Source organism: uncultured Fibrella sp. (assembly GCF_964250085.1).
In the GTDB taxonomy this organism is placed as follows: Bacteria; Bacteroidota; Bacteroidia; order Cytophagales; family Spirosomataceae; genus Fibrella.
Genome location: NZ_CAXUEC010000004.1, coordinates 57,448 through 115,118, shown reverse-complemented (window position 1 = coordinate 115,118; position 57,671 = coordinate 57,448). Strand labels below are relative to the sequence as shown.

The following is a 57,671-nucleotide window of genomic DNA, read 5'->3' as shown; positions in this document are numbered from 1 at the left end:
GTGGGCATCGACGCGGCTATTTTCATGCACCCGCTGACCTGGAAAGCCTCCGGTCACGTCGACTCGTTCAACGACCCGATGATCGACAACCGCGACTCGAAGAAGCGGTATCGCGCCGATCAGTTGCTGGAAGGTAAAGCCGAAGAATATGCCAATGCCGGTGATACAGCCCGCTCGCAGGCACTGCTGAACGAAATGGGCCGGTTGCTGGGCGAGAACGATCTGGATGGTGTACGTGAACTCATCATCGCCGAAGGTATTAAAGACCCTGTTTCAGGCAACCAGAACTGGACCGAGGTACGTCAGTTCAACCTGATGTTCTCGACGCAGGTAGGTTCGCTGGCCGAAGACACCAGTACGATCTACCTTCGTCCCGAAACGGCGCAGGGTATTTTTGTGAACTTCCTGAACGTGCAGAAAACGGGCCGGATGCGCGTTCCGTTTGGTATTGCCCAGATCGGAAAGGCGTTCCGCAACGAGATTGTGGCGCGTCAGTTCATTTTCCGAATGCGGGAATTCGAGCAGATGGAGATGCAGTATTTCGTGCGCCCCGGAACCGAAATGGAGTGGTACAACCAGTGGAAAGAAACCCGGATGAAGTTCCACCAGGCCATTGGCATTCCCGCCACGAGCCTGAAGTTCCACGACCACGAAAAACTGGCACACTACGCCAACGCGGCCGTCGATATCGAATACAAATTTCCGTTCGGTTTCCGCGAAATCGAAGGTATCCACTCGCGCACCGACTTTGACCTGAAAGCGCATCAGGAACTGAGCCGGAAAAAGCAACAGTACTTTGATAACGACGTTGACCCGGCGACGGGTAAGCCCTACGGTAACTACATTCCGTATGTGGTGGAAACGTCGGTTGGTGCTGACCGGCTGTTCCTGGCTACGTTCTGCAACGCCTTCACCAGGGAAACGGTAGGAGAGGGCGACCAACAGAAAGAGCGGACGTACCTGAAACTGCACCCGGCCCTGGCACCGATCAAGGCGGCGGTGTTCCCGCTGGTGCGGAAAGACGGTCTGCCCGAAAAGGCGGAACAGATCGTGAAGTCGTTGAAATCAGAGTTCCGGGTGATTATGGAAGAGCGCGACGCCATTGGTAAACGCTACACCCGTCAGGACCTGATCGGGACGCCGTTCTGCATCGCCGTCGATTACCAGACGCTGGAAGACGACACCGTGACGATCCGCTACCGCGACACCACCGAGCAGGTACGTGTCCCCATCAGCGAGTTGAAAAGCCGCATCGGCCACGAGGTGTCGATCGAGCGAATTTTAGAGAAAATGTAAATAGCCTACCCCAACCCCTCCCCGTTAAGCGGAGCAGTAGCCCCTCCCTGACGGGGAGGGGTTGGGGTGGGGTTCACACCTATGTTCAAACGTGACCCAAACCGGACGTACCCGGTCGAGACGGAAACCCGGACGATCATCCGGTTTCAGGACTGTGATCCGCTCCAGCATCTGAATAATGCCAAGTATTTCGACTATTACTTCAACGCCCGTGAAGATCAGGTGGCGAAGTTGTACGATTTTGCCCCGGCGCAGCTATTCCACGAATACAAGTCGAGCTGGGTGGTGTATCAGCATCAGATCGCCTACATCCGGCCGGCGCTGGTGAGCGAGTGGGTACGTATCATGTCGCGGATCGTGTATTTCGATACCGATACCACGATCACCGAATACTACATGACCGACGACCGGAAAGCGCAACTCAAGAATGTGCTCTGGGTGACGTCGAAATACATCAGCATCGAAACGGGCAAGCGGATTCCGCATCACCCCGCCGTGATGGAATTGCTCGAAGCGACTAAAGTCCCCGACCTCGATGTGCACGCCATCGCGTTCAACGACCGGATTCGGGATATCAAGCAAAGTTTGGGGTAGACAGTAAACCCCTTCTAAATCTCATTCCGCTTCATGGCCTTCACGGCGTAGTCGGCGGCGCGGGCGGTGAGGGCCATGTAGGTGAGCGACGGGTTCTGGCAGGCGGTCGAGGCCATGCTGGCACCGTCGGTAACGAACACGTTTTTGACCGCGTGCATCTGATTCCACTTGTTCAGCACCGACGTTTTCGGGTCACGACCCATGCGTGCCGTTCCCATTTCGTGGATGGCTAGGCCCGGTGCCTGATGATTATCACCGGCCGACAATACCTTCAGTCCCGCCGCTTCCAGCATCTGTTTGGCCTGCTCCACGGCATCTTTCGTCATGCGGTCTTCATTGTCGCCCCATGAGCAGTCAATATCCAGCGTAGGCATGCCCCACTGATCTTTCTTGTCGGGATTGAGCCGCACGTGGTTTTCGTACCGGGGCAGCATTTCGCCCATCGCCGTGAGGCTGAACGTCCAGCGTCCGGGTTTGGTCAGTTCCTCTTTATAGTCGGCACCAAACCCGTCGATAGTGCCGCCCCGGTGCCAGTCTTCGCGGCTGGCGGCACCCGAATAGGCGTACCCACGAATAAAATCGGTCTGTTTGTCATTGCCCAAATTTCGGAATCTGGGTACGTATACTCCCGTTGGGCGACGACCGAAATAATAGCTGTTGTCGTATTCGTTGCCTTCATACACGCCATAGGCCCGGCCCCGGTAGTTATGGTCCATCAGGTTATGCCCCAACTGCCCACTGTCGTTACCCAGTCCGTTGGGGAAGCGCGATGACGTTGAGTTCATCAAGATCAGCGCGGTGTTGAGCGTGGCGGCGTTGACGAAGATGATGCGGGCGTAAAACTCGCTCATCTCTTTCGTGTTCGTATCGATGACCCGCACGCCGGTTGCCTTGCTTTTTTTCTCGTCGTAAATGATAGAATGCACCACCGAAAATGGCCGGATGGTCAGCTTGCCGGTCATAGCGGCGGCGGGCAATGTGGCCGAATTACTACTGAAAGCGGCCCCAAATGGACAGCCCCGCCCGCACCAGTTTCGCGCCTGACAACTAGCCCGACCCACAGAATTGTGAATGGGCATAGCTTTCGATAGATTGGCCGTTCGGCTGATGACGAGGTGGCGACCGGGGTGGGTTTTCTTCCAGGTATCGCGGACGCCCTTTTCCAGGCACATCAGGTCGAAAGGTGGTAGAAACTCGCCGTCGGGCAGGCTCGGAATACCATCTTTGTTCCCGCTGATGCCCGCGAATTTCTCCACGTAGCTGTACCAGGGGGCAATGTCGTCATAACGAATGGGCCAGTCGATGCCTACGCCGTCGCGGGCGGGGTCGGTGAAGTTCTGCGGTCCCCAGCGTTGTGTCCAGCGCGCCCACATCATCGACTTGCCGCCCACCTGATAGCCACGTACCCAGTCGAAGGGCTTGGTTTGCTGATACGGATGGTCGGCGTCGTTGATGAAAAAATCGCCCGAAAATTCATTGTAGGCGTATCCCACTTTGCTCTGAATAGGGTTGGCCGCGATCTTATCGAGCGGGTAGCGGCCCCGGTGCGGCACTTCCCAGGGGGCGGCGTTGGTGGTTGGGTAATCGGTAATGTGTTCAATGGGTCGTCCGCGTTCAAGTACCAGCGTGCGTAGGCCCTTCTGAGTCAGTTCTTTAGCGGCCCAGCCTCCGCTAATGCCCGAGCCGATCACGATGGCGTCGTAGGTATTGGCTTTCTGAGCGTCGATGTTGAGGTTCATGGAGGTGATTCGTTTTATGTAAAACGCTGAATCAGGCTGGATTACCCATACATTCTATCAGAATATTTATACCTGCCTGTGGCTTTGCTGCATGACTCCTTGCAAGGCCTTTGGGTCGCGTGGTGACCTGATGTTTGTAGCATGTAAAGCATGTGGGAGTGCCTGGCGTGCCATAGGTACGCGGCAAAAAGCTCATTGACGGTTGCGTACCTATGGCACGCTGGTCACATATAGGCCTTTCGTTTCTACAAACATCAGGTCGCTATGCGACCCAAAGGCCTTGCAAGGAGTCATGCAACAAAGCCCCTGTCTGTCTTAATTGGCCAAACTGGTCATTGAATAGATAATAGCGAAAAAAGGAAGAGGAGTAGGTACGTGTAGGTAGGTTGATTCCGATGTTGTAGTAAAATTTGGCGATTCGATTGCACTTTAATTTTAGGCGGTTATTCCTGGCAAGTAGTAGTAAAGTGGGGGACGATTCTCAGTAGAATACCTATTTCAGTAGTTTTTAGTCACGAACTAAGTCCTATGAAACGTCATGTTTAAACTGATCAGCGCGGCCAAACTTGGGCTCGCACTTTGCGTGCTCGTATTGGCTGGCACCTCCTGGATTAGTAGTCAGCAATCCGTTGTCAGCGGAAGAGCAGCCGACAGCACTAAAGTCGACAAGCTAAAACTGCTGCCCGGTTTTAAAGCGGAACATTTATACAGTCCCTCTGATAACAAACAGGGGTCGTGGGTGGCCATGACCTTCGACGATAAAGGTCGGATGATCACCTCCGATCAATACGGAGCCCTCTACCGGCTCGACCTACCGGTTGTTGGTTCGGGTGTGCAGCGGCCGAACGTTGAAAAACTGAAGATCAGTTTAAGCCCGCGTTCGTCTACCGACCCGGCCAAACCGAGGGTGGGTATGGGCTACGCACAGGGCCTGCTCTGGGCGTTCAACAGCCTGTACGTGATGGTCAATCACCGGGTCGATTCAACCTTCAACAAGGGTAGTGGACTATACCGGTTGCAGGATACCGACGGCGATGACCAACTGGATAAAATTACGCTGATCAGGGAGTTGAACGGCGAAGGCGAACACGGGCCACACTCGATGGTGCTGTCGCCCGATAAAAAGTCGATTTATCTGATGTGCGGTAATTTTACCGACGTACCCAGGATGGATGCGTATCGGTTGCCGCCGGTCTGGAAAGAAGATAACCTGTTTCCGGCCATCAAGGACCCGCGTGGCCATGCTATCGACAGAATGGCCCCTGGCGGCTGGATCGCCAAAATCGACCCCGAAGGGAAAAGCTGGGAATTCGTCGGTGGCGGATTCCGCAATACGTTCGATTTCGCCTTCAACGATGCGGGCGATCTCTTTGGTTATGACTCGGATATGGAGTGGGATTTTGGCCTGCCCTGGTACAAGCCCACCCGTATTTGCCACATCACCAGCGGGGCCGACTTTGGCTGGCGTACATCGGCCACCAACTGGTCGCCTAGTTTCGCCGACTGCCTGCCCGCCGTGATAAACATGGGTCAGGGCTCACCAACGGGCGTTTTTGCCGGTCGCGGTGCCCGTTTCCCGCAGAAATTCCAGAAAGCCATCTACGCCTTCGACTGGAGCTTCGGCATCATCTACGCAGTTCATCTGCAACCCCAGGGTGCTTCCTATAAAGCCACCGCCCAGGAATTTATTTCCGGCTCACCTTTGCCACTCACCGACGGACTGATTGGCCCCGACGGCGCGATGTATTTCCTGACGGGCGGGCGTCGGCTGGAATCTGATCTGTACCGGATTACCTATTCGGGTGCTGAAGCCACTTCGCCGGATACCAAAGCCATTGCGCTAACGGCCGAACACCAGCTACGTACCAGGTTGGAACAGTATCACGGCACCCCAATGGCGGGTGCTGTCAGCGCGGCTTGGCCGTATCTAAATCATCCCGACCGGTTTGTGCGTTACGCCGCCCGGGTTGCGGTTGAGCATCAGCCGGTGGCGGAATGGCAGGAAAAGGCACTGGCTGAAACCGACCCGCTACGACTCACGCAGGCCATGATTGCGCTGGCCCACCACGGCGATGCCTCGCTGAAAAGCCGGATGCTGGCCCCACTGCTCAATGTGAAACTAGCTACGCTGACCGAGCAGCAGCAGGCTGATGTGCTACGGGCAATCGAACTGGTATTTACCCGGATGGGTCTGCCCGAAGGGGCCGACCGGGCTAAGGCTATCGCCGTGTTAAGTCCGCGGTATCCGGCTGGTTCGGCCATGCTGAACCGGGCTTATAGTAAACTGCTTGTGTCGCTGGAAGCTCCCGGCACCGTTGGCAAAACGCTGACGTTACTGGCGCTCAACAACGAAGATAAAGGACCGGTGGGCGGCGAAACCGTGACGGCGTCGAGCGATTTGATCCTGCGTAATCCGCAGTATGGGCTGGATATTGCCAAAATGCTGGAAAAAATACCTCCCGCCCAGCAGACCTACTATGCCACTATGCTAAGCAGCGCAAAAACCGGCTGGACACCGCAACTGCGCGATCAGTATTTCGCGTGGTTTGCCAAAGCGTTTGGTTATCAGGGCGGTAACAGCTACATCGGCTACATCGATAAAGCCCGAAAACTAGCCCTGGCTAACGTACCCAGGGAGCAATTCGAGAAATATAACAAGCTGTCGGGCGCTGATCTGCTCACCAAGTCGGGCAATGATATTGCGATGGGCTATACGCCGAAAGGGCCTTACCGGAACTGGAAGCTGGAAAATGCCGTAGCCGTGGTGGACAGCGGTCTGGTGGGCCGCAACTTCGAAACGGGCAAAAAACTGTATTCGGCTGTTCTCTGTAGCCGCTGCCATTCGATGGGTGGACAGGGCGGCGATATTGGCCCCGACCTCACCCAGCTTGGCACCCGCTTCTCGAACAAAGACATGCTGGAAGCCATCATCTCACCCGATAAAACCATCTCCGATCAGTATGCCTCCAGCATCTTCGTTCTGAAAAATGGCCAGTCTGTATTGGGTCGGTTAATCAATGAAGACAAGACGAGCTACTCGATTTCGCAGAACCCGTTTGCGCCGGACCAGCTTCGGAAACTGGCAAAAAAGGACGTTGTGTCGCGAAAATATTCGCCCTCGTCGATCATGCTACCCGGCCTGATCAACAGCCTGAACGCTGACGAGCTCAAAGACCTGATCGCCTACTTAAAATCGGGCGGCAATCAGGCTAATGAGGTGTATAAAGCATCGGATACGGGCAAGGGGAAATAGGGACGCTGGTTGTGTGGCTTCGCGCTCTAGGCCCTTCGACAGGCTCAGGGTGACAGCCTAACTCAAGTTCGTCATCTACATTCTTGGGTGTCATGTCACCCTGAGCCTGTCGAAGGGCCTAAAGCGCGAAGCAACACACTAAAGCGCAAACCAACGTACCTACAACCTGCAAAATCAGCAATACTATATGATTCGAAAAACGATACTACTGGCCGCACTGCTGATAGCCAGCCTGATAACGACCTGTGAGGCGCAGGCTAAAAAGGCGAAGAAGGATGGCGGCTTCGTACCCATATTCGATGGTAAAACGCTGAACGGCTGGGAGGGCGATCCCACGTACTGGCGCGTAGAAAACGGTGCGTTGGTCGGCGAAATCACGCCCGCCACACTGCTGAAAACCAACTCGTTCATTATCTGGAAAGGCGGTGAACCTGCAGATTTTGAGTTCACCGGCGAGTTCAACATCACCGCCGAAGGAAACTCGGGCATCAACTACCGCAGCGACCGCCTCCCCGACATTCCGTTTGCCCTTCGCGGCTATCAGGCCGACATTGATGGGAAGATGCGCTACACAGGACAGAATTACGAAGAACGCAAACGGACCACCCTGGCGTATCGTGGCCAGAAAACAACGATTCCACCCTATACTGGAGCCGCAACGCCCGAAGCGATTCGCGCTAATGTGAAGAATAACGCCTGGGGTGGCCTGACTATGACTGGCTCGCTGGGCAGTTCCGATTCGCTAAAGACGTTTATCAAACCTGAAGATTGGAACAGCTTCCGTCTGGTTGTGAAAGGCAATCACCTCCAGCATTACATCAACGGCGTGCTGATGAGCGATGTAACGGATAATGACACGGTCAACGGCACGTCAAAAGGATTGCTGGGCGTTCAGGTTCACGTTGGACCACCCATGAAAGTGCAGTATAAGAATCTGATGCTGAAGACGTTGTAGGACGGTTTGTAGTCTGTGGTTAGTGGTTCGTAGTTGCGCTGCTAATTCATAAACTGAGTGATTAGCAGCGCAACTACGAACCACTAACCACAGACTACAAACCAGTTTAATGACCTACCCCTGGACAGATAAAATCAATAACCCGGCCCAGATTGGGGGCATCGAAACCGCCGTGCTGGACAACGGGGCTGGTCGGGGCGTTCGGGTGGCCTGGATCAATACCGGGACTGGTTTACGGTATAAAGTGGTCATTGATCGAGGCATGGACATTGCCGACGCCTTTTATAATCAGCACTGTCTGGCGTGGCTGAATCACTCGGGCATCACCACGCCACAACCGTTCTCCGACCGTGGTCTCGACTGGCTCAGAACCTTCAACGGCGGTTTGCTCACCACCTGCGGCCTATCGCACGTGGGTGGCCCGGAAGCCGACGAATACGGCGAGCGCGGCATTCACGGGCATATCAGCAACGTACCTGCGGAGGTTGAATCCATCATTCAGCCCGACCCGGTGACGGGAAATCTAGCGATGAGCATCACCGGCCGGATGCGGGAAACGAAGATTTTCGGCCCTTGTCTGGAGCTGAAACGGACCATTTCGGCCACGCTTGGCGAACCCACCATTCGGATTCACGACGAGGTGGTGAACCGGGGCAATACGGCGGCCCCGCACATGCTGCTCTACCACGTCAACTTCGGCTGGCCGCTGGTCGATGAGGGAACAAAACTGATCTGGGAAGGCAACTGGCAACCCCGTGAAGGGGGCATTCACGCCGGGATTTTCCGGGAAGGTAACGACTTCAAAACCTGTCCCCCGCCAATGGAATCACATCTGGGAACGGGCGAAGCGGTTGTATGTATCGACGCTAAACCTGACGCGTCGGGCTGGTGTACGGCGGGGCTGCATAATGCCAAATTAGGGTTGGCAGTTGCCATGCGGTTTCAGAAAGCGCAGCTTCCGTGGCTCACCAACTGGCAGCATTGGGGCAAAGGCGAGTACGTAACGGGTATTGAACCCGGCACGCACCCGCCCATCGGTCAGGCAAAAGCCAGAGAAAACCAAACGCTGATCCTGCTTGAACCGGGCGAAATCCGAATGTATGATCTGGAAATGACCGTATTGAGTAGCGCAGAACAGATTGATGACTTTGTGGATAGTCATTAGGCTTTGCCGTCATTAGGTGGTCATTCATGATCATTTGTAGTAAAAAGCGTCAATGACTACAAATGATCATGAATGACCACCTAATGACGGCGAAGCCTAATGACCTCTTTTCAAAAAACTAAACCCTTTATGGAAACAACTGCCGCCATGAGCGTAGCTGAAAAAGCCCTTGAACAGGGAAAAGGAATACTACGATTGGCCCCAACCTGGGTGCCCCGGTCATTTTGCGTACCTGGCCGACGCATCAAGTTGCACCCCGACGACTATTATGTACTGGGTGGCGAACGCGGCGGCATCGACGAACGCTGGCTTTCGTCGACAACACCGGCTAAAAACGGCCCGCTGACGGGTGAGAACGAAGGCCTGAGCGCCATTGTATTCAAAGACGGCAATGATGAAGTACAGTTTCTGCTAAAAGATGCCGTTGAAGAGCTGAAAGGTAGCCTGATCGGCGACCGGCTCTGGAATCAGTATGGAAGCTGGCCGATGTATTCCAAGTTCTTCGACAACATGGGGCCGCTGCCGCATCACCTGCACCATAACGACGAACAGGCCGCGCATATCGGGCAGTTGGGCAAACCGGAGGCGTATTATTTTCCGCCGCAACTGAATAATCACGGTGGCGATTTTCCGTACACCTTCATCGGCATTGCGCCAGGTACGTCGAAAGAGCAGATCAAGGAATGCCTGATGAACTTCACTAAAGGAGACAACAAGATCACCAACTATTCGATGGCCTACCGCCTCGAACCCGGCACTGGTTGGGACGTGCCTCCTGGACTTCTGCACGCCCCCGGGAGCCTGTGTACCTATGAGCCGCAAAAAGCGTCGGACGTGTTTGCCATGTATCAGTCGCTGGTGAACGAGGCGATTATTCCCGAAGAACTGCTGTGGAATGGTACGCCAAAGGACCGGATCGGCGATTACGACCAGCTTATGGAAGCCATCGATTGGGACCTGAACGTTGATCCACAGATGATGGCCAACCGGTTTATGGCACCGTTGCCCGTTCGGGATGTGGCGGAGATGCAAGCCGCTGGGTACGTCGAAAACTGGGTGTGCTACAAGTCAGAGGCGTTCAGTGCCAAAGAGTTGACCGTTATGCCGGGCACAACCGTCACCATCAAAGACAGCGCCGCCTACGGCCTGATCGTGATGCAGGGCCATGGCAAACTGGGCGTCTGGGATATCGAAACGCCCGCCCTGATCCGATACGGTCAACTTACCAACGACGAATTTTTCGTCAGCGAACAGGCCGCTACGGAAGGCGTCACCATCGTAAACCCATCCACCACCGACCCGATCGTTATCCTGAAACACTTCGGCCCGGCAAACCCTGATTTAGTGATTGGTGATTAAGGGATTGGGTAGTTAGGAGATTCGTAAAACCAATCACTAATCCCTCAATCCCTCCATTACCTAATCACCAATTAACCAAACTCCCAACCCCCATGAACGAGAATAACTATCCCAAACTGCACAACGCCATGTGGCCCGGCGTGGTCGGTAAAGGACCCGATTCGGAGCCTGTCATTCCCTTCGATACCATGCTGAAATTGACCGCCGCTGCCGAGGTTGACGGTGTGAAATTCGATGGCGTTGACCTCGCCCTTTTCGAGCATATCGACGTTGATCTGGATGATGACGGCATCAAGCGGCTGGCCGATAAAGTGTCGGGTCATAATCTGAAGATCGGTTCGCTGGTAGCGCCAATCTGGGGTGGGCCTGCAATGGGCACCCAGGCAGAACGTACCCAGTTTGTGGAGATGGTGCGCAAAGCTTGCCACGTCGGGCAGCGCCTTACGGAACTGGGCGTTCGGCCCAGCGGCGTTGTGCGCATCGACTCAGCCAGTTCGCCACATAGCTGGGACGCTGATCCGGCGGGGAACACCAAACTCATTGCCCAGACCTTCCGCGAAGCCTGTGACGTGGCCGCTGATTTTGGCGAGAAGCTGGCCGCCGAAGGGGAGATTTGTTGGGGCGGTATGCACAGTTGGAAAACGATGGTGGAAACGCTCGAAGCCGTTGACCGGCCAAATATGGGTTTCCAGGCCGATATGGCGCACACGCTCCTGTATTTACTCGGCTATAACCGCCCGCAAGACCGTATTCTCCCCGCCGACTTCGACTGGAATGACCGCGCCGCCCTGACCGAAGGACTTAAAACAGTAACCGCCGCCCTGCGCCCCTGGACGATTGACTTCCACGTGGCGCAAAACGACGGGACGGTATTCGGTTCCGGCTCGCACGATATAACGGGCCGCCACTGCCAGGCGTTGGACCCAAATGGCAAACTCGATGTGGCCAATGATGCAGGTTTCTGGCTCCGCGACGAAAACGGTTATCTGACCAAAGCCTTCAAACACATTTGCTGGGACGGCTGCATGTTCCCCAATGCCGTAATGACCAACCAGCAAACCTGGAACGACATTCTGGCCACCATGATCCAGGTACGTAAGCAACACGGCTGGTACGAGTAAACTACCCCCAACCCCCTGAAGGGGGCTAAGGCTCCGCTAGTTAGCTTGTCTTCATGCAGAGCTTTAGCCCCCTTCAGGGGGTTGGGGGTAATACGCCGACGAAACTAAATTTCCCACTAAACTATGGCAACCAAAAAAGAACTACGCATTGGCTTAATCGGTACCGGCCTGATGGGTCGGATTCATACGAATGGCTACTATCAGGTAAGCCACTTTTTTCCTGAACTCGAATACCGTCCGGTGTTGAAAGCCGTGTGCTCACGCAACGAGGCCAACGCCCGGAAATTTGCCGAGCAATGGGGCTACGAATCGGTGGAGACGGATTGGAAGGCGATCATTGCTCGCGATGATATTGACGCCATCGATATTTGTACGCCCAACGATACGCATGCCGAAATTGCTATTGCCGCAGCAGAAGCGGGCAAGATGATCTTGTGCGAAAAGCCACTGGCTCGAACGCTGGCCGAAGCGCAGGGTATGGTTGACGCGATCCAGAAAGCGAACGTACCCAACACCGTCTGGTATAACTACCGCCGTGTGCCGGCCGTTACGCTGGCCAAACAAATCATTGATTCGGGGAAACTGGGCAAGATTTTTCATTACCGGGCCAACTTCCTGCAAGACTGGACCATCAACGCCGACCTGCCGCAGGGGGGAACGGCTCTCTGGCGACTGGATGCCGATGCAGCCGGTTCGGGGGTGACGGGCGATCTGCTGGCGCACTGCATCGACACCGCCATGTGGCTCAATGGAGCGATCACGGATGTATCGGCAATGACGAAAACATTCATCAAAGAGCGTGTGCACCAGGCGACCGGAAAAGTGCAGCCCGTTGGTATCGACGACGCCTGCCTGTTTCATTGCCACTTCGACAACGGGTCGCTGGGGCTTTTCGAGGCAACCCGCTATGCGCGTGGCCATAAGGCACTGTACACCCTCGAAATCAACGGCGAGCATGCCTCGATCCGGTGGGATCTGCACGACATGAACCGGTTGGAATACTTCGATCATGCCGATGAGTCAACCGTTCGGGGCTGGCGCAGCATTCACGTATCCGACGGGGATCAACCCTACATGGGCCGCTGGTGGATTCCAGGCACAAGCATCGGTTACGAGCACACATTCCTGCATCAGGTGGCCGATTTTTTGACGTGCCTCGAAACTGGCGAGCCCTGTTCACCCACCTTCCAGGACGCGCTGGAAACGCAGAAAGTATGCGAAGCCGTGCTGGAATCCGCCGCCTCGAAAAGCTGGAAAGACACCGGCGTAACGGTATAGATTTAGCCTAACCCGGACGCGGGACCGCCGACTTTAACATCAGATACGTAGATTCACTACCCACTTTTCTTACATAGAAGCAACGCTACTACTGTACAAAGATTTATGAAAAATAGCCGCCGCGAATTCATCCACTATACTGCCGGCTTGCTGGCACTTACGCAACTAGGCCTGCCCGAAGCGATTGCCAGTCGGCTCAAACCGGCTGGATCAAAAGCCGATAAGCCGTATGTGGTCTTTGTTACGGGTGATCATGAATACAGCGGTGAACAAACCCTGCCGCTGATCGCCGCCGAACTGGAAAAAAACTACGGCATGCAGACGAATGTGCTGAAATCGGCACCGAATCAGAACGGCGAAAAAGACATTCCCGGTCTGGAAACACTTAAGGACGCTGATCTGGCTGTCTTCTTCTTGCGTTGGCGGCAACTACCTCAGGAACAACTGGATTACATTGACACGTACCTGAAATCGGGTAAGCCGGTAATGGGTTTTCGGACTACCAGCCACGCCTTCAATTATCCGGCTGGCGATCCGCGTGTCCGATGGAATTCGTTTGGTGAATTTGCGTTTGGTGCTCCGCCGGGTTGGGGCGGCGCGGCCAAACACACGCACTATGGCCACAAAAGCACCACCGATGTAACGGTGATTCCAGAGGCAGCTAAAAATCCGATTTTAAGGGGCGTTGCGCCTGAATTTCACGCCGCATCCTGGCTCTATCGTGTCCTGCCCGACTATCCGGCGAAGGGCGCGGTACCCCTGCTGATGGGCAAATCGGTGAATCCCGATAAGGAAGCCATTGATAATCCCGTTGCCTGGACGTGGAAAAATGAGTGGGGTGGCAGGGCTTTTTTCACCACCCTGGGACATCCCGAAGATTTTCAGGTTCAGTCCTTTCAGCGGTTGGTAATCAACGCCATACACTGGAGCCTGGGCCGGCCCATTCCTAAAAAGCAGCCGGAGAAACTGGCTATAAACGTAGCGTATCGGGGCATTGTCAACTAAGTACAGATCGTATGAGACTGTTTTCAAGCAAAAAAAAATCTGTCAGGAATTTATTGATTGCCGTTCTGCTTTGCGCCATCGGGTTTAGCGCATTTCAGGCCAGTGCTCCAAATGCGCTGACGGTTAAAAAAGGGAGTCACATCATGCTGCTAGGTAACAACCTGGGTTCGCGGATGATGAACTACGGGCATTTTGAAACCGAAATGCAGGTACGTTACCCGGACGATATGCTCTACATTCGGAACATGTGCGACCCCGGCGATACCCCTGGTTTCAGGCCCCGTTCGAGTCGATTCTCGCCCTGGGCCTTCCCCGGTGCGGAGAAATTCCGGCAACGGCCGACCGAGACGGAACTGGCCAACAAATCGGATAGCCAGGGAACGTTTGAATCGCCCGACGAGTGGCTGACCCGGCTCAAGACCGACGTGATTGTGGCCTTTTTTGGTTATAACGAATCGTTTCAGGGTCCAGCGGGACTGGCTAACTACAAGGCCGAACTCGATGCGTTCGTGAAGCACACGCTGAGCCAGAAATACAATGGAGCTACGCCGCCGCAACTGGCCCTGGTGTCGCCCATTGCCTTTGAAGACTTGTCAGGTACGTATGACCTGCCGAACGGAAAGAAGGAAAACGAGAACCTGGCCCTCTATACCAAAGCCATGCGCGAGGTGGCTGATCAGCATAAGATTGTCTTCGTCGATGCGTTCACGCCGTCTCAACAGTGGTACGCCGCCAGTAAAGACCCGCTGACCATCGACGGCTCGCAACTGAACGACGAAGGCTACAAAAAGCTGGGTACGTTGCTGGCCGATCAGGTTTTTGGCAAGACGGGTGCAAAAGCGGAAGCGAACCGGAAACTGGTACACGATGCCGTACTGGAAAAGGACTGGATGTGGCATAACGACTACAAAATTCCGAACGGCGTTCACGTGTATGGTCGCCGCTACAATCCATTTGGCCCCGACAATTACCCGGCCGAAATTGAGAAGATCCGGCAAATGACCGCCATTCGCGACACGGCAGTCTGGCTGGCCGCCTCGAAAGGAACGAAAATGGACATTGCTGCCGCCGACAAGCGGACGAAAGTGCTGCCACCGGTGAAAACGAACTTCAACCCGGAGAAAAACGGAAGCCTGACGTACCTATATGGACAGGAGGCGTTGAGCAAATTGAAAGTGCCTGCTGGCTACAAAATCGAGCTTTTTGCGTCGGAAGAAGAATTTCCTGATCTGGCGAAACCCATGCAGATGTCGTTCGATAATAAGGGACGGTTGTGGGTAGCGGTGATGCCGAGTTACCCGCATTACAAGCCCGGTGACGCCAAACCGAACGACAAAATCCTGATTTTTGAAGACACCAACAACGACGGGAAAGCCGATAAACAAACCGTTTTTGTCGACGGGTTACACCTTCCCCTCGGCTTCGAAATCGCGAAAGAAGGCGTCTACGTGTCGCAGGGAACGAACCTGAAACTGTTTACCGATACCAACGGCGACGACAAAGCGGACAAAAGCGAGATTCTGTTAAGTGGCTTCGACGACCACGACACCCACCACAACAGCCACGCCTTTACGGTCGATCCATCGGGGGCTATCTACTCGGGCGAGGGCGTTTTTCTGCACACCAACGTGGAAACGTCGTACGGGCCGGTGCGGGCAACCAACGGCGGCTTTTACCGTTACGCGCCCCAACTCCGTAAACTGGAACGGACCGCTCAACTGTCTATTCCAAACCCCTGGGGCATTGCGTTTGACGACTGGGGGCAGCCCTTTTTTGCCGAGACCTCGAGCCCGGATGTGCGCTGGATGATGCCCGGCTCGGTACTGCCGCGCTATGGTGAAGCCACCCACAAATCGGTTCAACTGGTGGAAGACGCGCACCGGGTACGTCCCACATCGGGGCTGGAATTTGTGTCGAGCCGCCATTTCCCGGATGAGTTGCAGGGCGATTTCCTGATCAACAATACCATCGGTTTTCTGGGCATGAAAGAGCATACCCTGGTCGATGACGGTACGGGCTACAAAAGCAAACACCGGCAGGATCTGGTTGTGAGCGAAGACCGTAATTTCCGGCCGGTCGATATGGAGTTTGCCCCCGATGGGTCGTTGTACCTCATCGATTGGCACAACATTCTGATCGGTCACATGCAGCACAACGCCCGCGATCCCCTGCGCGACCATTCGCACGGCCGGATTTACCGCATCACGTACCCGTCGCGCCCGCTGGTGACGCCGGCAAAAATAGACGGAGCCAGCATCGAGCAGTTGCTGGATAACCTGAAATTACCCGAATACCGCACCCGCTACCGCACCCGCCGCGAACTACGGGGCCGCGATGCGTCGCAGGTGCTGGCTAAACTGACCACGTGGGCGGCAGGTCTGGACAAGAACGATCCCCGCTATGAACATCATTTACTGGAAGGTCTGTGGGTAAGCTGGGGCCTTGATAAAGTTGACCAGAAATTGCTCCGCCAACTGCTGAAAGCGAACGATTACCACGCCCGCGCCGCTGCTGTTCAGGTGTTACGATACACCGGTCATCAGGTAGCCGATCAGGCCAATCTGCTGATGCAGGCCGCGAAAGATGACAACAGCCGGGTACGTCTCGATGCCCTGGTTGCCGCCTCCTGGATCGGGAAAGAAAAAGGGCTGCCTATTCTGGCCGAAGCCGCCAAAAAGCCGCTGGACAACTGGATGATTCACGCCCATGAAACGGCCGTTGCGCACCTGAATGGGGTGAATGTCAATAAGAAAAAAGACAATGTGGTGGCGTCTAAATTGAAGGGCGACGAACTGGCCCTGTTCAATACTGGCCGCGAAATTTACAACCGTGAGGGCTATTGCTCGACCTGTCATCAACCCGATGGACGTGGGCTCGACGCGTCTGGTTTTCCGCCGCTTATTGGCACGAAGTGGGTGTCTGGTAATGAAGAACGCCTGATCAAAATAGCGTTGAAAGGCGTTATGGGGCCCATCGAGGTGAATGGTAAAACGTACCCGGGACAAGTGCCGATGACCCCATTTGGTGGTTTGCTGAAAGACCGGGAAATCGCCGCTGTGCTAACGTATGTTCGAAATTCATTTGGCAACGAAGCCCCGGCCATTACGCCCGAACAGGTAAAAAAAGTCAGAGCCGCCACAGCCAGCAAGGTCGATTTCTATTCGCCAACCCAGTTGGTGAAAGAGCACCCGATGGAAAAGTGAAGCTTTTTTCCCGGCTTTACCCCCCGCCCTGAAGGGAGCCCGCTGGCGCACTCCAGCTCTGCTATAGTAGTGGTTGCTTGCGCCAGCGGGCTCCCTTCAGGGCGGGGGGGTAAAGCCGGGAATGCACGAATAATAAAATAACTTCTATGCCTTCATTAACAACGTGCCCCATCGGCTTTAACCTTCTGGTCTGGACCGCCGCTATATCCGAAAAAATGAACCCGATAGCCGACCGCCTCAAAACGATCGGTTATGATGGGGTCGAGTGCTTCATCGACACGCAGGATGTGGCTGTCTACCAGAAATTTGGCAATCATTTGGATCAAACGGGCTTACAACGTACCTGTGTCACGGTAGTGGGTCCCGACGAGAATCCGGCGAGCGAATCGGCGGCTGTGCGTCGGCAGGCGGTGACGCATCTGAAAGGGGCGGTTGACCGGGCGCAGGCGATGGGCGCATCGGTCATTTGCGGGCCATTCCATTCGGCCTTTGCCACGTTTAGCCGCCGTGAACCACAACCCGACGAATACACGCGTAGTGCCGAGGTGTTGCATGAAGTGGGCGAGTATGCCAAACAGGCCAATATTGTGCTGGCTCCCGAAGCGCTGAACCGGTTCGAGTGTTACCTCTGCAACACGATGGAACAACTTTCGGAACTGGTTCGCCGGGCCGACCACCCGAACGTTCAGGCTATGTTCGACACGCACCATGCCAACATGGAAGAAAAACGCTTTTCCGATGCCATTCGGACAATCGCCCCCGTTTTGGCCCACGTGCACATCAGCGAAAACGACCGGGGGACGCCCGGCGATGGGCATATTCCGTGGGACGATACCTTCCGAACGCTGGCTGAGATCAACTACACCGGCTGGATGACGATCGAAGCTTTTACCCGCAATGACATAGATTTCGCTAATTCGATCAACGTCTGGCGTGAATACAGCAAGCCCTGGGATATTGCCGAAAAAGGCCTGACATTCATCAAAGCCATGCAGGCGAGGTACGCATAAAGTTTGTGGTTTGTAGTTGCGCTACTACTCCACCGGTCGTAAGTAAGCAGCGCAACCACAAACTACAAACCATAGACCACAAATCCTATGTCCTTCCCTTTTCGATTTGGCGCTGAGGCGTACACCTGGTTCATGAACAACAACGGTCTCACCCACGCCAACCGGCAGGGGCACATGATCGACATTACGGCGCAGGCTGGTTTTGCGGGAATCGAGCCTATTTTCAACTGGATGGGTGATCTGCCCGATGCCGATAGTTTAGGCAAAAAACTGACCGAACAGGGCGTTGAACTAGCCGCTATTGCGCTGGCCCTGGACTGGAACGGGGCCGACGAAACCGAGCAAGAGCGACGCGAGGCCGACCGGGCCATTGACCTGTTGACACATTTTCCGGGGGCTATCCTCTGCACGGTTCAGAAACCAACCGGGCGGCATGACATTCAGGTACGTCGCCGAAACCTCGTCAACATCGTCAATACGGTGTCGCGGCGGGCGGTTGATGCGGGTGTGCCCTGTAGTTTCCACCCCAACTCGCCGCACTCGTCGATCACGCGGACGGAGGACGATTACCGCGTCATTCTGGAGTCGCTGGATACGTCGGTAACGGGCTGGACGCCCGACGTGGGGCACCTCATCAACGGCGGCATGGACCCGCTGACGAAGATGAAAGAATACGCGTCGATGATCAATCTGGTGCATTTCAAAGACTGGAACGGCGAGCCTGAGTTTGCGCTTCTGGGCAACGGGAAAGTCGATTTCGTTGGCATCACACGCTGGCTGATCGAGCAGCAGTATAGCGGCTGGATTATCTGCGAAGATGAAGGCCCCGAAGCTATGGACGATCCCGACGGCGTGACGCTCCACGACGGCCGCTGGGTCTACGAAACGCTGCTGACAGCGGTGGTTGGTTGATTGGTTATTGGTTGATTGAAGTAGACATAGAACAGATTCCCCAATAACCAGTCCCCAATAACGAATCAACCAATAACGAATTAACCAAACCCATGCCTTTCATCACCACCAACGGCATCAATTTATATTACGAAGAGCGCGGAACGGGCGAGCCGCTGCTGTTGATTATGGGCATTACGGCTCCCGGATCGGTTTGGGAAAAACATGCCGACGACTGGAGTATGCGTTTTCGCTGCATCATGGGTGATAACCGGGGCGTTGGCCAGTCTGACAAGCCGATTGGCCCGTACAGCACTGAGCAGATGGCCGATGATTATGCCGGACTGATCGATTCGCTCGGGCTGGAAAGCGTTCGAGTCGTGGGGGTGTCGATGGGAAGTACTATTGCTCAGCAACTGGCTTTGCGGCACCCCGATCAGGTACGTTCGCTGGTGTTGATGTGTCCGTGGGCGCGCTGTGATCGCACGGCTGAAGCCATTTTCCGGCATATGGCTACCATCAAAGCGCGGCTTCGTCCCGAAGAGTTTGCGAATTATATTCAACTGCTGATCTACTCGAAGCGTAGTTGGGATGATGACGCCGTGTTTGCCGATTTACAAGCCGGTCGGCAGGCGGCGGCGATTGATGCCAATCCCCAGCCGTTGCATGGTTTGGAAGGGCAAGCCGAAGCCTGTATTGCGCACAATACGGTAGCGGATTTAGGCAAGATTACGCAACCTACCCTGGTCATTGGCGGCCGAAACGACCAGTTTACGCCGGTCTGGATGGCCGAAGAAGTAGCCGGAGCCATTCCGAACAGCGAGCTTCACTTCTACGACGAAGCCGGTCACGCGTTTCATTGGGAGTGCATCGGCGATTTCAATCCACGTGTACGTGAGTGGTTGCTGGTGAATTAGCTAGAATATTGTAGCCGACGATTTTTTGGGTGCCGAGCCTGTCGAAGGGCCTACAGCGCGAAGCTATCACAAGCGAAAAGCCATGATTGTGGCTGCAATTTGCCTGACCGGAAGCTCACTAAACGCATGATCTATAATTCATCATGAGCAATAGAAAACAGCGGCGATCCTCTTTACTGGTCAGCTAACGCCATATCCCGGACCTCCACTGCTTATGAAAGCAATTTCTCAACGCCTGTTCATCCTGCCCATCCTTTTTCTGCTAGCCTCTGTTTGCCGGGGGCAGAACGACGTAAATATCATCAAAGGGCGGATCGTGGCTGACCTGATGAGCACCAGCATCAGTGACAATAACGTGTCGGCTATTCTGGCGAAGATGAACGACGACGGCAGCTTTCGGGGAATCAATTATGCTGATCTGAGCAAAACAGCCAGCTTTCCGCATGGCGGTCATACGCGCGATCTGGTGTATCTGGCCAAAGCTTACCAGAATAAATCGTCTTCGTTTTATCAAAGCAAATCCCTCAAGGAGCGTATCAGTCAGGGGTTGGCGTTCTGGGTGAAAAATGACTTTGTGGGTGACAACTGGCACGACAACCAGATAACAACGCCAACTAATCTGGGCAATCTGATGCTGATCATCGGCGATGAACTACCGCAAGACCTTGTGGCGAAAGCCCAGCCCATGATTGGCCGGGCCAACATGAACGCATCTGGCGCGCGGCCCAGCGGCGACCGCATTGTGATTGCGGGGATTCTGGCCAAAAACCTGCTGTTCATGAACAATTTTCAGGAGTTCGATAACATCATCAAGATCATCGAAGGCGAACTGAAATTTGCGACCGGCGAACGGGGTCTGCAACATGATTATAGTTTCCACCACCGGGTAGACCGGGTTAACAATACCTCTTCCTACGGCTACGGAAAATACGCCAATGCCTACGGCGACTGGTCGTACTTTGTGGCTGGCACCAAATACGCTTTCTCCAAAGAAAAGATCGACCAACTGGTTGATTACTACCTTGATGGCATTTACAAACAGATGGTGTACGGCGTCTACGACGACATCAGCGTCAGGAACCGGAGCATATCCGAACGGTCTACTTTTCGCCCGCAGGGTACGCTTGAAATAGAACGGCTTCTGGTCAGTACCGACTACCGAAAACCGGAACTGGAAGAGATCATCCGCTTGCGCAAAGGGCTGGCCAAACCTTCGTTATCATTCGCCAAATTCTTCTGGCAAAGCGAACATTTTGTGTTCCAACGCCCCGATTTTTATACTACAGTTCGGATGTTTTCTAGCCGCAACCGGAACATGGAAGAACCCTACAACGGGCCGGGTAAGACAACCCACCACCGCGCCGATGGCACCAACTATTTGATGCTGAGAGGCGATGAATACCAGGACATCTGGCCCGTTTATGACTGGCAGAAAATATCGGGCACCACCATCCTGCAAAAACCACAGCTCCCCGGCCCTGACCAGATCCAAAAAGCAGGGTTGACCGATTTTGTGGGCGCGGTGACCGACGGTTTGTACGGTGCCGTTGCCTTTGATTTCAAAAGTCCTCACGATGGGGTAGAAGCCAAAAAATCGTGGTTCTTTTTTGATAAAGAATATGTCTGTCTGGGTACGTCCATTAAATCAACAACCGATCTGCCGGTCGTCTCGACCATCAATCAGGTGCTGATGAGAAGCGACGTAACTATGATGCAGGATGGCGTTCAAAAAAGTGTTCCGACCGGCAATCGGCCGCTCGAAAAAGTGAAGTGGGTGTATCAGGATAAGGTGGGCTATATTTTTCCGGAGCCAACGACGGTCAACCTCTCGAATGGCCCTCAGACGGGGCGCTGGTCAGACATTACGGACCAGAAGAATATTAGTCAGGAAGTGGTGAGTAAAGATGTATTTGCGCTGTGGTTTACGCACGGCAACAAGCCCACGAACGGCACCTATCAATACATTGTCGTACCGAATGTGTCTGAACAGCAGTTGGCTGAGAGTAGTAAAACGAATCGTTCCATCTATGTTCTATCTAACACCCCTGAGCTACAGGCAGTACGAAATCGCCAGTTGGAGATTACCCAGATAGCCTTTTACAAAGCAGGAACGATCGATATCGACAAGGGAGCGACCATTCGCATGGACAGTCAGGGAATGGCTATGCTAAAGATGCAGAATGGCAAACTAACAGAGTTAACCCTGGCCGATCCCTCCCGAAAACTGAGCCAGATCACCGTGGCCGTAACGGGCATCTACAAGTCGACAGGCACCAACTACCGCACCCAGGTGGATGAAAAAAGGAACAGCACGCTGTTTACGGTGGACTTGCCCCAGGGCGTTTATCTGGGCAGCAGCGTTCAACTCAAGCTGCGCTAATTTGCCGTTGCGCGTCGGCTATTTTGATTGACCAACGTACCTAACCCGTTATGAATCACAGCTTTTTTCGGTGTCTGTTCGCCGTACAACTTCTTTGCCTGCTGGGTAGGGTTGCTTGGGCTCAGCCGCTTGTTGTCACCGTCCAGCCAGACCAGACGTTTCAGACGATCCATAGCTTTGGCGCATCTGATTGCTGGTCGGCCCAGTTTATTGGCCAGAGCTACCCGTTGGCTAAACGCGAGCAGATTGCCGACTGGCTGTTCAGCCTGGACACCGACAAGGCAGGTAATCCGAAAGGTATAGGCCTGTCGCTGTGGCGGTTCAACATTGGGGCGGGCAGTAGCGAACAAGGCGATTCGAGCGGCATACGCAGTCCGTGGCGCCGGTCAGAATGTTTCCAGCGACCCGATGGTTCCTACGACTGGACGAAGCAGGCCGGGCAGCAGTGGTTTGTCGAAGCCGCTCATCGGCGGAAGGTGCCTTATTTGCTGGGTTTCACCAACTCGCCGCCGGTACAGTTTACCGCCAATGGGAAAGCCTACGCTTCAGGTACGTTGGGCGACTACAATTTCAACCGGCAACGACTGGGTGATTATGCTCGATTTCTGGCCGATGTTGCCCAGTATTTTGCCAAAAAAGGCATGCCGATGCACTACCTGAGCCCGTTCAACGAACCGCAATGGGACTGGGGAATCAAAAAAGGGCAGCGGATGGCCACTCAGGAAGGCACACCGGCCACCAACGCCGATATAGCCGAGCTGACCCGCGAACTGGGGCGTGAATTAAGCCGCCAGAAACTCACGACCCGCCTCACTCTCGCTGAGGCGGGTCAGTTGAATTACCTGTCTCAACCCGGCACTAACCGAAGCAAAACGGGGCAGGACGATGTGATCACTGCCTTTTTTGACCCTACCAGCCCCACCCGAATCGACAACGTACCCAATGTGGAAAAACTGGTTTGTGGACATAGTTATTTCACCACCTCACCGGCAGAGAAACTACAGGCTACCCGGCAACAACTGGCCACAAAGCTTAAGCAAACGGGCGTCGATTTCTGGCAATCGGAATACTGCGTGCTGAGCGACAACGAAGGCGAGATCAACGGCAATGACCGGGATTTGGGCATGACAACGGCCTTGTATGTCGCCCGGGTTATTCACGCCGATTTGACGGTAGCCAACGCAACATCGTGGCAATGGTGGCTGGCCCTCAGCGCGAGCAATTACAAAGACGGGCTGATCTACGTGGAAAACAACGGGAAAATGGGCGAGAATGCGCAAAACCAGCGCGACGGCGATATTCTCAGTTCCAAAACGATGTGGGCACTGGGGAATTTTGCCCGTTTCGTTCGGCCTGGTATGGTTCGCATAGGCTTACAAACCAACGCAGCTCAACCTTCGGGCAGTGACCCGCTGGTTTCCGCGTATCGAAGCGCGGATAAAAAACAGCTTGTTATCGTTGTTATTAATCCCGGAGAGGCCCGTTCAATTCAGTTGGCTAGCGTGAAGAGTCGGGCAAATCAGGTTGATTTGTATGAAACCACCGAAACGGTCAGCCTTGGCAAACGCACAGCGTCGACCACCAACTTAACGCTGTCGGCCCGCTCCGTATCAACGCTGGTTATCAAGCTATAACGCCAGAGAGACGGATTGAACAACCACCCGGTCAGCCCCGGCCTCAACCACTCGCTGAACGGCCGTGGGTACGTTCGATAAGAGATCGTAGCCCGTCCGCTGTTCAATCTGATCGACACTCACGCGGTAGTCGGCCCATCGCTCATCACCTACTGCGTTGGTATTGGGCATCCAGACGGCGATCACCCTGGTTTGGTTATCGATCCGTTGCAGATCATTGCTGCCTACTGGTAGTATAACGATCACCTTCCAAAGGGCTGCCGGTACGACCAGTTTTCCCCCGGCTAGTGTTTCCACCAGCCCGTTATTACCGGTTCCGCCCTGTCCGTTGCAGCCGGCGATGATGTAGCATTCCTGGCCATCGGCCAGCAGCGACCGGGTGTAGTCTTCCAGTAAGCGCCAGGCCTGCTGATTATGATGCGGAGCCTGAGGAACGATGTTCGACAGCGTAAAAGTGGTCCTGTTTTCGGTGGCCGTTGAATCACGATCATCCGACGGACACATATGCCCCCGGTCAAATCCAGAGTTGGTATAGTCAGCGTGCTTCACCTGATAGGCTCCTGTGGGCAGCGCAGTTTCGGGTATAAAGTTGCCGGTATAGCGCGAAGCGGAGCCTTTCCAGGCGGTCGACAAATGCCAGCTAACCCAATTTGGCGTTCCTTTACTAGCATTGTAGCTCAGGACATACATACCCTTGTCGATCAGGAAATTACCGGCGTCCGACGTACCTGCACCAGACGGGTTGCCCAAAGTGAGGTTATTATCGCGGGTAGGTACGTTCGATTGGCTGGCAGGGACAACTCCCCGGTCTTGCTTGCAATTAGTCAGGCCAACTACAAGCAGGGTGAAGCCGATCAAGCAATTCCGACTTAGATTCATATGTTGAGTAGTACGTTACAGTTGTAACGCTTCCTCAACCAGACTAAGTTTATATGATCCTTGATTTATAAATAGATCCGTTGCCAGACACATCGCAACACACGACGAGTCTCCAGGCTGGCATTGCCACGCATGTTGAGCAACAAAAACGGGTTACCATATGGCAACCCGTTTTGCTTAATAGAAAGAGAACGAGCGACTTAATTATCTGTCATTTTCGCCTCTTTTTTCATATGCTTGGCTTCTTTCTTGGCTTCTTTCGCCATGTTTTTACCCACTTTGTCGTCTACTTTGCCAGCTTCGTGCTTCATGTGACGGGCTTCTTTCTTGGCCGTCTTCGCGCTTTGCTTCGCAACTTTTACACTGTCCTGGGCAAATGAAACCGATGTACCTGCAAGGAGTAACGCGGCAAACAGAATTAGCTTTTTCATGTAAGTGACTGGTTAGTTAACTAGTAGTGTATAAACAACCAGCCTTCAATTAGGGCTGAAACTCCGCTTGAACGGCCTGAACAGTCCGATGTGCGCTAAGCCATTTCAGTCTTGAACTCCGAGGTTTTATGAAACGTAATCTCTGGATTGTTATCCTGATTCATTCGCAGCATCCAGTCCGATTCGGCCAGGAAAACGGGGTTCTGGTCTTTATCGTAAGCCACCTGATTACCTTTTAGCCGGATAAACTCGTTCAGTTTCACCTTATCGTCGGCCGTAATCCAGCAGGCACGGCTTGTGTTCAAAGGCACCCAGCGGCACTTGGCCCCATATTCGTGTTCGAGACGATACTGGATCACTTCAAACTGAAGTTCGCCCACCGTACCCACGATCTTGCGATTACCCAACGCCAGCGTAAACAACTGCGCCACACCCTCGTCGGTGAGTTGCTGAATGCCTTTGTCGAGTTGCTTGGTTTTCATGGGGTCCAGGTTCACCAGTTCCTTGAACAACTCGGGCGAGAAGCTCGGAATGCCCTGATACTGAAAGTCTTCGCCCTCAGTTAGTGTATCACCGATCTTGAACGTACCTGTATCGTAGAGGCCAATTACATCGCCCGGAAACCCTTCGTCTACCACGGCCTTGGCGTCGGCCATGAAGCTGAAGGGGCTGGAGAACCGAACGTCCTTATCAAGACGGGTATGATGGTAAAATTTACCCCGCTCAAATAGCCCGGAGCACACCCGCAGGAACGCAATACGGTCGCGGTGGCGCGGGTCGAGGTTGGCGTGGATCTTGAAAACGAAACCGCTGAACTTAGGCTCTTCCGGCTCCACAACACGCTTATCCGTTGGCCGCGCAATGGGTTCGGGTGAAACTTGACAGAATCCGTCGAGCAGTTCCTTTACACCGAAGTTGTTTACGGCCGACCCGAAGAACACCGGTGCTATTTTACCAGCCCGGTACGCTTCCACATCAAACGGGTCATATACACCTTCGATTAGCTCGACGTCTTCACGCAATTGATTGGCGTCGCGAGTACTTACCTTCTCATCGAGCAATGGATCATTGATATCGATAGGCAGTACGTCGTCTTCAACCCTGGTTTTATTGACGCGGAAGAAATATAACTTTTTCTCGTAGAGACTATACACGCCCTTGAAATCAGAACCCATGTTGACGGGCCACGTCAGGGGACGTACCCGGATGTTTAATTTCTCTTCCAGCTCATCGAGCAGATCAAATGGGTTGCGTCCTTCACGGTCCATTTTATTCACAAAAATGATCACCGGCGTGTCGCGCATCCGGCACACTTCCATGAGCCGTTCGGTCTGTTCTTCCACGCCCTTCACGCAGTCGATAACCAGAATGACGCTGTCTACGGCTGTGAGCGTACGGTATGTATCTTCGGCAAAGTCCTTGTGGCCAGGCGTATCGAGGATATTTATTTTCTTTCCGTCGTAATCGAAGGTCATCACCGAGGTAGCCACGGAGATACCCCGTTGCTTTTCGATCTCCATGAAATCGGAGGTAGCCGACTTCTTTATTTTATTGGATTTTACGGCTCCGGCGGTTTGGATGGCTCCGCCAAAAAGCAGCAGTTTTTCGGTCAGTGTGGTTTTGCCGGCATCGGGGTGGCTAATGATGGCGAAAGTCCGCCGACGGGCAATTTCCTGCTCTCTGTTCATTTAGTACTTTTCTAAGAATCAGGGGACAAAGATACGAAATTTTGAAGTAAAAAAGGGATGCAACCGTAGAGCAGGGGAGTACCAATAGGGTAAATTCGTTTACTCTATGTTCACTGTGGTGTTGACTTTACACCTCTTTTGGGACTCACAGATAGGTTCGTTAAACCTCAGCGGGTAAATCACGTTTAACTGGCTAATCAACTAAAACACACAACGTGATGAAAAAGATGACATATGCGGCTGCTTTGCTGGCCATTACGCTGGGTACGTTCCAGATGAGCTGCGAATCGAAGACGGAGAACAAAGCGGAGGACGTAGCCGAGGCTAAGCAGGAAGTAGTAAACGCACAGGTGGAAGGCGAAACTAAGGAAGAAGTGATGGACAAACAGGCCGACCTGGATTCGGCCCGGAAAGACTTCAAAAAAACCTGGGATGCCGACCGCGACGATATGCGCAAGGAACTCAATGCCGAAATTGAAGACATCGACGAAAAGACGGCCAAATACGAGCGTGATCTGAAAGCGGCGACAGGAGCCGCGAAGACAAAACTTACTGCTGGTTTGTCGACGTTGAAAAAAGAACGTGCTACAATGACCGGTCTATTAAAGGAAATAGATCAGGTAACGGCTACCACATGGACTAAGACAAAACAAGCGATTGAAACCGTGAAAGATGGTGTAGATGACCGGGTAGACGCACTCGATGCAAACTGATCTTCAGCGCGAATTAATCCGTTACTTTACTCGGGTGTGTTCGTCCTATACGCAGTACGAATGAATACCCATCCCATAAGTGAATCCCTGACTTCCACAGTCGGGGATTTTTTGTGGAAATCGGTGGGTAATAAAGTCCACACTTTCTACAGGACAAATCCTATTCTATTGCCTTTTAAGTACCCCCGCAACTAGCAATAAATATCTGAAAATCAATAGGTTGATCTAATGCTGTTGCGCGTTATAATGGATCCGCAAAATCTGGCACAATTATTTAGTTATATCCGCTAAACAGCAGGTATATGATGACTTTTATGAACTGGACCCCTACTCATTTTCCCGCTGCGATGCGGTCTCTTAGTCCAAGTACCCGGGCAAAAGCCATTGAGTTGGCTAACCTGATGATGGCACGCGGTGATGTAGACCGTCAGGAGGCGATTCAGGCCAGTATCACAGAAGCCCGTCGGCAAGCTCGCGCTGCCTTCCCCGATACGCAAAGCGCGTCGGTATATACCTATCCTCAAGCCTGATTACTACGACCCATTAAACGACTAGTCTCCATGATCTGGAACAAAACCATTTACGATACACTAACCGGCTGTGCCGCTTTGTGCGACGAGACTGCTACTGAATCATCACGGGCATCTGATATTGAAAATTGGTACCGGTTCATCTTCTTGAACCTCGACTGTGCCGACCTCTGCCGCCAGGTAGCCATGTTGTACGTACGGGGTTCGGAGAACACTCGTTTACTGGCTCAAACCTGCATCGAAGTGTGCGAGAAGTGCGCCGACGAAGCAAAAAAACTCAGTGGCGAACGCGCCAAGCAAGTATATGCCATGTGCCAGCAAACGATCGTTAGTTGCTCCAACATCCTGAAAATGGTGCCGCACAAGGAACAGGAAGCAGCCCCAGTATCAACACCTGCGTCGTTGTTCTACGGAATCGACTTACGCGACGCACTCTACAATTAGTTGATATACCGTTTAAAGTCCAATGTTTAAGGCCACTTTGCAAAGCCAGTAAAAGGCGTTCTGCAAAGTGACCTTAGACGTTGGACTTTACTCGTTAAACACCCTTTTACTCAACATTATGGAAACTCAACAACAGAAAAACTCCGGTTTAGAAAAAATAAAAGAGATGGTCGAAGACATTCGCATTGCGATGATGACGACCGTCGATGAGCAGGGAAATCTGGTTAGTCGGCCGATGGCCTGTATGCAGATGGACGCCGACGGAACTCTCTGGTTCTTCACCAAAAAGTCGTCGCCCAAAGTAGAGCAGGTTGAACAGCACGATAATAAAGTCAACCTCAGCTTTTCCGACGCAGGCGATTCTGATTTTGTATCGATATCCGGTACAGCTCAGGAACTCGAAGACCGGGCCAAAATTGACGAACTCTGGTCGGATATGGCCAAGCCCTGGTTTCCCAATGGCAAGAATGATCCTGAATTAACTCTCCTGAAAGTGCATACTGAAATGGCCGAGTACTGGGATTCAAACGATAGCCGCCTTGTGCGCCTGTTCGAGATGGCCCGCGCTGCCGTCACCGGCGACATGTACAGGGAAGGCGAGAACGTGAAGGTGACCAACTAGTCTAAACGTTCAAAGTCCAAGGTTTAACGTCCAAAGGCTCTGCTGCTTAACCTTACAGTTGATAAGCAAAGCCTTTGAGGGTTGAACATGAACATTGGCTCTTTTTTTATGATCGTTCGCCTTGTCGATGCGGGTTGGGAAGTGGCCCATCAACCGGCACATGGCCTACTGGCGTTTCAACTGGCGATGCACTGGCATCCCGATAAGCGTCCGCAGCACTGGCCCGAGACCCTGATTGCCCTCACTGAACACGACGATGGGCAGTCGCCCTACGAAGGGCGCAATCACCTCACCGAAGCGGGAGCACCTCTTCATTTTCAGGTACTGGAGTTTTCGAACTATCAGTCCAAAACAATGATTGAGGTAGCCCTCCAGAAAAGCCGCTGGAACGCCCTTATGGTGTCTATGCACGCTAGTTTCCTGTACGAAGAGAAACGCGGCCAATCGCCCGAACTGGACGAGTTCCTGGATCAGCAGAAGCAGAACCAGCAGTCGTGGCGGCGGCAATACAGTGTAAGCAAAGCGGTGGCTCAGTACGCCTATGATTTTGTGCAGTGGTGCGATGCCTTTTCCCTGATCCTGTGTATGAATCAGGTCCCGCCCGAAGGTCGGCGCCTGGAGATCAGCACCGGCCCCGACGGAATAGCCTACTATGTTTTCGAGCGGAAAGACGGCTCACTGGGCGTCGATCCGTGGCCCTACAACGTACCTGAGTTTACAGCCCGGATCGAGTTCAATACGCTCCATCAGCTCATGTTTGCCGATGACAAGGAGCTGTACAACGCCCTCCAGCAAGCGCCTGTTCAGGTACGTGAGTGGAGCATTAAAGAATGAAAGAGATATTGATTGAACGAGCAAAAGGTTGCTTACGCCGCGTTTATCTCGGGCGTAAGCAACCTTTTGCTCGCTTACTCTCTAAACTTGTCTGCTGCCGAAAATTGCACTGCCAACTCTAACCATTGTGCTGCCTTCCTCGACGGCAATCAGGTAATCACTGCTCATGCCCATCGAAAGTTCCGTGATAGCTACGTTGGGGCGTTCGACGGGGCGAAGGGCGTCGAAAAGTTGCTTCAGGCTTTTGAATTCCTGCCGAATCTGGGCATCGTCGTCGGTATTGGTGGCAATGCCCATCAGGCCAATGACCCGAATATTGGAGAGCTTGTCCAGTTCGGGCGATTGCAGCAGGTCGATCACTTCCTCTGGAAGCAAACCAAATTTCGTTTCTTCGTCGGCAATATAAACCTGCAACAGGCAATCGATAATGCGGTCATGTTTCCGGGCCTGCCGGTCAATTTCTTCCAGTAATTTCAAGCTATCGACCGATTCGATGAGGCTAACAAATGGGGCAATGTATTTGACTTTATTCGTTTGCAAATGACCAATCTGATGCCAGCGTACGTCGGCAGGAAGTTGCGGCTGTTTTTCAGCCATTTCCTGCACCCGGTTCTCCCCAAACCGCCGACAGCCGGCCTCATAGGCCTGTTGCAACAGCGCGACGGGTTTCGTTTTCGTGACGGCTACCAGGTCCGCCCGACCGGCTAGCTGATGTTCAATATGGCGAATAGATGATTCAATTGACATAATAAATAGACCGCTTATTCACTACCGTTGGGGAAGATTGTGCAAAGATAGGTTTGAGTTTCGTGGAGAATGCTGTAGTTTTTCCGCCGCAAACCAGTGAATCCGGTCAGAATCTATACAATTTGCCAACCACCTGCCGTTTCCACTCTAACCGCATCACCCCTGTATCCTTCTTATGGAACAACGCCCCGAAAAACGTAACGACAATAGCAGCCGTAGCTTCCTGATCATTGCCCTGCTGGCTTTGGCTGCCCTGAACGTACTGCTGCTTTATTTTTGGTACCAGGAAAAAGAAAACAACAAGACAAAAGACGCTACCATTGCCGCCAAAACAGAAGAGGTACTGGTAACAAAAATGAAACTCGATTCGATTTCGGCTCAGCTCGACGCCAAAATTGCTGAAATTCAACAGCTTGGCGGTAGCGTCGATTCGTTGCTGAAAGTAAAAGAACAGATCGAGAAAGACAGAATACGCGTTCGGGACGTCAATAATTTCGATGCGAAAGCTTTTAACCAGAAAATTAGCCGGTACGAAAGCCTGCTGGCTGAGAAAGACGAAGAAATTGCCCGGCTTCGGGAGGAGAACGGCCTACTGACCGAGCAAAACACGGCCCTCTCGTCTGAAAACGTAAACCTGCGATCCGAGAAGCAGGAGTTGTCAGATACGGTAGTCAGCTATGCGGCCAAGGCACGAGAGGTAAAAGCTCAAAATCGAGAGCTTAGCGATAAAGTGACCGTTGCGGCCGCGCTCCACGCCGACGATATAGCCGTTACGGCCTTGAACACAAAAGGCAAAGAACAGGATGGCGGTAGTTATAAAGCCAAGCGGCTCGATAAGATCAAGGTTACGTTCAAACTGAGCCCCAACCCGCTTACGCAGCAAAACGCCAAAGACATTTACCTGCGCATTCTCGATCCATCGGGCGCCGTTATTTCTGATATGGCTACTGGTTCGGGCGAGTTCACTTATGCCAACAAAGAAATGATTTACACGGCCATGCAGCGTATTGATTACAGCAACACGGGCCAGCAGGTTTCCTTTACCTATGGCCGGGGCGGGCAACGCTTCAACGAAGGCCGCCACACTATCGAGATCTATTCCGAAGGCTTCCGAATTGGTCAGGGCGAGTTTACGGTGAAATAACAGAAGGTTCAAAACGGCCCGCCGCTGCGGTTCAATGTCCAAGGTCTAAAGTCGCTCTGCTGATCTGCGAAGCGACTTTAGACATTGAACTTTGAACCTTTTTTCTTACCTTTGCGGCCTTATTCAAATCAAATTATTTTCATCATGTTCCAAAAGAACTACGAAACGGTGTTCATCCTGACTCCCGTTTTATCTGAATCTCAGATAAAGGACGCCGTTGACAAGTATCGGACGTTGCTGACCAGCAACGGAGCTGAACTTGTGCATGAGTACAGCATGGGTCTGCGTAAATTGGCTTACCCCATCAAAAACAAGAACACGGGTTACTATCAGGTGTTCGAGTTTAAATGTGATCCTACGTTGATCGAGAAACTCAACATCGAGTATCTCCGTGATGAGCGCGTGATCCGTGACCTGACGACTGTGTTGGACAAACACGCCGTTGAGTACAACGACCGTAAGAAAAACGGCCTGGTGGGTAAGAAGAAACAAGAAACAGCAGACGCCCGGTAACCGGCACGAAAAACCATGAGCTTACAGAACGAAGCAATGAACAGCGGCGAAGTCCGCAAGAAATACTGCCGCTTCAAGAAAGCCGGTATTAAATATATCGATTACAAAGATCCCAATTTCCTGCTGAAGTTGCTGAACGATCAGGGCCGCATTCTGCCCCGGCGTATTACAGGTACCAGCCTGAAATACCAGCGCAAAGTGGGTCAGGCCGTAAAACGTGCCCGTCACCTTGCCCTGCTTCCTTTCGTAGCCGATTCACTCAAATAAAGTTTTCAGTTTAAAAGTCTTCTGTCTTCTGTCTTCTGTTGCGCCGATTCATCGGACCGGGCTGATTAGCGAAGCAACAGAAGACAGAAGACAGAAGACTGTAAACTCCAAAGACATGGAAATCATTCTCAAAACCGATATAACCGGCGTTGGGTATAAGAACGACATCGTTTCGGTGAAGCCGGGCTATGGTCGTAATTACCTGATTCCGCAGGGTTTTGCCGTTATGGCAACGCCCTCGAACAAAAAAGTAGTGGCCGAGAACGTTCGTCAGGCTGCCCACAAAGTTGAGAAAATCAAAAATGATGCCCTGGCCCTGGCCGAGCAAATTGGCGATATGACCCTGACGCTGGTGGCGAAAGCAGGCGAAAGCGGTAAAATCTTCGGTCGGGTAACCAACACCCAGATCGCTGATGCCCTTCGCGAAAAAGGCTTCGACATCGACCGGAAGAAAATTACGATCGAAGACGTGAAGACCCTGGGCGAATACAAAGCCACGCTTGACCTCCACAAAGAGGTGAAGCATCAGGTGAACGTAGAAGTTGTTGGCGAAACGGCGCTTCAGGCGTAGTACCCTAACGGGTTACCCGACTCACAACTACAACCAGCTTATTGAAAAAACGGACTCAAAAGGTCCGTTTTTTTGTTGCCTGCTTATGCAATTCCGTACTGAACTAACGCCCGAACGCTTACCCGTTCAACTGACGATGACTGACCGGATCGTTACTATCGGGTCGTGTTTTGCTGATGTCATGGGCGGGCGGCTGATCGATCATAAGCTGACGGTGCTCAACAACCCGCTGGGTACGTTGTTCAACCCGTTGTCGATCAGCAAGTTGTTGACGCTGGCACTCACGGGCAACGTACCTGACGAAAATTTGTATGTCCAGCGCGACGGACTCTGGTTTCACTACGATTTTCACTCGTCGTTCTGGAGTACGTCGAAAGAAGCATTGGCGGAGTTGATCCAGGTACGTTTGCGGGCAGTTGGCGAGGCGCTCCGGCAGGCGAATTGGCTGTTGCTCACGCTCGGTTCAGCAGTCGTTTATGAGCATCGCGAAAGCGGACAGGTTGTTGCCAATTGCCACAAAATGCCAGGTACGTTATTCGACAGGCAACTCCACCCGATCGATCCGATTCGGAACGAGTTGACCCAATTGATTCGCCTGCTGACTGAACACAACCCGCAACTTAGCCTTATACTGACCGTTAGCCCGGTGCGGCATATCCGCGACGGGCTAACCCTGAATTCGGCCAGTAAGGCCCTTCTGCGCATTATATGTACTGAGCTACTGGGTATGTTCCCAACAGTTCACTATTTCCCGGCTTATGAACTTGTACTCGACGATCTGCGCGACTATCGGTTCTACGAAGCTGATCTGATCCACCCCAACGCGCAGGCACACGATTATGTATTCGCTAAGTTTGCCGAAAGCGCATTTACGCCCGACCTTTGTGCCTTCATAAAGCAGTGGGAACACATTCGGCGGGGCCTGTCGCACCGTCCTTTACATGGAACAACGGATGCCCACCGACACTTTTTGCGAAAACTACTCCAACAAATCGACGCATTACCGGCGGCAATAGATACCTCCGCCGAACGCGCAGCGATTTTGAATCGTTTATAGAAACAGTTTACTGTTTACTGTTTGCAGTCTTCTGTTGCGCTGCCTGATAGACAAGTTCAGCTAGGCTGAGCAACTGTAAACAGAACACGGCAAACTCCTTTTAAAAATGTCAAGTTACAAACTCACCGAACCAACTGTACTGGCCGCTTTGGGCCATGTAGAAGAACCTGACCTGAAACGCGATATTGTGTCGCTGGGCATGGTTAAAGACATTAAACTGGGGGTTGATTCAGTTCGTTTCACGGTGGTGCTCACCACGCCCGCCTGCCCGCTGAAAGAACTCATCAGGCAACGTTGCGAAGACGCCATTCACACGCATATCGGCCCGGAAGTAGCCGTACAGGTCGACATGACCGCCAATGTAACGTCGACCCGTGATGATGCGCCGCTGCTGCCGGGCGTGAAAAACATCATCGCCGTGGCGTCGGGTAAAGGGGGCGTTGGCAAATCGACAGTAACGGCCAATCTAGCCATTGCCCTCCATAAATCGGGCGCCAAAGTAGGTATTATCGACGCGGATATTTACGGGCCGTCCATTCCGGTTATGTTCGGGGCGGAAGACCTGCAACCGCAGATCGTTCAGATCAACGGGCAGAATCGCCTCCAGCCTATTCAGCAATTCGGCATCAAACTCATGTCGATCGGTTTTCTGGTACCGCCCGATCAGGCCATGTTGTGGCGTGGTCCGGTGGCTAGTCGGGCCTTGCAGCAGTTCTTTTCGGATACTGAATGGGGCGAACTCGATTATCTGCTGATCGACCTTCCACCAGGCACAGGCGATATTCACCTGTCGCTGGTGCAGACGGTTCCCGTTACCGGTGCCATCATCGTTACGACGCCACAGAAAGTGGCCATTGCCGACGCGATCAAAGGGCTGGCGATGTTCCGCCAACCGCAGATCAACGTACCTGTGCTGGGTATTGTGGAGAACATGGCCTATTTCACGCCCGCCGAATTGCCCAACAACCGGTACTATATTTTCGGCTCGGGTGGTGCCGCGCTGTTGTCTGAAAAATTTGACGTACCTGTGCTGGGGCAAGTGCCACTTGTGCAAAGCATTCGGGAGGCGGGCGATGAGGGCAAACCAGCCCTTGTTTCCGATGATGGCCCATCGGCCGATGCCTTCCGGGGTGCCGCCGAAGCGCTGGCCCGCCGAGTAGCTATTCGCAACGCCACGCAGGATGAAACGAAGCGGGTTGAGTTTACCCGCGTGTAGGCACTTGATTTTGCGCAGTAAGCACTTACTTTGTTGCTATTAATAAAGTAAGTAGCCGTGCCGCGACCCAGACCTGGTCCCCCAATCGACCCCGTCAAGGCTATCACGTGGATAGTGGTGGCCCTGCTATCCCTGTTGATGGCAAAAGCACTTTGGTGGGTTGCGATGTGGGCGATCGATTAAGTTTGCCCAGTGGCGGTGAGTTGTTTGGCCACATTCTACGAACCCTGGGTTCTCCGGCACTGTTGTCAGTTGTATACAGCATGAGCAGGCCGAAGTTGGTGAAACAGGCTTGTATCAGGTACGTAATACCGTTCTGATTTAAGGAAGCCTATCCGATATAGTTGGCTTTGACGTATATTTACGAGTAAAGACATTGATTTTATGCAAATGGTCGTAGACAACGTAAACCCCCTGATTGCCCGTGTCGACAAGGCACTTGACAGCATGCGGCCTTACCTGGCCGCTGACGGAGGCAATGTTAAAGTACTCGACATTACCGAGGATGGCGTTGTCCGTCTTGAGTTGATGGGCTCATGCGGCAGTTGTCCCATGTCGGCAATGACGTTCAAGGGCGGTTTGGAAGAAGCCATTCTGAAAGCCGTTCCCGAGATTAGCCGTGTTGAAGCCGTGAATCTTACCGCGTTGCCCTAACAACCTGCGGTTCATAAAAAAAGGCAGCCCGTATTGGACAGGCTGCCTTTTTTTGCTTACAAGCGACCGGCTAGGCTCCCTTTACAGTACGAGTGCCGGGAGCCAGAAAACGGCATCGCCAATGAACCGATACCGGTTATTTTTCAAAAAGTAAGCCGGGTAGCGCTGCATGGCGTAGAGAACCAGGCTCATAATTCCCAGCATGATACTGGCACGTTGCGAAAAACGGGCGCCCCCTCCCGAATCATCAGCCGTGAAGCAGAGAGCAAACGCGCCAGCCACAATCACAAAGGTTAGCCAGCGCAATATGGTATCGCAACGGCTTAGCCCCCACGCAGTTGCCAGCGAAACGGTATCTGACGGACTGGTAGCATCCCGTTGTTCAAAGACCGAAAATAGCAGCAGATTTTGAAATGCGATGCCTAAAAACAGTAGCGCCTGCACTTTATACGGCCAGCCAATGCTTGCGCGCTGAACCCAGACGGTGCCCCAGATACCGGCCGTAAACAACACAGCAACCAGCGGTTCTTTCGCCACCAAAGCCGGGTGACGATCACGGAGTTGATAAACAGCCAGCACGTAGGCGATGCAGGAAATGCCAAGCAGGGCACCAAAACGAATAACTGGTGCTGGCAGAAAAAAGACGAGAATAGCGCCGATAGCCCCCAGCCCGCCTACTGCGCCCCATAACAAATCGGCATTGTCGGCATGAAACCGGTGACGTGATGTAAGCGGACTACCCGCATGACGAATATCCAGCAGGCGATCAGCCGTGTAGATCATCCAGACCACAATAGCCAGTAGCGGCGTTGTGGCCCAGTGCACCGGATCAACGTCGGATAGCCGGGCGGCCAGCCGATTCGAAAAAACAGCTCCCAACACAACAGGAAGACTCAGGTAAATAAAAGGACGAAGCATAGTTTGTGTGATTACCGTTTTCTGTTTACCGTTGCGCTGCCAATTCAGCATTACTTGCCTTAGCAGCACAACGGTAAACAGAAAACGGTAAACGGTAAACGATTTCAGACGCCAACAGGAAGCCACGGTTCTTTCCGTTCCAGTATACGGACGGCCTCTCCCACGCGCAACACCTGACCGTTGCTGCTTTTATCAGGCATGAAATTCTCGCCAAACAGAATTTTGCTGTCACGGCTCCGGTAGGTAGCCAGCGTGCGCAGGGGTTCTTTGCCCCGTTCTCCAGTGGCGGGGTCAATCGTCGTGAGTACACAGCGAACGCAGGGTTTTACGCCATATACGGTCACCGCGCCCAGCGCAACCGTTGCCCAGGTATCTTCGTCATGCGGCCAGCAAAGGCCTTCGACAATCAAATTGGGCCGGAAACGTGCCATCGTCAGCGGCGCATCGATCGACTCGGCAAGCCGCCGGTTAAGCTCGTCGAGCGACGATTGGGTGATCAGAAGAACCGGAAAACCATCGGCGAAACTGACTACCGGATCGGCCACGTCATCGCGGCGGGAGTGACTCGACGTGATGGTTCGGCGGGTTGTATCGGGCATGTAAACCAGGCGGCAGGGCTTGCCCAGCAGGCGACTGAACCAGGCATCGGCTTCATCACTGACAAGTTGCGCAGCTACGTCCTCGCTATCCCAGATCGAGACGCTCATCGATGCATCCTGGGTTGGCCGCGGCACCAGTGGTATCGCCAACACGTCGGCTGGGGTTTGCCGATGCCAGACGGTCAATTCATTGTCAGGTACGTTGATTGCCGTGTCGATCAGTGCCATTGGGTGCACGGTACGCTGCGTGATGAACCGCCCTGATTGCCCATCAGCCGACGGTTCTACGAGCATGTACCGCCGGTCGTACCGCAGCCCGCCAGGCTCAATAACCGCTTCTGGCACCATGACGCCGCCAAGCGATTTAATGGGATAAATAATGATCTGTTCGAGCGAAAGAGACATGAACGGTTGGTTAGGCCAGCGTTTCGGGCTAGCATGTTTCATTAACTTATGGCTTGTCGGCGGCGCTGATAAGCAGCAACGGCCACATCGAGCAATACGCGTAGTGCCAGCGGCGACTGATCGGTAAACGAGCCGCCGTAAATCATCCGATCCGTTTCGCGTAAGGCATCGGCCAGCCGGTCGTCACCAATTCGTTCGGCAATTTCGCTACTGGTGAGCGAGGTATAGGGCTTTTTTTCCAGGCGCTCTAAATATTTTTTCCAGTTAACGATTGCCTGGTTCGTGGTATCGCCCGTTGATTCGGGCCCCAGATTTCGGGTCAGTTGGGTGTAACCAGTGAGAAAGCGGGTGTGCGACCGGGCCAGCAGATACCATTGCCACCGCTGCCGCAGGAGTGAGCCGAAGAGAATGTAGATCGCTCCTGCCAGCACGCCCAGAGCCACTACGGCCACGGCCAGATAGGCATAGTTGAACTCCTGAGGCAGTGGCGTCAGCACGGCGTTGGTTACCAGTTGCAGCGTATCGGGGCGGGTACTGGCCAGCACAGCCGACCGCAGAAAAACCGTGTCGGGCGATGACAGCAGAGCCGTGCAATCGGCTCCGTTTGCCATATAAACAGGCACCTGCAAGACCCTGGCCCGGCTTACCTCAAACGAAACCAGCGTGTAGATGGCACTATCTGTACTTACCTGATTAACGGTTTTAGTGGGAAAGACGGCTACGCTCTGCACCAGGAAGGGCGCAAAATGCCGGGCCGTATCGGGATAAAAAACATCCTGCGACGCCCGATGCCGCATCGTCAGCGCGTACCGAAACGGCCGCCCCACCTCGATGGTATCATCAAGGAAACGCCCAACCGGCTGGGCCACCGAACAAGGAGCAACGACTAATGAACAGTGGATAATAGCCCAAAACGTAAGCACCCAGATACGTAAGCCACGTTCTGCCTTCAACACAGGAAACGCAACCGTTTGCCCATCACCTATTTTCATTTAAACAAACCCTATTGTTAACTAATAATTGCTAACTGATACATGTCACCTGTATTTACGTACCCGGAAGAGTTCGGCCAGGGTTGGAACAAAATCAGATTGCGAATCGAGCGCAACGTAGTCGGCATCATACTGTCGGCAGAACCGTTCGAGGCGCACCCGGCTTTGGGCAAACTGATCGTGTAGCCGTTGCCGAAAACGCGACGATGAGGTATTGATCCAGACCGTTCGTCGTTCTTCCATATCGTATACCGGAATGACACCCAGTTTAGGCAGATTCACCTCGCGGGGATCGTAGAAATGGATCACCACCAGGTCGTGTTTCCGGGCCAGCGCCTTCAGGTTATGCTCGTATCCCTGATCGATAAAATCAGACAGGAGAAATATTAAACTTCTTCTTTTCAACACGTTAAGCGTAAATAATAACGCGTCGGCAATGTTGGTACGCACCGATTCGGGTTGCAGCCGCCCCAGCGATGTAATCAATTGATAACCCTGTTTCTGCGTATTGGCGGGCTTCAGGTACTGTTCTTTCTGGTCTGAAAAACAATACAGGCCCACATGACTGGCCTCACGCAGGGCCGACATCGCCAGCGTTCCGCACACCTCTTTGGTCGTATCCAGTTTCGACCGCTGGTGTGTGCCCACCTGCTGTGAGGCACTTACGTCGACGACAAAAAACACGGTCTGATCTTTTTCTTCGCGAAACACTTTCACAAAGGCACCATGTCCTTTCGAGGAAACGTTCCAGTCGATAGCCCGCACATCGTCGCCGTACTGGTATTGGCGCAGATCCGCGAATTCCAGCCCCGACCCCTTGAAAACAGACCGGAAATTGCCCCGCAACTGGGAGGTAACGGCCTTCCTGATCCGAATCTCGAACTCCTGAACCTTCACCAGAAAATCATCCATGCCGAATTGGTTTTAACGATTTTTGATACCCTGCCCGCAATTAAGGGTTAATTTGTAAAAATACGTCCTGAATTCATCAGGCTCCTTAAAATCAAGTCAACGCAACGCCTATTCTGAACAGGAACGTGGCCACCACAATGATACGTCAACTTGCCATCTGGCTTTGCCTCGGCCTGCTTCTTATGCAATGTACTAGCGGCGGCTCTGCCGAATTGGGTGCCGAACCCGATAATCTGGTCGATGAAGATAAAATGGTCGATATTCTCACCGAAACGCACCTGTCTGAATCCCGCATTGCCAGGTTGGCCATCGGCTCGGCCGATACCTCGGCCCTGTTATTTAAACGACTCCACACCCAGACGCTGAAAAAATTCGACGTCGACACGGCCAGCTACTCACAGAGTTTTGTGTACTACTCGGCTCATCCCGACAAACTGGCAAAAATCTACGAGGAGGTTGTCGACAAACTGAAAGCGATCGAGAAAGAGAAAGCCGCCAAGGCAGGTAAACAAAAGATTCTGAAACCGCAATGACAACCGGTATTATTGGCGCGGGCATATCGGGCCTGACCCTGGCCTACGAATTACAGCAACGGGGCCAGGCCTATCAACTCTGGGAAGCCCGCCCTCAGCCCGGCGGCTATGTTCGCTCGGTGCGCGAAGAAAACTACCTGCGCGAGCTTGGCCCGAACTCGCTCCTGGGCGACGATGCACTCCTGAACTGGCTCGATGGGCTTGACCTTACCAACGACCTGGTCTTTGCCAACGCCGTCAGTAAAGCGCGGTTTATTTACCGAAACGGCAGCTACCGTGAACTGCCGGGTACGCCTCCTGCCCTGCTGTTTGGCGGTTTCTTTAGCCTGAAAACCAAATGGGCCGTTTTTCGGGAGTTGAGCAATAAAACCGTGTCGCCACCCGGCGAAACGCTGGGCCAGTTTTTTCGTCGCCGCTTCACTCCCGAAATCGTCGACTACGCGCTGGGGCCTTTTGTAGCGGGTATTTACGCCGGTGACCCCGAACGCCTGCTTGTATCAGAGACGTTTCCGCTGCTGCTCGACTACGAACGTACCTACGGATCGGTGTTGCGGGGTCTGCTTAAAAATCAGGGAAAAACGGGTCGGCGACAGTCGTTCAGCTTCCGCGATGGCATGCAAATGCTGCCAAAGGCACTGGCGGCCAAACTAACACACGCCCAGTTTGCCTGCCCCGTCGAGCGGATCGAACGTACCCGGACTGGCTGGACGGTGCATACCGCCACTGGGTTGCAATTCGTAGACCGGTTGGTGATGGCCGTACCAACCGCCGTTGCCGCGCATCTCCTCGCCGACCACGTACCTGAGTTTACCCAGGCCCTGCGGCAGATCGAGTACCCTCCGATGGTGGCCGTTCATACCGCCTACAAACGGGCCGACGTAGCGCATCCGCTCAACGGGTTTGGCGGTTTGAACCCAGCCGTGGAAGGTCGGTTTGCGGCTGGTCATATCTGGAGCAGTTCAATTTTCCCCGACCGCTGCCCAGCCGATGAGGTCCTGTTTACCACCTTTGTGGGGGGGCAGCAAAACGCCGCCAATGCCCGCCTGCCCGAAGCGGTTATTCGCGCCAGCGTTCATCGGGAACTAGCCGATTCGTTTGGCATCCGCGCGGCGACGCCCAGTTGGCAGCACTTATTCGACTGGCCCAACGCTATTCCGCAGTATGACCGGCAGATCCGGGCCGTAAAGCAGCTTGTTCCGCCGCTGGAAGCCGAAAACCTGTTCATCTGTGCCAACTGGTACGGCGGCGTTTCCCTCTCCGACTGCATTGGAAAAGCAAGGGCGCTGGGGGCAAGGTTAACAGAAGCTATTGGCCCTGCATCTCTTACTTAGCAATGCCATCCATATATGCCTCTTGAGGCTTGATTTCAATTGTTTCTTCCCGTAGAACGAGCTTCTTCCCATTCACGTATTTGGTCACCTTCCAGACATGCTTTTCGGGATGGTCCATTTCCTTCCATATGCTATATTCCTGCGTCCAGCTTCCATTTCGCGCCTCAAAGTCAATGATATAGGTTCCGTTTACTTGTCGCTTGATTTTACCAATCGTCATCCCATGAAAATAGTTTGGTATCTCGGGCCTTGGGCGGAATTGGACCGAATTTTGCTGGAAATTGTCTTCGGGCTGATGTTTTGTCGATTCAATTAGTTTGTCGAATGGCTGCCAACGAATTGTAATATGTAAGCCATATATCGGGTAACCACTTCGATTTCTAAGTATTACAGAGGCATCTTCACCCTCGCCAGGGTGGAGTGTGACGTAACTAAACCCATTTCCACCGCTGATTAGATCACGTATTTGTTGAAGCAGTTCCTGATTAGTTCGTTCTTTTCTTAAAACGATTCGCTTGAAAACAAACCAGGTGACACCTATACATATCCCACATACCAATACTCCCATCAGGACTAGGATATAGTTATTATTTTGTAACGAAACGTTCATATACGTGAGTTATAAGTTTATTTTTTTTGCAATCTAGGAATAAAAATACATGCACTAATATAGATTTCCAAAAAAATTGTACTTCCAAAAATCATCTCAATTAACTAGTCAATTAGTACAACTTACAGTTGTATCCAACTGTACAAGATAAAAAACATGTGTAAGAAATTAAAATACAGTTAATTAGTAGCGCACTACCTATCTATTCAGTCTTGTATTTGAAGGTCGAAGGCCAAGCAGTCGGTTCTATGCTCAGGCACGTTGGATTAAGATTATTTAACGGCCAACATGCATTATTTTTGGGTGCGCTACTGTTTTAAGAATAAACGCTTTTCCGCCGTGACCGATCGCCTAGTCATCATCCCCACGTTCAATGAAATCGAGAACATCGAAGCCATCATTCGGCGCGTGTTCTCCTTGTCAACGGCTTTTGATCTGTTGATTGTCGACGACGGCTCCCCCGACGGAACGGCGGCGGTGGTTAAGCACCTACAGGCCGAATTTCCCCAACAACTACACCTGCTCGAACGGCGCGGTAAGCTCGGCCTCGGCACGGCCTATATCGACGGATTCAAATGGGCGCTGGCTCGTGGTTACGAGTTCCTGTTCGAGATGGACGCCGATTTTTCGCACAACCCCGACGATCTGGTTCGGCTCTATAACGCCTGCGCTACGGGCGGTGCAGATGTAGCCGTAGGGTCGCGTTATATCAAGGGCGTAAATGTGGTCAACTGGCCCATCGGGCGCGTGCTGATGTCGTATGGGGCGGGTATTTACGTGCGGTTCATCACCGGCATGCCCATCATGGACCCCACGGCCGGTTTCGTTTGTTACCGCGCCCATGTGCTCAACGTCCTGCTCCAGAATCCGATCCGGTTTGTGGGCTACGCCTTCCAGATCGAGATGAAATTCACCTGCTGGAAATACGGTTTCACACTGAAAGAAGTACCCATCATCTTCACCGATCGTACGCGTGGCGAGTCGAAAATGTCGACCAGGATTTTTAAGGAAGCCATTCTGGGCGTAATTCAGATGAAGATAAACAGCTTCTTCCGCCACTACATCCCTGTTAAAAAAGCAACGGCTACCTACCCCACCCCTAACCCCTCTCCTTTAAAGAGGGGAACATCTCCAGAGTACGCTGAAGCGGTTTCCCTCCCTAAAGAGAAGGGGCTAGGGGTGGGGTAATTTATTTCTTCTTTTTCTTCGCTACCGTCCCAGCGGGCGATTCCCCGGTTTTCATGGTCATGGTTTCGGGGTTCCAGTGCACCACTTTCTGCTCGAAGTAGCTCTGGTTGCTGGCTAGCACCGGGGCCGCTGCCCGGAAACCGAAAACCGGGTCTTCAATTGTTCCCTGGCTGCCTTCCCGCACATTCTTGAAAAAATCACCAAAGTGGGCACCGTGGGCGTCTTCGCCTTTGGGCGCGTTGAAACGAACCTCTTTCACAGGCTCGGCTACGCGCGTTTCGGGCGGATACTGCGCGTCGTACTGCTTCTTGAATTCTTCCTTAACTGGCTCCGTAAATGTAAAAAAGCTGTCGTAGCCGTTGTAGCCGGGTGCAACGGGGAGCTTATGCTTTGTCAGGATCAGGTTATCTTCCGAAAACTCGATCTGACCCTCGTTACCAATGATGCGCGTTACATTGCTGATCTTGCCGGCATTGGCAAAATTAACCCGTAACACCATCTGGAACGCCTCATGTTCAGCCGTTTTGGGGTAGTCCATCACGCTCGTCATAATGTCAGGTACGTCGCGGCCATCCTTCCAGTAAGCCAGATTTCCCGACGAAAAAATACGCGTTGGACCCATCGAATTGGTAACGAAATGAACGCCCGTGATGAGGTGAATGAAGAGGTCGCCCGCAACGCCGGTGCCGTAATCTTTATAGTTGCGCCACCGGAAAAACCGCTTGGCGTCGAACGGACGTTTGGGAGCATCGCCCAGAAAACGGTCCCAGTCCAGGGTCGTCAGCGATGCATCGGGCGGTACCGAGTAGTTCCAGGCACCAATGGCATTGAACCGGTCATTGTTGGATTCGATGTAGTTGATAGCCCCGATATCGCCCGCCTGCACCATCCGCTTAGCCTCCTGAAACGACGCGCTACTGATGCGCTGACTGCCTACCTGCATGGTCTTGCCCGATTTTTTCCAGGCGTCGATCACGGGTTTGCCTTCGTTGATATGCTGCACCATCGGCTTTTCGCAATACACATGCTTGCCCGCCTGTAGGGCCGCAATGGTAATGTGATCATGCCAGTGATCGGGCGTTACAACGAGCACGGCATCTACATCGGGGCGGGCCAGCACTTCGCGAAAATCGCGGGTGGCAAAGAGATTGTTATCTTTGCCGAAAGCCGTTTTGGCGTGTTCCAGCCGACCATCGTACAGATCGGCTACGGCCACCAGTTCAACATCGGGGTTGCGCAGGGCGGCCTGCGTATCGTAGTTGCCCTGAATGCCCATTCCGATGGTCGCGATCCGAATCTTGTCATTCGGGCTTACGCGCATCAGGTTTGGGATATACGCCGGCGGGGTGTTCCCCAGTATGGTTTGAACACCTCCCGTAGCCGCCAGGGCCGAAGCGGTCGTCAGGGTTCGAATAAATGTGCGGCGCGACGGAGTCATAAGTTAGTATCGTTTTCTGAAAAAGACAGACGACCCGACAACTTACCCGACAGTTTTTGCTGAAGTCTACTATGTAACGTAGACTTCAGCAACGTACCTGAGCAACAGCCGTAAGGCCGTTGCCTCTATTAGTCGACGTATTCCTAAAATTACGGCTTCGCCCTCTGGTAATCAGCACGGTTGTGATGTACATTACATCATCAACCGTTTTCTAACCGTCTTCTGCCATGAAACGCATTATCCCGTTTCTGTTGCTATTCTCGGCTATCGCCAGTTACGCCGGACAAGTGCTGGCAGGATCCATCCTGATCCCGATGGACGACCGACAGACCGATCATCTGAAAGCGTATGGCATTGCCTACGCTGTGTTGAAAGATGAGCAGGATGTAGACTGGCTCCTCAACTACCGGGGCGGCAGTTTCCTGATCAAATACTCCGCCAAGTTCGAGAATGAGTGCCGCGTTCGGGGCGTTACCTTCGAGTCGCTGACCGACGCTGGCGCGGCATCGATCAAACGGCAGATCGCGAATCCAGACCTGAATATGGACGTGGTAACGCTGAATAAAGCGGCCAAAATTATTGTGTATTCACCCGCCAAAGTTGGGCCGGCCGAATTTGAAAATAATGATGCTGTGCTGCTCGTGCTGACCTACGCCGAAATTCCCTATGAACTGGTGTATGATGAGGAGGTGCTAAAAGGCGACCTGCCCAAATACGACTGGCTCCACCTGCACCACGAAGACTTTACAGGCCAATATGGCCGAAATCTGAACCGGATGACGCTTTCTGACATTAAGGCGCAGGAAGATATCGCCAAGAAATACGGTTTCTCGAAAGTGTCGCAGATGAAGCTGGCCGTGGCCAAGGGCATCAAGGCATTTTGCGCAGGCGGCGGCTATCTGTTCGCCATGTGCTCGGCCGCCGAAACCCTCGATATTGCCCTGGCCGCCGAAGGCGTCGACATTGTGAGCGATACCTACGACGGCGATGATGTAGACCCCGCAGCACAGTCCAAACTCGATTTCAGCAAGACATTTGCCTTTCATAATTTTAGGCTTGAAGGCGATAATGGCGGCGGACGCGGCTTCTCTACCTTCTCTGACATCAACTCGGCCGCCGGGCAGGGCTACGGCGGAGGCTCGTCGAGCGGTTACTTCGAGTTGTTCAATTTCTCGGCTAAATGGGATGTTATTCCGGCCATGCTGACCCAGAACCACGAGGCTATTATAAAGGAATTTACCGGCCAGACAACCGCTTTCCGCAAATCGACGGTCAAAGCCAGTACACTGGTCATGGGCGAAAGCACCACGTCTGACCGCTATCTCTACGGCGAAATGGGCCGGGGCCAATGGACATTCTACGGCGGTCACGACCCCGAAAACGTGCGCGGCGGTGGTGGCGGTAGCTGGCGTATGCCCACAGACCTTAACCTGCACACGCATTCACCGGGGTACCGACTTATCCTGAACAACGTATTGTTTCCGTCGGCCAAAAAGAAAAAGCGGAAGACGTAGGGGTTTGTCATTCAACATCTAAAGTTCAATGTCCAAAAACTTCGCCACAGGAAGCGGTGGGCCAATCAACAAGCCAGGCAACAAAGACCGTTGAACCTTGGCCTTTAGACCACAACCGCTTACCACCCTAATCACCAGTCAATTAATTGGACAGTTGTGTTTCTGAGCGATTTCGGCATCTTTGCTTATTGTCAAAGTTGACAATACTATGCCCTCCTTCCAGCCGTTCCTTATGGAAAGTCTCTACATCCTGTTGCTGATCGTGCTGTTTTTGTACCTCAATCAGCAGTTTGTTCAAATCAAAAAAACCATAGCCGACCAGCGCGATAGCCTGTTACAACTCCAGAAAACGCTGTTGAGCAACGAGCCTCTGCCAGATCAGGTACGTATCCCGGTTGGCCTGGCACCCGACGCCACGATTCGCCCTGTAACGCCCCCTGTTGCTGAACCGATGCCGTTGCGGCCCGAGATTGTCCCGGAACTGGAGCCAGTCATGTCTATCTCCATGCCGCCGGTTGGCGAGCAACGCCCTAACGTACCCAAGCCGAACTTACTCGACGACTCCCTGCTTGGCCCACCTGCCAACGTACCGCCTGTATTCGTAGCCCCCAAACCGTCGTGGTTTCGGCGCTTTCTGGACGAAAACCCGGATCTGGAGAAGTTTATCGGCGAGAATCTCATCAACAAAATCGGGATCGCCATTCTGGTTGCCGGTATTGGCTACTTCGTCCGGTACGCCATTGCCCAGGAATGGATCGGTGAAATTGGCCGGGTGCTGATCGGCATGGCGGCTGGTGGTGGTCTGCTGGCTGTTGCCCACCGGATTCGGCAACGGTTTGCCGCGTTTAGCTCGGTGCTGGTAGCGGGTGGTTTGTCGGTGCTGTATTTCACTATCGCCATCGCCTTCTCCGACTACAAGATCTTTAGCCAAACGGCGGCTTTCCTGATCATGGTTGTTATTACGGGCTTTGCCATTGCCCTTTCCATTGCCTATAACCGTGTTGAACTGGCCGTGATGTCGCTGATTGGCGGCTTTGCTACGCCGTTTATGGTCAGTACGGGGCAGGGCAATTATATGGTTCTGTTTACCTACATTCTCATTCTCGATGTCGGTATGCTGGTGCTGTCGTCGTTCAAAAAATGGCCCCTGGTACACTGGGTGGCCTATGGCTTCACCCTCCTCCTGTTCGGCTCATGGCTAAGTACAGAGGTAGTGAAGGTGTCCAGCGTGGATTCGTCCGGTGTAGATTTGCCCGGTATGAACGTACCTGCACCGCCGTATCTGGGTGCATTCGTATTCGGCACCATCTTCTACCTGCTCTTTGCGGCCATGAATTTGTTTGATCGATTACGGCACGATACCCGCTTCTCGGCCCTCGATGTCAGTCTGTTTATGAGTAATACGGCCTTCTACTATGGGGCAGGCATGAGTATCCTGGCTTATGTCGACCGTAGCGACGGACCGAAAGGCACGTGGCAGGGACCGTTTACGCTGGCGCTTGCGGTGGTCAATTTCGCCTACGCGGCCTTGCTTCGGCGACGAAACTCCACCGACACCACGCCCGGCGTGGATACGCTGTTTTACCTGCTCATTGGGCTGGTCATCACCTTTGCCAGCCTCACCATTCCGGTCCAGCTTGATGGCAATTTTATCACCATGTTCTGGGCGCTGGAAGCCGTTCTCCTGCTGTGGCTCAGTCAGCGGTCAGGGTTACGGCTGGTGGCTACGGCCTCGGTTATTGTACTGGGCCTGATGGGCATCAGCCTGCTCATGGACTGGACCCAGTTGTATGACCCGACTATTACCCCGGCGCTTCCAATCATTGCCAATAAAGCATTCGTTACCAGCGTGCTATCAGCAATCGGCCTGAGTGCTTACTATTGGCTATTGGATAAGCAGGAAGCACCAGTTTCCCTGTATGTAAGCAACCTGACCATACCCGCTTTTCGGCTATTTATTGGCTACACCACCGTTCTTGCCTGTTATCTGGCGGGCTTGCTGGAATTGAATTACCAGTTGGTGACCGCATATGGGTACGATGCAAACCGAACTATTTTACTGGGTACGTATAACCTACTGGTGGCCGCTATTGCGCTGGCAGTTACCCTGCGCGCCAACACCGATCAACGCCTATGGTGGTCGGCCATATTCAGCCTGTTGGTACTGCTCACGTACCTGTTCAGTACCGGCCCTGCCGTAATCGACCTGCTTGATTCGTACTATCAGGGGCTTGTTTCGGGTCGGCCGGCGTTCCTGTTCCAGTATATAAATCTGGCAGCGGTGGCGGCGGTCCTCATTCTCCTGTTTAGAGCCAAAGAGCGGCTGGCTCTCTCCACACCAAAGCTGGAAAGGGTCTGGCCGTGGTTTCTGGTCGTAGTTGTGGTGGCCATTAGCAGCATGGCCCTGTTTGCCAACGTCATCGCCCTCTCATTGTCTACCGATGACATCGCTCATACCGCCATTCAGCGCAACGCTGTTCAGCTTCGGTTTGATGGGCTGATCGAGCAGATCAATAAGGTTGGCCTGCCTGTTGTGTGGGGACTTTGCGCGTTTACGTTCATGTACGTGGGCCTCGTCCGGCGCAACCGGACATACCGCGTATTATCGCTCGCCCTTTTCGCGTTGACCTTGCTGAAATTATTTCTTTACGACATCCGGGGTATTTCGGAAGGCGGCCGGATTCTGGCGTTCATTTCGCTGGGAGCCCTGCTGCTGGTCATCTCGTTCATGTACCAACGCATCAAACGACTACTCGCCGCCGACGAAGCACCAGTTTGACTTGTCCTGTCTTCCGAAGCTGGAACTTCGGAGTTTGGCGTCAAGTAGCTTATTTAGCTACCAAAACTGGAGCTTTGGAAGACAAGACACGTCTGATTACAATGAAAATTCCCGTACAAATCCTCGGTTTGTGCTTCTTTTTACCGGCTTGCACACTGGCACAGTCTTTCAGCTATAAAGCGCCGGTATCACCGGTAACCCGTTCTGGCTATCACCGCATCGGACTTTCGCCGGATGTGGTCGGCCAATTACAGGACGGGCTAGGCGATATTCGGCTTTTCGACGGGCAAAAACGCGAAGTACCTTACATTCTCACTCGCCAGACTGGCCTGGAAGCAACGGCATTTATTCCGTTTGAGGTCGTAAAGAAAACGAACGTACCCAGCGTCAAAACGACGGTGATTGTGAAGCGGCCATCCCGGCAGCCAATCCAGTCGATCAGCGTCGATATTCAGAACACAAACGTTTTGAAAAAAGCGACGCTGAGTGGCAGCAACGACGCCAGCAACTGGTATGCGCTCGACGACGCCGTTCAGTTGGGCAGGACCAGCAACGCCACAACAACAAGCAGCCTGCAAACGATCTCTTTCCCCCTCAGCGACTACACCTATTTCCGGCTCGAGGTCAACGATTCTACCTCCGCTCCACTGAACCTGGTCCGCATTGGCAGCTTTGGCCAGACAGGCACCGCCGCCCGATTTACAAAAATCCCGGACTTACGTTTTACACAAATCGACAGCAGCGACCATAACACGTACCTAGTGTTCAGCCGCCCCACACCAGCCCGCATCGATAGGTTAACGATCCGGGTGAGCCAACCGGCACAGTTCCGGCGGCAGGCGTCGGTGGGGCATAACTTCAGCGAAACCATTGTCAGAAAACGCCGTAGCCGCCCCGCTACCAGGCAATCCTTCGATCCGCTGATTCCATTTGCTATCAGTTCGTCAGGCGATACAATCATCTACTTACCGGGACTACGAACCGATAAACTGTGCATCCGCATTGCCAATGGCGATGATCCGCCCCTACAGATTCGGAGCATCGGGGCGTCGCAACTAACAACGTACCTGACAGCCAACCTGCTGGCCGACTCTACGTACCATATCGAGTTTGGCGATCAGGCAACGGCAGGTCCCGTTTATGATCTGGCTTATTTCAAAAACCAGTTGTCAGGTACGTTGCCGGTAGTGGCTGTTGGTGCCGTAACGGCGGCGCACGAAGCAAGCATCAGCAACGTACCTAAAGCCAACAAATACACGGTTTGGGCGGCAACGATCGTCATCCTGCTACTACTCGGTGCAATGACATACCGCCTGCTTAAAGAAACGCCCAACCGCCAGACCGACGCGTAGCCAGAATTTGCAGTTGCCTAAAAATGATTTCAGTTGCGGTGTGTTGCTGCCGAAGGGCCTACAGCGCGAAGCTATCACAAGCGAAAAGCCATGATTGCAGCTAAAATCTTATACGAAAAACGCCTCATCCTGACCACACCAACGTACCTGAAAAAGAGAGTACACTTACTACTTAGAACAGATTAAACCGTATTTTTCGGAGTGATGATTTCACGGTACTAAATCACTTCCCATGCGTCAACTAGCTACTTCATCGTATCTGCTACTTACCCTGCTGTTTGCCGGGGGTAGTTCATTACCCACTCAAGCTCAATCAAAGCGACCAAAAACAGCGGTTGCAGCCCCTTCGGTGCCAACCGTCGATGCTAAACTGTTCGGTGGCATGCACTGGCGAAACATAGGGCCGTATCGGTCGGGGCGGTCGCTGGCGGTGGCCGGTCATCCCGATCAGCCGTTAACGTTTTTCTTTGGCGCAACCGGCGGCGGCGTCTGGAAAACAACTGACGGTGGGCAAAACTGGGCGTGTGTGTCAGATAGCACCTTTCAGTCATCATCAGTTGGGGCCATTACGGTGGCTCCGTCTGACCCTAACATTGTGTATGCGGGCACGGGCGAGCCCGAAATCAGGAACAACATCAGCTACGGCGATGGAGTATACAAAAGCACCGACGGTGGTAAATCGTGGCGGCATACGGGCCTGAAACAGGCCGACGCCATTGGTAATATCGAAGTACATCCGCAGAATCCAAACCTGTTGTATGTGGCTGCATTAGGCAATCCGTTTGCCCCAAATGCTGATCGCGGCGTGTTCCGGTCAACGGATGGCGGCACCTCGTGGACGAAAGTTCTTTTCAAAAACGACAGCACCGGAGCCGCCACCGTCCGGCTCGACCCCAGCAACCCAAGCATCGTGTACGCCACGCTCTGGCAGGCCTACCGCAACGGCCATTCGATGAGCAGCGGCGGCAAGGGCTGTGGGCTTTACAAAAGCACCGACGGCGGCACCACCTGGCAGTGCCTGAACGAGAAACCCGGTATGCCGCGTGGCCTGCTGGGCAAGATCGGCGTGGCGGTGGCGGCGTCGAACAGCAGCCGACTGTATGCCCTGATCGAAAATGCGAAAGGCGGCCTGTACCGGTCCGATGATGGGGGCGAACACTGGGCGTTGATCAATGAAGACAAGAACCTGTGGCAACGGCCCTGGTACTACATGATGCTGGGCGTGTCGCCGCAAAATGATAATGATCTGATCGTGTTGAATGTGAACTCGTTACGCTCGAAAGATGGGGGCAAAACGTTCGCCCGGGTGCCGGTGCATCACGGTGATACGCACGATGTCTGGTTCAACCCGAAGAACCCGCTGAATTTTGCCATTGCTGATGATGGCGGCGGCGAAATTACCTTCGACGGTGGCCGTACTTTCTCGGATATCGACGTACCCACGGCGCAGTTCTACCACGTTTCGCTCGACAATGATTTTCCGTACAACCTGTATGGCGCGCAGCAGGATAACTCGTCGGTTCGTATTGCCAGCCGCACCGATGGGTATGCTATTGGTCAGAACGACTGGTACCCGGTGGCGGGTGGTGAAGCGGGCTACATCGCGTCTGATCCGAAGAATCCGAAAATTACGTTTGGGGGTGAGTATGACGGATTTATGTCGAAACATGATGCGCAAACAAACCGCACATACGCGGTGTCGGTCTACCCGGAAGGAGCTATCGGTGCCCCTGCTTCGGTGAAAAAATATCGGTTTCAGTGGACGTACCCAATCCTGTTTTCGCCCCATGACCCTAATGTTTTGTACGCCACCTCAAACCATGTGCACCGCTCTACAGACGCCGGTAATTCATGGGAAGACCTTAGCCCCGATCTGACGCGCCATGAACCGAAAACCATCGGCGAAACTGGCGGTCCGATTACCAAAGACATGACGGGTGCCGAGATTTACGCCACGATTTTCACCTTCGCCGAAGCGCCCACCGAAAAAGGTGTTTTCTGGGCTGGTTCCGATGACGGGCTACTCCATGTGAGCCGCGATGCGGGCAAAACCTGGCAGAATGTGAGCTTGCCAACCAGCCGGTTGGGGGAGTTTGCCCTCATGAATCTGATTCACCCGTCGGAGCACGTACCTGGCAAAGCGTATCTGGCCGCCACCCGCTACATGAGCGGCGACCGCAAACCTTATCTGTTCAAGACGACCGACTATGGTAAAACCTGGACGAGCATCATCAGCGGTATTCCGGCCGACGAATATTGCCGCGTGGTGCGCGACGATCCTGAACAGCCGGGGCTGCTGTACGCTGGCACCGAGCGGGGCATCTATGTGTCGTTTAACGACGGTGGAACCTGGCAGAAAATGAACCAGAACCTGCCCATCACGCCCGTCCGCGATTTGCAGATCCATAAGCGGGAGAAGGACCTGGTGATTGCCACCCACGGCCGGGCTTTCTGGATTATGGACGACATTACACCCCTGCGCCAACTGGCCCGACAGCTACAGAGTGGCCAGGTACGTGCCGACCGGATGCAGGTGTTTACGCCTCGCCACGCCTACCGGATGGAGGGCGGTAACGGCAGTAGCGGGGGCGTGGCCGATGCGGGCGAAAATGCCGAAAATGGCGTATTGGTGCGGTATTTCCTGCCTGCCAAGCCAACGAAGGAACTCAGAATGCAATTTCTGACCGAGAAAGGCGATACAATTATCAGTTACTCAGACCGGAAGGATAAGAAGGGTAAACCGCTGACCATCTCGAAAGAATTTTACGAAGATGTGAAGCTAAAGCGGCCCGGCACTATTGCTGCGCAACCCGGTCTGAATCAATTTGTCTGGGATATGCGCTACCCCGATGCGGTGGCAGTAGAAGGCCTGAACGTGATGTGGTCGGGCGACGGAATCGGGGTTAAAGCGGTGCCGGGTCGCTACCGGGTACGTTTACTACACGGTGATTCGCTGGTTAGTGAGCAACCAATCGAGATCCGTAAAGACCCGCGCTTAAGTGTGTCTGACGCCGACTATGCGGAGCAGTTTGCTTTCGTGAAAAAGTGCAACGATAAACTGTCGGAAGCGCACCGGGGCATCAATCAGTTACGGGCCGTTCGAACGGCGGTGAATGGCTATCTGGGCGTGCTGAAAGACAGCACGATAACGAAGAAATTTGCCACCGTAACCAAGCCAATGCTGGCCCAACTCGATTCACTTGAAGCCGTGCTGATGCAGCCCAAAGCCAAAGCGCCACAGGACGTGCTGGCTTTCCCAATCCGCCTGAACGATAAACTGGCAGGCCTGGCTTCGATGATGGCCGGTGCGGATGGCAAACCAACAAAAGCCGCCTACGTGGTCTATACTGACCTTGCCCGCCAGATCGACGCGGCACTGGCAACGTTGAAAGAGGTGACCGGCAAGCAGGTTCCCGCGTTCAACCAACTGGTAACGGAGCAAAAGATTCCCGCTATTGTAATTGATAGCAAAGGATTCTGATTGCTTCCACAACCTGATCGGGTGCTTCCTGCGGGAGTAGATGACCGGCCCCGGGAATGATGTGCAGCCCTGCCTGAGGAAGGTAGGGCTGCACCATGTCTGGCTGTACCGAAAGCGGTAACGCCTTGTCCTGATCACCCGCCAGGATCGTTACAGGTACGTTGATGCGCGACATGCGATCCGTGATGTCATTGAGGCTGCCCGTGGTAAGCCAGGCGGTCCAGGCTTCAGGCGAACTGCGCAGGTTGTCGGTAATGATTTGCTGTCGAACCGTTTTAGAGATCGGTAAGCAGGTGATTTTTTCTACGGTCTTCTCTGCCGCCTTGCGCTGCCCGTCTGGCGAGAGGCCCGGCTGATCGAGCATGTCCTGCCGATCGCTATCAGGGATAGGTTCCTGACCGGGCGGCGACGGTGCCAGCAGTATCAGGCCCTGTAAACCTGTCAGCGGGGGCGACACCAACGTACCTGATGCCAGTGCTAACCCGATTTTTCCGCCCATCGAGTGGCCTATCAGAATAACTGGCCGACTGTTTAGCTGAGCCGCCAGGACGGATAAGACCTCATCGGCTACTTCGTCAACTGTCTGATGATCAGAGAGGGCGGGCGACTCACCAAAACCGGGTAGATCGATGGCAATGCAATGGAACTCCGTGGCTAACTGATCCAGAACGGCATCCCACGAGTGAACCGATCCGCCAAAATAATGCAGAAAGACCAGTGCCGGACCTGTAGGAGCAGAGGGTGTTCTGATGAAGGTGTGAAGCATGTTTAGTTACTAGTTAAGCGCATTAGACCGATGATGTACCACGGACTTTAGTCCGTATTTCCTGTAACCAAAACCAACATACGGACTGAAGTCCGTGGTACATCAAAACTCGACCTTTAGCTTGGCGGGTTGATCGGTGATTTCCAGCATCTGACCGTACGGAACAATGGTAATCTGGCCGAACTCTTTCAGGATCAACTTATACGCTTCGGAGACGGGGCGCGGCTTACGGTCGAGGTCGTACAGGCCGCAGGCGTTTACCCGGTTGTTCTGCTCGGCAAGACCCGTATCCCAATCAATCTGGTCGATCAGGCTATACCAGGTAAAGCCCAGCACAGGCACGCCATCGCGCCGCATCTGCATCACGTTGAGCCACTGTTTATAGAGCCAGGTAGACGCATTTTCTGCCTCGAATACGTTCGTCTCCGTATGCATGACCGGTTTATGATACCGGGTATAATAGTCTTTCGTGATCTGATACCAGCCCAACACATCCATCGAACTCATCATCTCGCCGGTGGGTAGCTTGATCTGCTCATTCCGACCGTAATAGTCATTGCCCATCACCTGATAACCGGGCGGCTGACCAGCCATGAACCAGTTGTATTCTTTGCGCGTCATGCCGTTGTCGAGCAAATAGAGCAGAACGTCGGCACTGGGCGGATGGGCGTAAAGCAGATCGAGCGATAGAAAACGCAGTTCGTTATGCAGCTTTATCTCGGGCGTAGGCAACGAACACACTTCATGGATGTACTCGGCACTTTCGCTCTGAACAATCACCACGTCGGGGCGGCGTTTGGCGATCTGTTGCGTGCCCATAATGCTGGCCGCTACTGTGTGTTTCAAGGCCGTAACAAAAGCCTTGTCGGTTTTTAGCTGCTCATTCCAGATGCCGTCTTTGGCACTATGCCGGGCCGTTACGTAGATCTCATTGACGGGCGTGTAGAAACGTACCCAGGGGTAACGTTCGGCCACAGCGGCGCAGTAATCGGCAAAGTGGATGGGCAGTTCGGGATTCTGAAAATTGCCGAGCCAGTCGGGTAAGCCGAAGTGCATCAGGTCAAGAATGGGCGTGATACCCTGCTTCTTTATTTCGGCCATAACCAGATCCGCAAATTCCCAGTCGAATTTTCCGGGACCCGTATGAATACTGTAGTAGGGAAGGCCGTAGCGCAGCACTTTCAGCCCCAGTTCTTTTACTAAGCCGATATCTTCCTTATACCGCTCATAATGACCACACTCGCGGAGCTGGTCACGCCTGACTTTACCCTTCTTGATGGTCGGGTAGGAACACTCGATGCCCGTGGCGAACATGAAGTTGGAAGGCGAACCGTCCGGAAGGCCGTTTCCGTTAGATGCCGTTGAGCCGCCGTACTGGTCACCTTCATAAGCGCCCGTACCAAAGTGCTTTTCTATGTTTGATAAGAAGTTCATAACGTGTTGGGGTGGGTTGCTTTTAAAAATCGATCTGCTGTTCGTAGTGATAACGCCATGATGGTCAGCGCTGGATTTACACTCAACGCAGACGGAAAGGTGGAGTTATCGCTGATGTATAAGTTAGGAATATCGAACGACCGGCCATCGGCATTAACCACCGCCTCGTCGGGTGAATGACCCATCCGGCAGGTACCAATCACGTGGGCTGACCGGGGGAACGCCCAGACATTTTTGGCACCCGCTGCTGCCCAGATAGCCCGCATAAGCTGATCGGCATGGGCGTTCATTTTCTGTTCGTTCTCCCCGTTCGTGAAGTAAACACGCGGTTTGGGTAATCCGCGGGCATCTTTTTCGTCCGATAATTCGAGGTAATTATGATCATACGGCAGGCAGTCGCCCAGGATATTAATGCCAGCCACATGGTTGTAGCGGCTCATGGCGGTGTGCAGGGCTGGTCCCCAAAGGCCGGTGCCCCGCACCAGTTGCTTGACATACGTAACTGGCATAACACCAATCGATTGCAGCAGGTAACCGCCCGCGAAATCGGCTGACCCGCTGGCGAAAGGCCGGTGCGTATCTTCTGAGATCAACCCGCCCGGAATGCCTTTGTAGGGGCGGACGTCTTCGTCAAATTCACCCCAGATTTGCAGTCCGGTATGGGCTGTCAGGTTGCGGCCTACCTGGTGGCTGCTGTTGGCCAATCCATTCAGTAAAAGGAGACGGGGTGTTTCAACGGCACCGGCGCAGAGAAAAACGGCTTTGCAACGCTGGCGGTATGTTTGCCCATTCTGCACGTAGACCACTGCTGTGATACGCCCCTGTGAATCGCGCTCGAACGTGGTTACGAAGGAGTCGGGCCGGATTTCGGCACCTTGGGATCGTGCCAACGCCAGGTACGTTACGTCCATACTGGCTTTGGCCCCGGTGCTGCACCCCGCCTGACAAAATCCCCGGTTGGTGCAGGCCTCGCGCCAGCCAACCCCCGGCTGGTAATACCGGCCCGATAAGGCGGCGTTGGCCGCCGGTGAGGTACGTATGCCCAACTCCGAACAGCCACGCTGCATCAGTTGAGCCGCCCCGTTCAGGGGTAAGGGCGGCAGCGGATACGCCTGGGTACGTGCCGGACCCCACGGATAGGTAGCGGGACCGGAAACGCCCAGAAACTGTTCAATTTCGTTGTAGTAAGGCACCAGGTCCGTGTGGAAATCAACAGGCCAGTCGGCGGCAACGCCAAACTCGGTACGCATCCGTAAATCGTCGGGCTGGGCGCGGGGCGTATAAGCGGTGAAGTGTAAGGTGGAGCCGC

General features: G+C 53.5%; 48 protein-coding genes (2 of these 48 only partly in view). 34 read left to right on the top strand and 14 right to left on the bottom strand.

The genetic code is table 11. The annotated features are described in order from the left end of the window. A protein-coding gene (locus ACFE8Q_RS14140; protein WP_375446059.1) for a glycine--tRNA ligase crosses the window boundary here: on the top strand, positions 1-1,296 show its 3' portion. 222 nt of this gene lie to the left of the window's left edge; 1,296 of the gene's 1,518 nt are visible here — the last part of the coding sequence; the start codon falls outside the window, past its left edge; the stop codon is at positions 1,294-1,296. An 81-nt stretch (positions 1,297-1,377) separates the two neighbouring features. Further along, positions 1,378-1,890 (top strand): acyl-CoA thioesterase, encoded by a 513-nt coding sequence (locus ACFE8Q_RS14135; protein WP_375446058.1) that lies wholly within the window; start codon positions 1,378-1,380, stop codon positions 1,888-1,890. A 14-nt stretch (positions 1,891-1,904) separates the two neighbouring features. Here the strand turns inward: ACFE8Q_RS14135 and ACFE8Q_RS14130 are convergent, their stop codons facing one another. Beyond that, positions 1,905-3,629 carry a GMC oxidoreductase gene (locus ACFE8Q_RS14130; RefSeq protein WP_375446057.1) on the bottom strand — a complete coding sequence of 575 codons (1,725 nt, stop codon included), beginning with the start codon at positions 3,627-3,629 and terminating at the stop codon, positions 1,905-1,907. 538 nt (positions 3,630-4,167) lie between these two features. On the opposite strand from ACFE8Q_RS14130, the gene ACFE8Q_RS14125 reads away from it, so the two are divergent. The 13 genes from ACFE8Q_RS14125 (at position 4,168) to ACFE8Q_RS14065 (ending at position 23,800) form a co-directional block, all read left to right on the top strand. Further along, positions 4,168-6,882 carry a c-type cytochrome gene (locus ACFE8Q_RS14125; RefSeq protein WP_375446056.1) on the top strand — a complete coding sequence of 905 codons (2,715 nt, stop codon included), beginning with the start codon at positions 4,168-4,170 and terminating at the stop codon, positions 6,880-6,882. Between the two features lie 187 nt (positions 6,883-7,069). Further along, positions 7,070-7,837 (top strand): DUF1080 domain-containing protein, encoded by a 768-nt coding sequence (locus tag ACFE8Q_RS14120; RefSeq protein ID WP_375446055.1) that lies wholly within the window; start codon positions 7,070-7,072, stop codon positions 7,835-7,837. Between the two features lie 109 nt (positions 7,838-7,946). Beyond that, on the top strand, positions 7,947-9,002 hold the full coding sequence (locus tag ACFE8Q_RS14115; RefSeq protein WP_375446054.1) for an aldose 1-epimerase family protein: 1,056 nt from the start codon (positions 7,947-7,949) through the stop codon (positions 9,000-9,002). Positions 9,003-9,131: 129 nt separating this feature from the next. Next, the gene (locus tag ACFE8Q_RS14110) at positions 9,132-10,361 is read left to right on the top strand and encodes a class I mannose-6-phosphate isomerase (RefSeq protein WP_375446053.1); all 1,230 of its coding nucleotides are present in this window, start codon (positions 9,132-9,134) and stop codon (positions 10,359-10,361) included. A gap of 92 nt (positions 10,362-10,453) precedes the next feature. Next, positions 10,454-11,482 (top strand): sugar phosphate isomerase/epimerase family protein, encoded by a 1,029-nt coding sequence (locus ACFE8Q_RS14105; RefSeq protein WP_375446052.1) that lies wholly within the window; start codon positions 10,454-10,456, stop codon positions 11,480-11,482. A gap of 123 nt (positions 11,483-11,605) precedes the next feature. Further along, positions 11,606-12,760 carry a Gfo/Idh/MocA family protein gene (locus ACFE8Q_RS14100; protein WP_375446051.1) on the top strand — a complete coding sequence of 385 codons (1,155 nt, stop codon included), beginning with the start codon at positions 11,606-11,608 and terminating at the stop codon, positions 12,758-12,760. Between the two features lie 105 nt (positions 12,761-12,865). Next, positions 12,866-13,765: a ThuA domain-containing protein gene (locus ACFE8Q_RS14095; protein WP_375446050.1), complete on the top strand. Its 900-nt coding sequence runs from the start codon at positions 12,866-12,868 to the stop codon at positions 13,763-13,765. 11 nt (positions 13,766-13,776) lie between these two features. Then, positions 13,777-16,968 (top strand): PVC-type heme-binding CxxCH protein, encoded by a 3,192-nt coding sequence (locus tag ACFE8Q_RS14090; RefSeq protein WP_375446049.1) that lies wholly within the window; start codon positions 13,777-13,779, stop codon positions 16,966-16,968. A gap of 146 nt (positions 16,969-17,114) precedes the next feature. Further along, positions 17,115-17,978, top strand: coding sequence for a sugar phosphate isomerase/epimerase family protein (locus ACFE8Q_RS14085; protein ID WP_375446048.1), 864 nt, complete (start codon positions 17,115-17,117; stop codon positions 17,976-17,978). Positions 17,979-18,065: 87 nt separating this feature from the next. Then, positions 18,066-18,890 carry a sugar phosphate isomerase/epimerase family protein gene (locus ACFE8Q_RS14080; RefSeq protein WP_375446047.1) on the top strand — a complete coding sequence of 275 codons (825 nt, stop codon included), beginning with the start codon at positions 18,066-18,068 and terminating at the stop codon, positions 18,888-18,890. Positions 18,891-18,982: 92 nt separating this feature from the next. Then, on the top strand, positions 18,983-19,786 hold the full coding sequence (locus ACFE8Q_RS14075; RefSeq protein ID WP_375446046.1) for an alpha/beta fold hydrolase: 804 nt from the start codon (positions 18,983-18,985) through the stop codon (positions 19,784-19,786). A 214-nt stretch (positions 19,787-20,000) separates the two neighbouring features. Further along, on the top strand, positions 20,001-22,166 hold the full coding sequence (locus tag ACFE8Q_RS14070; protein WP_375446045.1) for a polysaccharide lyase family 8 super-sandwich domain-containing protein: 2,166 nt from the start codon (positions 20,001-20,003) through the stop codon (positions 22,164-22,166). Between the two features lie 50 nt (positions 22,167-22,216). Further along, entirely contained in the window at positions 22,217-23,800 is a 1,584-nt protein-coding gene (locus tag ACFE8Q_RS14065; protein ID WP_375446044.1) for a glycoside hydrolase, read from the top strand. Here the strand turns inward: ACFE8Q_RS14065 and ACFE8Q_RS14060 are convergent. The 3 genes from ACFE8Q_RS14060 to ACFE8Q_RS14050 all read right to left on the bottom strand — a co-directional run bounded on the left by ACFE8Q_RS14060 (position 23,795) and on the right by ACFE8Q_RS14050 (position 26,798). Then, a complete protein-coding gene (locus ACFE8Q_RS14060; protein WP_375446043.1) occupies positions 23,795-24,679 on the bottom strand; it encodes a DNA/RNA non-specific endonuclease in 885 nt (294 codons plus the stop codon). The genes ACFE8Q_RS14065 and ACFE8Q_RS14060 overlap by 6 nt on opposite strands. A gap of 200 nt (positions 24,680-24,879) precedes the next feature. After that, positions 24,880-25,110, bottom strand: coding sequence for a hypothetical protein (locus ACFE8Q_RS14055; protein WP_375446042.1), 231 nt, complete (start codon positions 25,108-25,110; stop codon positions 24,880-24,882). A 95-nt stretch (positions 25,111-25,205) separates the two neighbouring features. After that, a complete protein-coding gene (locus tag ACFE8Q_RS14050; protein WP_375446041.1) occupies positions 25,206-26,798 on the bottom strand; it encodes a peptide chain release factor 3 in 1,593 nt (530 codons plus the stop codon). A 218-nt stretch (positions 26,799-27,016) separates the two neighbouring features. Here ACFE8Q_RS14050 and ACFE8Q_RS14045 point away from each other — a divergent pair, with 218 nt between their 5' ends. The 5 genes from ACFE8Q_RS14045 (at position 27,017) to ACFE8Q_RS14025 (ending at position 29,941) form a co-directional block, all read left to right on the top strand. Beyond that, positions 27,017-27,511 (top strand): hypothetical protein, encoded by a 495-nt coding sequence (locus ACFE8Q_RS14045; protein ID WP_375446040.1) that lies wholly within the window; start codon positions 27,017-27,019, stop codon positions 27,509-27,511. A gap of 302 nt (positions 27,512-27,813) precedes the next feature. Continuing rightward, positions 27,814-28,041, top strand: a complete 228-nt coding sequence (locus ACFE8Q_RS14040) for a hypothetical protein (RefSeq protein ID WP_375446039.1) — start codon at positions 27,814-27,816, stop codon at positions 28,039-28,041. 30 nt (positions 28,042-28,071) lie between these two features. Further along, positions 28,072-28,485, top strand: coding sequence for a four-helix bundle copper-binding protein (locus ACFE8Q_RS14035; RefSeq protein WP_375446038.1), 414 nt, complete (start codon positions 28,072-28,074; stop codon positions 28,483-28,485). Between the two features lie 118 nt (positions 28,486-28,603). Then, positions 28,604-29,107, top strand: coding sequence for a pyridoxamine 5'-phosphate oxidase family protein (locus ACFE8Q_RS14030; RefSeq protein ID WP_375446037.1), 504 nt, complete (start codon positions 28,604-28,606; stop codon positions 29,105-29,107). Between the two features lie 108 nt (positions 29,108-29,215). Beyond that, complete coding sequence (locus tag ACFE8Q_RS14025; RefSeq protein WP_375446036.1) at positions 29,216-29,941, top strand: DUF3891 family protein; 726 nt, start codon at positions 29,216-29,218, stop codon at positions 29,939-29,941. 81 nt (positions 29,942-30,022) lie between these two features. Here ACFE8Q_RS14025 and ACFE8Q_RS14020 read toward each other — a convergent pair whose 3' ends face one another. After that, on the bottom strand, positions 30,023-30,688 hold the full coding sequence (locus tag ACFE8Q_RS14020) for a YggS family pyridoxal phosphate-dependent enzyme (protein ID WP_375446035.1): 666 nt from the start codon (positions 30,686-30,688) through the stop codon (positions 30,023-30,025). Between the two features lie 175 nt (positions 30,689-30,863). On the opposite strand from ACFE8Q_RS14020, the gene ACFE8Q_RS14015 reads away from it, so the two are divergent. From ACFE8Q_RS14015 to ACFE8Q_RS13985, 7 genes are all read left to right on the top strand, one after another. Beyond that, on the top strand, positions 30,864-31,832 hold the full coding sequence (locus ACFE8Q_RS14015; protein WP_375446034.1) for a hypothetical protein: 969 nt from the start codon (positions 30,864-30,866) through the stop codon (positions 31,830-31,832). A gap of 144 nt (positions 31,833-31,976) precedes the next feature. After that, positions 31,977-32,345, top strand: a complete 369-nt coding sequence (rpsF, locus tag ACFE8Q_RS14010; protein ID WP_375446033.1) for a 30S ribosomal protein S6 — start codon at positions 31,977-31,979, stop codon at positions 32,343-32,345. Positions 32,346-32,360: 15 nt separating this feature from the next. After that, the gene (gene rpsR / locus ACFE8Q_RS14005) at positions 32,361-32,612 is read left to right on the top strand and encodes a 30S ribosomal protein S18 (protein ID WP_085412948.1); all 252 of its coding nucleotides are present in this window, start codon (positions 32,361-32,363) and stop codon (positions 32,610-32,612) included. 115 nt (positions 32,613-32,727) lie between these two features. Then, positions 32,728-33,183 carry a 50S ribosomal protein L9 gene (rplI, locus tag ACFE8Q_RS14000; RefSeq protein ID WP_375446032.1) on the top strand — a complete coding sequence of 152 codons (456 nt, stop codon included), beginning with the start codon at positions 32,728-32,730 and terminating at the stop codon, positions 33,181-33,183. Positions 33,184-33,268: 85 nt separating this feature from the next. Next, positions 33,269-34,240, top strand: a complete 972-nt coding sequence (locus ACFE8Q_RS13995; RefSeq protein WP_375446031.1) for a GSCFA domain-containing protein — start codon at positions 33,269-33,271, stop codon at positions 34,238-34,240. Positions 34,241-34,346: 106 nt separating this feature from the next. Then, on the top strand, positions 34,347-35,456 hold the full coding sequence (locus ACFE8Q_RS13990) for an Mrp/NBP35 family ATP-binding protein (RefSeq protein WP_375446030.1): 1,110 nt from the start codon (positions 34,347-34,349) through the stop codon (positions 35,454-35,456). A 384-nt stretch (positions 35,457-35,840) separates the two neighbouring features. Continuing rightward, on the top strand, positions 35,841-36,110 hold the full coding sequence (locus tag ACFE8Q_RS13985) for a NifU family protein (protein WP_375446029.1): 270 nt from the start codon (positions 35,841-35,843) through the stop codon (positions 36,108-36,110). An 81-nt stretch (positions 36,111-36,191) separates the two neighbouring features. Here ACFE8Q_RS13985 and ACFE8Q_RS13980 read toward each other — a convergent pair whose 3' ends face one another. The 4 genes from ACFE8Q_RS13980 to ACFE8Q_RS13965 form a co-directional block, all read right to left on the bottom strand. Next, a complete protein-coding gene (locus tag ACFE8Q_RS13980; protein ID WP_375446028.1) occupies positions 36,192-37,028 on the bottom strand; it encodes a hypothetical protein in 837 nt (278 codons plus the stop codon). A gap of 104 nt (positions 37,029-37,132) precedes the next feature. Further along, complete coding sequence (locus ACFE8Q_RS13975) at positions 37,133-38,032, bottom strand: MOSC domain-containing protein (protein WP_375446027.1); 900 nt, start codon at positions 38,030-38,032, stop codon at positions 37,133-37,135. Positions 38,033-38,073: 41 nt separating this feature from the next. Beyond that, the gene (locus ACFE8Q_RS13970; RefSeq protein ID WP_375446026.1) at positions 38,074-39,024 is read right to left on the bottom strand and encodes a hypothetical protein; all 951 of its coding nucleotides are present in this window, start codon (positions 39,022-39,024) and stop codon (positions 38,074-38,076) included. Positions 39,025-39,069: 45 nt separating this feature from the next. Continuing rightward, the gene (locus tag ACFE8Q_RS13965) at positions 39,070-39,936 is read right to left on the bottom strand and encodes a DUF58 domain-containing protein (protein ID WP_375446025.1); all 867 of its coding nucleotides are present in this window, start codon (positions 39,934-39,936) and stop codon (positions 39,070-39,072) included. 137 nt (positions 39,937-40,073) lie between these two features. On the opposite strand from ACFE8Q_RS13965, the gene ACFE8Q_RS13960 reads away from it, so the two are divergent. Beyond that, on the top strand, positions 40,074-40,469 hold the full coding sequence (locus tag ACFE8Q_RS13960) for a DUF4296 domain-containing protein (protein ID WP_375446024.1): 396 nt from the start codon (positions 40,074-40,076) through the stop codon (positions 40,467-40,469). Beyond that, the gene (gene hemG, locus ACFE8Q_RS13955) at positions 40,466-41,800 is read left to right on the top strand and encodes a protoporphyrinogen oxidase (RefSeq protein WP_375446023.1); all 1,335 of its coding nucleotides are present in this window, start codon (positions 40,466-40,468) and stop codon (positions 41,798-41,800) included. The genes ACFE8Q_RS13960 and hemG overlap by 4 nt, the downstream gene beginning before the upstream one ends. Here the strand turns inward: hemG and ACFE8Q_RS13950 are convergent. After that, positions 41,793-42,410 (bottom strand): hypothetical protein, encoded by a 618-nt coding sequence (locus tag ACFE8Q_RS13950; RefSeq protein ID WP_375446022.1) that lies wholly within the window; start codon positions 42,408-42,410, stop codon positions 41,793-41,795. The two genes, hemG and ACFE8Q_RS13950, sit on opposite strands and share 8 nt — an antisense overlap. Before the next feature lie 339 nt (positions 42,411-42,749). Here ACFE8Q_RS13950 and ACFE8Q_RS13945 point away from each other — a divergent pair, with 339 nt between their 5' ends. Further along, complete coding sequence (locus ACFE8Q_RS13945) at positions 42,750-43,598, top strand: polyprenol monophosphomannose synthase (RefSeq protein ID WP_375446021.1); 849 nt, start codon at positions 42,750-42,752, stop codon at positions 43,596-43,598. A gap of 1 nt (position 43,599) precedes the next feature. Here ACFE8Q_RS13945 and ACFE8Q_RS13940 read toward each other — a convergent pair whose 3' ends face one another. Continuing rightward, positions 43,600-45,036 (bottom strand): Gfo/Idh/MocA family protein, encoded by a 1,437-nt coding sequence (locus ACFE8Q_RS13940; protein ID WP_375446020.1) that lies wholly within the window; start codon positions 45,034-45,036, stop codon positions 43,600-43,602. 227 nt (positions 45,037-45,263) lie between these two features. Between ACFE8Q_RS13940 and ACFE8Q_RS13935 the strand changes: the two genes are divergently transcribed. The 4 genes from ACFE8Q_RS13935 (at position 45,264) to ACFE8Q_RS13920 (ending at position 54,162) form a co-directional block, all read left to right on the top strand. Next, a complete protein-coding gene (locus ACFE8Q_RS13935) occupies positions 45,264-46,550 on the top strand; it encodes an asparagine synthetase B (protein WP_375446019.1) in 1,287 nt (428 codons plus the stop codon). A gap of 232 nt (positions 46,551-46,782) precedes the next feature. Next, entirely contained in the window at positions 46,783-49,329 is a 2,547-nt protein-coding gene (locus tag ACFE8Q_RS13930; RefSeq protein WP_375446018.1) for a DUF2339 domain-containing protein, read from the top strand. 101 nt (positions 49,330-49,430) lie between these two features. Then, positions 49,431-50,681: a DUF3999 family protein gene (locus tag ACFE8Q_RS13925; protein WP_375446017.1), complete on the top strand. Its 1,251-nt coding sequence runs from the start codon at positions 49,431-49,433 to the stop codon at positions 50,679-50,681. A gap of 232 nt (positions 50,682-50,913) precedes the next feature. Further along, on the top strand, positions 50,914-54,162 hold the full coding sequence (locus tag ACFE8Q_RS13920; RefSeq protein ID WP_375446016.1) for a WD40/YVTN/BNR-like repeat-containing protein: 3,249 nt from the start codon (positions 50,914-50,916) through the stop codon (positions 54,160-54,162). Here ACFE8Q_RS13920 and ACFE8Q_RS13915 read toward each other — a convergent pair. The 3 genes from ACFE8Q_RS13915 to ACFE8Q_RS13905 all read right to left on the bottom strand — a co-directional run. After that, positions 54,134-54,928: an alpha/beta fold hydrolase gene (locus ACFE8Q_RS13915; protein ID WP_375446015.1), complete on the bottom strand. Its 795-nt coding sequence runs from the start codon at positions 54,926-54,928 to the stop codon at positions 54,134-54,136. The genes ACFE8Q_RS13920 and ACFE8Q_RS13915 overlap by 29 nt on opposite strands. Before the next feature lie 102 nt (positions 54,929-55,030). Then, a complete protein-coding gene (locus ACFE8Q_RS13910; protein ID WP_375446014.1) occupies positions 55,031-56,362 on the bottom strand; it encodes a family 1 glycosylhydrolase in 1,332 nt (443 codons plus the stop codon). Then, positions 56,359-57,671: the 3' portion of a GMC family oxidoreductase gene (locus ACFE8Q_RS13905; protein ID WP_375446013.1), read on the bottom strand. 292 nt of this gene lie beyond the right edge of the window; the window shows 1,313 of its 1,605 coding nt (coding positions 293-1,605); the start codon falls outside the window, past its right edge — the gene reads right to left on this strand; its stop codon occupies positions 56,359-56,361. Before ACFE8Q_RS13905 ends, ACFE8Q_RS13910 begins: the two co-directional genes overlap by 4 nt.

Bases quoted from the DNA above. Each gene is read 5' to 3' on its own strand.
- ACFE8Q_RS14135 (WP_375446058.1), top strand. From the start codon at position 1,378: ATGTTCAAACGTGACCCAAACCGGACGTACCCGGTCGAGACGGAAACC.
- ACFE8Q_RS14130 (WP_375446057.1), bottom strand. From the start codon at position 3,629: ATGAACCTCAACATCGACGCTCAGAAAGCCAATACCTACGACGCCATC.
- ACFE8Q_RS14125 (WP_375446056.1), top strand. From the start codon at position 4,168: ATGTTTAAACTGATCAGCGCGGCCAAACTTGGGCTCGCACTTTGCGTG.
- ACFE8Q_RS14120 (WP_375446055.1), top strand. From the start codon at position 7,070: ATGATTCGAAAAACGATACTACTGGCCGCACTGCTGATAGCCAGCCTG.
- ACFE8Q_RS14115 (WP_375446054.1), top strand. From the start codon at position 7,947: ATGACCTACCCCTGGACAGATAAAATCAATAACCCGGCCCAGATTGGG.
- ACFE8Q_RS14110 (WP_375446053.1), top strand. From the start codon at position 9,132: ATGGAAACAACTGCCGCCATGAGCGTAGCTGAAAAAGCCCTTGAACAG.
- ACFE8Q_RS14105 (WP_375446052.1), top strand. From the start codon at position 10,454: ATGAACGAGAATAACTATCCCAAACTGCACAACGCCATGTGGCCCGGC.
- ACFE8Q_RS14100 (WP_375446051.1), top strand. From the start codon at position 11,606: ATGGCAACCAAAAAAGAACTACGCATTGGCTTAATCGGTACCGGCCTG.
- ACFE8Q_RS14095 (WP_375446050.1), top strand. From the start codon at position 12,866: ATGAAAAATAGCCGCCGCGAATTCATCCACTATACTGCCGGCTTGCTG.
- ACFE8Q_RS14090 (WP_375446049.1), top strand. From the start codon at position 13,777: ATGAGACTGTTTTCAAGCAAAAAAAAATCTGTCAGGAATTTATTGATT.
- ACFE8Q_RS14085 (WP_375446048.1), top strand. From the start codon at position 17,115: ATGCCTTCATTAACAACGTGCCCCATCGGCTTTAACCTTCTGGTCTGG.
- ACFE8Q_RS14080 (WP_375446047.1), top strand. From the start codon at position 18,066: ATGTCCTTCCCTTTTCGATTTGGCGCTGAGGCGTACACCTGGTTCATG.
- ACFE8Q_RS14075 (WP_375446046.1), top strand. From the start codon at position 18,983: ATGCCTTTCATCACCACCAACGGCATCAATTTATATTACGAAGAGCGC.
- ACFE8Q_RS14070 (WP_375446045.1), top strand. From the start codon at position 20,001: ATGAAAGCAATTTCTCAACGCCTGTTCATCCTGCCCATCCTTTTTCTG.
- ACFE8Q_RS14065 (WP_375446044.1), top strand. From the start codon at position 22,217: ATGAATCACAGCTTTTTTCGGTGTCTGTTCGCCGTACAACTTCTTTGC.
- ACFE8Q_RS14060 (WP_375446043.1), bottom strand. From the start codon at position 24,679: ATGAATCTAAGTCGGAATTGCTTGATCGGCTTCACCCTGCTTGTAGTT.
- ACFE8Q_RS14055 (WP_375446042.1), bottom strand. From the start codon at position 25,110: ATGAAAAAGCTAATTCTGTTTGCCGCGTTACTCCTTGCAGGTACATCG.
- ACFE8Q_RS14050 (WP_375446041.1), bottom strand. From the start codon at position 26,798: ATGAACAGAGAGCAGGAAATTGCCCGTCGGCGGACTTTCGCCATCATT.
- ACFE8Q_RS14045 (WP_375446040.1), top strand. From the start codon at position 27,017: ATGAAAAAGATGACATATGCGGCTGCTTTGCTGGCCATTACGCTGGGT.
- ACFE8Q_RS14040 (WP_375446039.1), top strand. From the start codon at position 27,814: ATGATGACTTTTATGAACTGGACCCCTACTCATTTTCCCGCTGCGATG.
- ACFE8Q_RS14035 (WP_375446038.1), top strand. From the start codon at position 28,072: ATGATCTGGAACAAAACCATTTACGATACACTAACCGGCTGTGCCGCT.
- ACFE8Q_RS14030 (WP_375446037.1), top strand. From the start codon at position 28,604: ATGGAAACTCAACAACAGAAAAACTCCGGTTTAGAAAAAATAAAAGAG.
- ACFE8Q_RS14025 (WP_375446036.1), top strand. From the start codon at position 29,216: ATGATCGTTCGCCTTGTCGATGCGGGTTGGGAAGTGGCCCATCAACCG.
- ACFE8Q_RS14020 (WP_375446035.1), bottom strand. From the start codon at position 30,688: ATGTCAATTGAATCATCTATTCGCCATATTGAACATCAGCTAGCCGGT.
- ACFE8Q_RS14015 (WP_375446034.1), top strand. From the start codon at position 30,864: ATGGAACAACGCCCCGAAAAACGTAACGACAATAGCAGCCGTAGCTTC.
- rpsF (WP_375446033.1), top strand. From the start codon at position 31,977: ATGTTCCAAAAGAACTACGAAACGGTGTTCATCCTGACTCCCGTTTTA.
- rpsR (WP_085412948.1), top strand. From the start codon at position 32,361: ATGAGCTTACAGAACGAAGCAATGAACAGCGGCGAAGTCCGCAAGAAA.
- rplI (WP_375446032.1), top strand. From the start codon at position 32,728: ATGGAAATCATTCTCAAAACCGATATAACCGGCGTTGGGTATAAGAAC.
- ACFE8Q_RS13995 (WP_375446031.1), top strand. From the start codon at position 33,269: ATGCAATTCCGTACTGAACTAACGCCCGAACGCTTACCCGTTCAACTG.
- ACFE8Q_RS13990 (WP_375446030.1), top strand. From the start codon at position 34,347: ATGTCAAGTTACAAACTCACCGAACCAACTGTACTGGCCGCTTTGGGC.
- ACFE8Q_RS13985 (WP_375446029.1), top strand. From the start codon at position 35,841: ATGCAAATGGTCGTAGACAACGTAAACCCCCTGATTGCCCGTGTCGAC.
- ACFE8Q_RS13980 (WP_375446028.1), bottom strand. From the start codon at position 37,028: ATGCTTCGTCCTTTTATTTACCTGAGTCTTCCTGTTGTGTTGGGAGCT.
- ACFE8Q_RS13975 (WP_375446027.1), bottom strand. From the start codon at position 38,032: ATGTCTCTTTCGCTCGAACAGATCATTATTTATCCCATTAAATCGCTT.
- ACFE8Q_RS13970 (WP_375446026.1), bottom strand. From the start codon at position 39,024: ATGAAAATAGGTGATGGGCAAACGGTTGCGTTTCCTGTGTTGAAGGCA.
- ACFE8Q_RS13965 (WP_375446025.1), bottom strand. From the start codon at position 39,936: ATGGATGATTTTCTGGTGAAGGTTCAGGAGTTCGAGATTCGGATCAGG.
- ACFE8Q_RS13960 (WP_375446024.1), top strand. From the start codon at position 40,074: ATGATACGTCAACTTGCCATCTGGCTTTGCCTCGGCCTGCTTCTTATG.
- hemG (WP_375446023.1), top strand. From the start codon at position 40,466: ATGACAACCGGTATTATTGGCGCGGGCATATCGGGCCTGACCCTGGCC.
- ACFE8Q_RS13950 (WP_375446022.1), bottom strand. From the start codon at position 42,410: ATGAACGTTTCGTTACAAAATAATAACTATATCCTAGTCCTGATGGGA.
- ACFE8Q_RS13940 (WP_375446020.1), bottom strand. From the start codon at position 45,036: ATGACTCCGTCGCGCCGCACATTTATTCGAACCCTGACGACCGCTTCG.
- ACFE8Q_RS13935 (WP_375446019.1), top strand. From the start codon at position 45,264: ATGAAACGCATTATCCCGTTTCTGTTGCTATTCTCGGCTATCGCCAGT.
- ACFE8Q_RS13930 (WP_375446018.1), top strand. From the start codon at position 46,783: ATGGAAAGTCTCTACATCCTGTTGCTGATCGTGCTGTTTTTGTACCTC.
- ACFE8Q_RS13925 (WP_375446017.1), top strand. From the start codon at position 49,431: ATGAAAATTCCCGTACAAATCCTCGGTTTGTGCTTCTTTTTACCGGCT.
- ACFE8Q_RS13920 (WP_375446016.1), top strand. From the start codon at position 50,914: ATGCGTCAACTAGCTACTTCATCGTATCTGCTACTTACCCTGCTGTTT.
- ACFE8Q_RS13915 (WP_375446015.1), bottom strand. From the start codon at position 54,928: ATGCTTCACACCTTCATCAGAACACCCTCTGCTCCTACAGGTCCGGCA.
- ACFE8Q_RS13910 (WP_375446014.1), bottom strand. From the start codon at position 56,362: ATGAACTTCTTATCAAACATAGAAAAGCACTTTGGTACGGGCGCTTAT.